The sequence below is a fragment of the Mesorhizobium sp. M0496 genome, assembly GCF_040321205.1.
Classification (GTDB): Bacteria; Pseudomonadota; Alphaproteobacteria; order Rhizobiales; family Rhizobiaceae; genus Mesorhizobium.
The window spans coordinates 115343-160657 of the sequence record NZ_JAMYRC010000011.1 but is presented as its reverse complement, the minus strand read 5'-3'; the positions used below and the strand labels follow the sequence as shown (position 1 = coordinate 160657).

Annotated in this window: 37 protein-coding genes (1 of these 37 running past the window's edge); 24 read left to right on the top strand and 13 right to left on the bottom strand. The window is 63.2% G+C overall.

Annotated elements, in window-relative coordinates; translation table 11 throughout:
• Positions 1–136: 136 nt before the first annotated feature.
• Complete coding sequence (locus tag NKI73_RS13160; RefSeq protein WP_352630191.1) at positions 137–958, bottom strand: tetratricopeptide repeat protein; 822 nt, start codon at positions 956–958, stop codon at positions 137–139.
• A gap of 125 nt (positions 959–1083) precedes the next feature.
• Here NKI73_RS13160 and NKI73_RS13155 point away from each other — a divergent pair, with 125 nt between their 5' ends.
• The 5 genes from NKI73_RS13155 to pdeM all read left to right on the top strand — a co-directional run bounded on the left by NKI73_RS13155 (position 1084) and on the right by pdeM (position 7084).
• Entirely contained in the window at positions 1084–2451 is a 1368-nt protein-coding gene (locus tag NKI73_RS13155; protein ID WP_352630190.1) for a leucyl aminopeptidase family protein, read from the top strand.
• A gap of 69 nt (positions 2452–2520) precedes the next feature.
• Positions 2521–2871: a MarR family winged helix-turn-helix transcriptional regulator gene (locus NKI73_RS13150; RefSeq protein ID WP_056588405.1), complete on the top strand. Its 351-nt coding sequence runs from the start codon at positions 2521–2523 to the stop codon at positions 2869–2871.
• Positions 2872–2887: 16 nt separating this feature from the next.
• Positions 2888–3748: a C40 family peptidase gene (locus NKI73_RS13145; RefSeq protein WP_352630188.1), complete on the top strand. Its 861-nt coding sequence runs from the start codon at positions 2888–2890 to the stop codon at positions 3746–3748.
• Positions 3749–3816: 68 nt separating this feature from the next.
• Positions 3817–6354 carry a ligase-associated DNA damage response DEXH box helicase gene (locus NKI73_RS13140; RefSeq protein WP_352630186.1) on the top strand — a complete coding sequence of 846 codons (2538 nt, stop codon included), beginning with the start codon at positions 3817–3819 and terminating at the stop codon, positions 6352–6354.
• 13 nt (positions 6355–6367) lie between these two features.
• The gene (gene pdeM / locus NKI73_RS13135; protein WP_352630184.1) at positions 6368–7084 is read left to right on the top strand and encodes a ligase-associated DNA damage response endonuclease PdeM; all 717 of its coding nucleotides are present in this window, start codon (positions 6368–6370) and stop codon (positions 7082–7084) included.
• A 7-nt stretch (positions 7085–7091) separates the two neighbouring features.
• On the opposite strand, the gene NKI73_RS13130 is transcribed toward pdeM, so the two are convergent.
• From NKI73_RS13130 to NKI73_RS13120, 3 genes are read right to left on the bottom strand one after another with little or no spacing between them, the layout of a single operon-like run.
• Positions 7092–8027 (bottom strand): dimethyl sulfoxide reductase anchor subunit family protein, encoded by a 936-nt coding sequence (locus tag NKI73_RS13130; protein ID WP_352630182.1) that lies wholly within the window; start codon positions 8025–8027, stop codon positions 7092–7094.
• A 2-nt stretch (positions 8028–8029) separates the two neighbouring features.
• Positions 8030–8764: a 4Fe-4S dicluster domain-containing protein gene (locus NKI73_RS13125; RefSeq protein ID WP_352630180.1), complete on the bottom strand. Its 735-nt coding sequence runs from the start codon at positions 8762–8764 to the stop codon at positions 8030–8032.
• Positions 8761–11691, bottom strand: coding sequence for a molybdopterin oxidoreductase family protein (locus NKI73_RS13120; protein ID WP_352630178.1), 2931 nt, complete (start codon positions 11689–11691; stop codon positions 8761–8763). Before NKI73_RS13120 ends, NKI73_RS13125 begins: the two co-directional genes overlap by 4 nt.
• A 278-nt stretch (positions 11692–11969) precedes the next feature.
• Between NKI73_RS13120 and NKI73_RS13115 the strand changes: the two genes are divergently transcribed.
• Positions 11970–12878 (top strand): LysR substrate-binding domain-containing protein, encoded by a 909-nt coding sequence (locus NKI73_RS13115; RefSeq protein ID WP_352630176.1) that lies wholly within the window; start codon positions 11970–11972, stop codon positions 12876–12878.
• Between the two features lie 10 nt (positions 12879–12888).
• Here the strand turns inward: NKI73_RS13115 and NKI73_RS13110 are convergent, their stop codons facing one another.
• The 4 genes from NKI73_RS13110 to NKI73_RS13095 form a co-directional block, all read right to left on the bottom strand.
• Complete coding sequence (locus tag NKI73_RS13110) at positions 12889–14145, bottom strand: Hsp70 family protein (RefSeq protein WP_352630174.1); 1257 nt, start codon at positions 14143–14145, stop codon at positions 12889–12891.
• Positions 14146–14416: 271 nt separating this feature from the next.
• Positions 14417–15208 (bottom strand): TIGR02186 family protein, encoded by a 792-nt coding sequence (locus NKI73_RS13105; RefSeq protein WP_352630172.1) that lies wholly within the window; start codon positions 15206–15208, stop codon positions 14417–14419.
• Positions 15208–16131: a sulfite exporter TauE/SafE family protein gene (locus NKI73_RS13100; protein WP_352630170.1), complete on the bottom strand. Its 924-nt coding sequence runs from the start codon at positions 16129–16131 to the stop codon at positions 15208–15210. Before NKI73_RS13100 ends, NKI73_RS13105 begins: the two co-directional genes overlap by 1 nt.
• Before the next feature lie 192 nt (positions 16132–16323).
• Positions 16324–20379 (bottom strand): peptidoglycan-binding protein, encoded by a 4056-nt coding sequence (locus NKI73_RS13095; RefSeq protein WP_352630169.1) that lies wholly within the window; start codon positions 20377–20379, stop codon positions 16324–16326.
• Positions 20380–20835: 456 nt separating this feature from the next.
• Here NKI73_RS13095 and NKI73_RS13090 point away from each other — a divergent pair, with 456 nt between their 5' ends.
• The 7 genes from NKI73_RS13090 to NKI73_RS13060 all read left to right on the top strand — a co-directional run bounded on the left by NKI73_RS13090 (position 20836) and on the right by NKI73_RS13060 (position 29911).
• Positions 20836–21294, top strand: a complete 459-nt coding sequence (locus tag NKI73_RS13090; RefSeq protein WP_352630205.1) for a MerR family transcriptional regulator — start codon at positions 20836–20838, stop codon at positions 21292–21294.
• A gap of 415 nt (positions 21295–21709) precedes the next feature.
• Complete coding sequence (locus NKI73_RS13085) at positions 21710–23500, top strand: acyl-CoA dehydrogenase (RefSeq protein WP_352630167.1); 1791 nt, start codon at positions 21710–21712, stop codon at positions 23498–23500.
• 103 nt (positions 23501–23603) lie between these two features.
• Positions 23604–24773 (top strand): acyl-CoA dehydrogenase family protein, encoded by a 1170-nt coding sequence (locus tag NKI73_RS13080; protein WP_352630165.1) that lies wholly within the window; start codon positions 23604–23606, stop codon positions 24771–24773.
• 85 nt (positions 24774–24858) lie between these two features.
• Complete coding sequence (locus NKI73_RS13075; RefSeq protein ID WP_352630163.1) at positions 24859–26067, top strand: acetyl-CoA C-acetyltransferase; 1209 nt, start codon at positions 24859–24861, stop codon at positions 26065–26067.
• 14 nt (positions 26068–26081) lie between these two features.
• Positions 26082–28301, top strand: coding sequence for a 3-hydroxyacyl-CoA dehydrogenase NAD-binding domain-containing protein (locus NKI73_RS13070; RefSeq protein WP_352630161.1), 2220 nt, complete (start codon positions 26082–26084; stop codon positions 28299–28301).
• Positions 28302–28381: 80 nt separating this feature from the next.
• Positions 28382–29050, top strand: coding sequence for a S24 family peptidase (locus NKI73_RS13065; protein WP_352630158.1), 669 nt, complete (start codon positions 28382–28384; stop codon positions 29048–29050).
• 9 nt (positions 29051–29059) lie between these two features.
• Positions 29060–29911, top strand: a complete 852-nt coding sequence (locus tag NKI73_RS13060) for a thermonuclease family protein (protein ID WP_352630149.1) — start codon at positions 29060–29062, stop codon at positions 29909–29911.
• On the opposite strand, the gene NKI73_RS13055 is transcribed toward NKI73_RS13060, so the two are convergent.
• A complete protein-coding gene (locus tag NKI73_RS13055; protein WP_352630147.1) occupies positions 29877–31523 on the bottom strand; it encodes a lysine--tRNA ligase in 1647 nt (548 codons plus the stop codon). The two genes, NKI73_RS13060 and NKI73_RS13055, sit on opposite strands and share 35 nt — an antisense overlap.
• A 176-nt stretch (positions 31524–31699) precedes the next feature.
• On the opposite strand from NKI73_RS13055, the gene NKI73_RS13050 reads away from it, so the two are divergent.
• Complete coding sequence (locus tag NKI73_RS13050; RefSeq protein WP_352630146.1) at positions 31700–32107, top strand: tellurite resistance TerB family protein; 408 nt, start codon at positions 31700–31702, stop codon at positions 32105–32107.
• A gap of 39 nt (positions 32108–32146) precedes the next feature.
• On the opposite strand, the gene NKI73_RS13045 is transcribed toward NKI73_RS13050, so the two are convergent.
• The gene (locus NKI73_RS13045) at positions 32147–32995 is read right to left on the bottom strand and encodes an ABC transporter substrate-binding protein (RefSeq protein WP_352630144.1); all 849 of its coding nucleotides are present in this window, start codon (positions 32993–32995) and stop codon (positions 32147–32149) included.
• Positions 32996–33254: 259 nt separating this feature from the next.
• On the opposite strand from NKI73_RS13045, the gene NKI73_RS13040 reads away from it, so the two are divergent.
• The 3 genes from NKI73_RS13040 to NKI73_RS13030 all read left to right on the top strand — a co-directional run bounded on the left by NKI73_RS13040 (position 33255) and on the right by NKI73_RS13030 (position 35486).
• Positions 33255–33986: a helix-turn-helix transcriptional regulator gene (locus NKI73_RS13040; protein ID WP_352630142.1), complete on the top strand. Its 732-nt coding sequence runs from the start codon at positions 33255–33257 to the stop codon at positions 33984–33986.
• A gap of 97 nt (positions 33987–34083) precedes the next feature.
• On the top strand, positions 34084–34722 hold the full coding sequence (locus tag NKI73_RS13035) for an acyl-homoserine-lactone synthase (protein ID WP_027039520.1): 639 nt from the start codon (positions 34084–34086) through the stop codon (positions 34720–34722).
• A 14-nt stretch (positions 34723–34736) separates the two neighbouring features.
• Entirely contained in the window at positions 34737–35486 is a 750-nt protein-coding gene (locus NKI73_RS13030) for an enoyl-CoA hydratase-related protein (protein WP_352630139.1), read from the top strand.
• 183 nt (positions 35487–35669) lie between these two features.
• Here the strand turns inward: NKI73_RS13030 and ppk2 are convergent, their stop codons facing one another.
• Positions 35670–36572 (bottom strand): polyphosphate kinase 2, encoded by a 903-nt coding sequence (gene ppk2 / locus NKI73_RS13025; protein ID WP_352630137.1) that lies wholly within the window; start codon positions 36570–36572, stop codon positions 35670–35672.
• A gap of 118 nt (positions 36573–36690) precedes the next feature.
• Here ppk2 and NKI73_RS13020 point away from each other — a divergent pair, with 118 nt between their 5' ends.
• The 3 genes from NKI73_RS13020 to NKI73_RS13010 all read left to right on the top strand — a co-directional run bounded on the left by NKI73_RS13020 (position 36691) and on the right by NKI73_RS13010 (position 39891).
• Complete coding sequence (locus NKI73_RS13020) at positions 36691–37950, top strand: ATP-binding protein (protein WP_352630135.1); 1260 nt, start codon at positions 36691–36693, stop codon at positions 37948–37950.
• Between the two features lie 113 nt (positions 37951–38063).
• Positions 38064–38789 carry a phosphate signaling complex protein PhoU gene (gene phoU / locus NKI73_RS13015; RefSeq protein WP_352630133.1) on the top strand — a complete coding sequence of 242 codons (726 nt, stop codon included), beginning with the start codon at positions 38064–38066 and terminating at the stop codon, positions 38787–38789.
• 91 nt (positions 38790–38880) lie between these two features.
• On the top strand, positions 38881–39891 hold the full coding sequence (locus tag NKI73_RS13010; RefSeq protein WP_352630131.1) for a magnesium and cobalt transport protein CorA: 1011 nt from the start codon (positions 38881–38883) through the stop codon (positions 39889–39891).
• Positions 39892–40052: 161 nt separating this feature from the next.
• On the opposite strand, the gene NKI73_RS13005 is transcribed toward NKI73_RS13010, so the two are convergent.
• Positions 40053–40571 (bottom strand): GcrA family cell cycle regulator, encoded by a 519-nt coding sequence (locus NKI73_RS13005; protein ID WP_352630129.1) that lies wholly within the window; start codon positions 40569–40571, stop codon positions 40053–40055.
• Between the two features lie 358 nt (positions 40572–40929).
• Here NKI73_RS13005 and NKI73_RS13000 point away from each other — a divergent pair, with 358 nt between their 5' ends.
• From NKI73_RS13000 to NKI73_RS12990, 3 genes are all read left to right on the top strand, one after another.
• Positions 40930–42129, top strand: a complete 1200-nt coding sequence (locus NKI73_RS13000; RefSeq protein ID WP_352630128.1) for an aspartate aminotransferase family protein — start codon at positions 40930–40932, stop codon at positions 42127–42129.
• Between the two features lie 17 nt (positions 42130–42146).
• Entirely contained in the window at positions 42147–43058 is a 912-nt protein-coding gene (gene argF / locus NKI73_RS12995; RefSeq protein ID WP_352630126.1) for an ornithine carbamoyltransferase, read from the top strand.
• Between the two features lie 93 nt (positions 43059–43151).
• Positions 43152–44183, top strand: a complete 1032-nt coding sequence (locus NKI73_RS12990; protein ID WP_352630124.1) for an Hsp33 family molecular chaperone — start codon at positions 43152–43154, stop codon at positions 44181–44183.
• 44 nt (positions 44184–44227) lie between these two features.
• Here the strand turns inward: NKI73_RS12990 and apaG are convergent, their stop codons facing one another.
• Positions 44228–44620 (bottom strand): Co2+/Mg2+ efflux facilitator ApaG/CorD, encoded by a 393-nt coding sequence (gene apaG, locus NKI73_RS12985; protein WP_352630122.1) that lies wholly within the window; start codon positions 44618–44620, stop codon positions 44228–44230.
• 250 nt (positions 44621–44870) lie between these two features.
• Between apaG and NKI73_RS12980 the strand changes: the two genes are divergently transcribed.
• Positions 44871–45315, top strand: partial view of a ceramide glucosyltransferase gene (locus NKI73_RS12980; protein WP_352630120.1) — the start only. It continues 707 nt past the right edge of the window; 445 of the gene's 1152 nt are visible here — the first part of the coding sequence; its start codon is at positions 44871–44873; the stop codon falls past the right edge of the window.

Here is a 45315-nt window from a genome sequence, read left to right as displayed (position 1 = left end):
TTATATGTACCAGATACTTTTCCAGGCGGAACTCGCTGCCGCCTTTTTCGGCTATCTATATATGGTCTACTTATTAATCGTCGCGGTGTCCCATGCGCCCCCGCTTCTTCATTCAAGGTCTTTGCAGATTGTCGCCTCAGTTGGTCGCGGGCTTTGACTTGTCCTGATCCTTGAGCTGGCTCCAGGCATTCTGCTGGGCCAGCATCTGGCGCAGATAGGCGACATTGGCCTGCGCCTGTTCGGGCGAGAGTTCCTGCGAAGCGATCTTTTCGGCTTCGTCGAAACGGCCCTGCAGCCCGACGACCAGCGCCAGGTTCTGGCGGACCCGGCTGTCCGCGTTGGGCTGCTGCGCGGCCGAGCGCATATAGGTTTCGGCGGTGCGCAGGTCCCCTTCCAGCACATAGGACATGCCAAGATTGGAGAGCACCGAAGGCTCGTTCGGCTTGAGTTCGAGCGCCTTGCGATAGAGCTGGCGCGCATCGGCCTTCTGGCCGATCTGGTCGAGAATGGCCGCTTCGGCCGACACTAGCCTCCAGTCGGGATATTCCGGCGTCTGAGCGCGGCGCACGGCGTCGAGTGCCGGCTCGAATTGGCCATTGGCCGCCAGTGCCTTGCCGTAGGAGGCAAGCACGTCACGATCCTTCGGCAGAGCGATCGCCAGTTTGCGCATCACGGCGAGCGATTGGTCGGCGTCGCCATCCATCTGCAATGCCGCCGCATAATTTGTCGCTATCCGCTTGTCGTTGGGGTTCCTGGCATAGGATTGGCCAAGTGCGCCGGTGGCATTGTGCAGTTCTCCGGCCGACATGGTTTCCAGAGGTTTGCCGCCGCTGCGTCCGATAGAGCCGGTGGAGAGCTTGTCGGTTCCGCAACCGGCAACGCCCGCCGCGAGCGCCAGCACAAGGGCCGTGGTGATGAGCCGTTTTCCCCTGGCGTTGATCCTGCGGTTAGTCGGCATCGGCCCCGGGCCTCCATTCATGCGCGGCCATTGCGTGGCCGTCTTCCCTCCCGCAGAAATATTCTGTTAACCCTAACGGACAGTTAAGAACGGCGACTCGGGGGCCGCCGCATGGAGAACATCGAATGCCTGTCGAACTGGTCGAGAAGAAACTGCCGGGCGCACTGCCGGTTCATCTGGTCGCCAGGGACGGCCTGGACGCAGCCGGTCTTGCGCCAGCCGCTGTCGCCTGGGCCAGAGCCAACGGCTTTTCCGGCGAGGCAGGCAGGACGCTGGTCGTGCCTGGCGAAAACGGAGCACTCGGCGGCGCCTTGTTCGGTATCGGCGATGGCGAAGGCGCGCTCGCCCTCGGCGCGTTGTCGAAAGCCCTGCCTGAAGGCGACTGGCATTTCGCCTCGGCGCCGGCCGAGCCGGAACTCGCGGCAATCGCGCTGATGCTCGGCGGCTATGTCTTCACCCGCTATGGCAGGAAACCCGGCAAGGCGCTGCGCTTCGGCCTGCCTGCCGGCGTCGATGCGGGGCGCGTTCGCCGCATCGCCGATGGCGTTTTCCTGACACGCGATCTGGTCAACACGCCGACCAGCGACATGGGGCCGGAGGACTTGGAGAAGGCGGTCCGGACCTTGGCCGGCAGGCACAAGGCCGAAGTCTCGGTGGTCAAGGGTGACGATCTCCTGGAGCAGAACTTCCCGATGATCCATGCCGTCGGCCGTGCGTCGGCCGGTGCGCCACGCCTGATCGACATGCGATGGGGGCAGCAAGGCGCACCGAAGGTGACGCTGGTCGGCAAGGGTGTCTGTTTCGACACTGGCGGTCTCGACATCAAGCCGTCGTCCGGCATGCTGTTGATGAAGAAGGACATGGGCGGTGCCGCCAATGTTCTTGGTCTGGCCTCGATGATCATGGCCGCCGGGCTGAATTTGCGGCTGCGCGTGCTCATTCCCGCGGTCGAGAATTCGATTGCCGGCAACGCCTTCCGACCCGGCGACGTGCTAGAGAGCCGCAAGGGCATGTCCGTCGAGATCGGCAACACGGACGCCGAAGGACGGCTGGTGCTGGCCGATGCCCTGGCGCTGGCCGATGACGAGGAGCCGCAGCTTCTGGTCGACATGGCGACGCTGACAGGGGCTGCCCGCGTCGCGCTAGGCCCCGATCTTCCGCCATTCTATACCGGCGACGAAGCGCTGGCATCCGACCTCGCGGCGGCTTCCGTTGCGGCCGAGGATCCGCTGTGGCGCATGCCGTTATGGCGGCCTTACGATGCAAAATTGTCGTCGAAGATCGCCGACATCAACAACGTCACCACGGACGGTTTCGCCGGCTCGATCACGGCGGCGCTGTTCCTGAAGCGCTTTGTCGAAAAGACCGTTGGCTGGGCGCATTTCGATATCTTCGCCTGGAATCCCGCCGACCGCCCGCATGGCCCCGCAGGCGGCGAGGCGCAAGGCATCCGCGCTCTGGAGCGGATCATCTCGAAACGTTACGGGGGATAGCTCCAAGCAGAGCCGGCAAATCGCCGCAACTGAAACGGAACCGAAACAATTTGCCGTCATGCTGCTCGGATGTCGATTGCGATGCGCCCGAGCCAGGCCTTGCGACTGTGGCAGCAAGTGATGCTGTCGCAGGTGCGCGACGACGCGCCCGATCTGACGATGCGCCAGACCGCGATCCTATTCACCATCTATCTCGATCCGCCGCCGCACACCGTGCGCGGGCTTGCCGCCCGGCTCAATGTCACAAAGCCGGTGATCACCCGCGCGCTCGACACGATGGGCGCGCTGAAGCTGGTGTCGCGCCATCGCGATGAACTCGACAAGCGCAATGTGCTGATCAGGCGCACGGTCGAGGGTGCGCTCTTTGTCGAGCGCTTCGGCGATGGTATCATCGCCAAGGCTCACGAGTTACCCATCTAATTTCAGAGTTGCCGATTTGACTGCCAGGGATGCCCGCCTTCACGCTTTCCGTTCCGACCTTGCCGATGCACGGCTGAAGGGCGAGGTCGCGGCCGACCGCTTCGTTGCCGGTCGGCCGGCGCGGGTCACCGTGTCCGTGGCCGACATCCGCAAGGCGCCGCGGCCGGATGCCGGCGTCAACACGCAAGCCCTGTTTGGCGACGATGTCCTCGTCTTCGAGGTCTCTGAGGGCTGGGCCTGGGTCCAGGCCGAACGCGACGGCTATGTCGGCTATGTCGCCGACACCATGCTGGGCGGGCGGGACCATGCGCCTACTCACATCATCTCGGCACCACGCACTTTTCTTTATCCTGGACCCGATCTGCGCTTTCCGATCGCAGGACAATTGTCGATGGGGTCGACGGTGGCGGTGACGGGCGCCGCCCAGACCCGCGGCACGCACTATGCCGTCCTGCCCTCCGGCGAGGCGATCATCGCAGGCCATCTGCGGCCTCTCGGTGATGTGGCCGCCGATTATGTTTCGGTGGCTGAGATGTTTCTCGGCACACCCTATCTCTGGGGCGGCGCTTCCGGCTTCGGCATCGACTGTTCGGGCCTGGTGCAACTGGCGATGCGCATGGCCGGCAGGAACGTGCTGCGCGATTCCGACATGCAGGCGGCGGCGCTCGGCAAGTCGCTGGAGCCGGGACCTGATTTCTCGGGACTGCGGCGCGGCGATCTGGTGTTCTGGAAGGGCCATGTCGCCGTCATGACCGACGCCGACACGATGATCCACGCCAACGGCCACACCATGCTGGTGTCGCGCGAAGGGCTGAAGGACGCCGTTGCCCGCATCGGCTACCTCTATGGCGGCCCGACGGGGTTTCGGCGGCCGTAGGGAAAGAACGATCCCCTTTTGTTCCGATTCTTCTTGGCGATTGACTGCGGTCGCGCTACCTCTGGCGGGTGACAGAGCAGCCGCGCCTTGCCGAACAGAATGCCACAGTGGCCCTGCCCGAACCATTCATCCGATGGTTTGGTGAAAAGGGCTGGTCGTCGCGCGCCCATCAGATTGAACTTCTGGCGAAAGCCCAGGCCGGACAGTCGGTCCTGCTGATCGCGCCGACCGGCGCCGGCAAGACACTGGCCGGGTTCCTGCCCTCGCTGACCGAATTGGCCAACCGGCCAAGGCGAAAGCCGGGCCAGGCGCATCGCGGCATCCACACGCTCTACATCTCGCCGCTGAAGGCGCTGGCCGTCGATATCGAACGCAATCTCGGCAAGCCGGTGGAGGAGATCGGCCTGCCTGTCAGCATCGAGACGCGCACCGGCGACACCCCCGCCCACAAGCGCCAGCGGCAGAAGCTGGTGCCGCCCGACATCCTGTTGACCACGCCCGAGCAGTTGGCGCTGCTGATCGCGGCGCCCGACGCCCGACGCTTCTTCGAGGATCTGCGCTATGTCGTGCTCGACGAGTTGCATTCGCTGGTGACGTCGAAGCGCGGGCATCTGCTGGCGTTAGGACTGGCGCGGCTGCGCAGCTACGTGCCTGGCCTGCAGACGATCGGTTTGTCGGCAACGGTCGCCGAGCCCGACGAACTGCGGCGCTGGCTGGTCGGCCAGAATCCGCCAGGCGCCCAGAATCTGCCAGGCCCGATGGCCGGCCTGATCACCGTGGCCGGTGGGGCCAAGCCCGACATCTCCATTCTCGACTCGGAACAGCATGTGCCGTGGTCTGGCCATTCGGCCCGCTACGCCATTCCTGAAATCTATGAGGCGATCAAGCGGCACCGCACAACGATCCTGTTCGTCAACACACGCAGCCAGGCGGAACTCCTGTTCCAGGAACTGTGGCGGGCAAATGAGGACTCGCTGCCGATTGCCTTGCATCACGGCTCGCTCGATGTCGGCCAGCGTCGGCGCGTCGAGAAGGCAATGGGCGAGAATGCGCTGCGCGCCATCGTCGCGACGTCGACGCTGGATCTCGGCATCGACTGGGGCGATGTCGATCTTGTCGTGCATGTCGGTGCGCCGAAGGGTGCGAGCCGGCTGGCGCAGCGCATCGGCCGCGCCAACCACCGCATGGATGAACCGTCCAAGGCGATCCTCATCCCGGCCAACCGTTTCGAGGTGCTGGAATGCCGGGCCGCCCTCGACGCCAATTATCTTGGCGCACAGGACACGCCGCCGCTGATCACCGGCGCGCTCGACGTGCTGTCACAGCATGTGCTGGGCGTCGCCTGCGGTGCGCCCTTCGATGCCGATCTGCTGTTCGAAGAGGTGCGCAGTGCCGCGCCCTATGCCGGGCTGGCGCGTGAGACCTTCGACCGCGTCGTCGATTTCGTCGCCACCGGCGGCTACGCGCTGAAGAATTACGAGCGCTACGCCCGCATTCGAAAGACGGTCGACGGGCTGTGGCGGGTCTCGCATCCGCGCATCGCGCAGCAATACCGGCTCAATGTCGGCACCATCGTCGAAATGCCGGAGCTCAATGTCCGCTATGTCCGGCAGGGCCGCGGCATGGCGGGGCGCGGCGGGCCGGTGCTGGGCAAGGTCGAGGAGTATTTCGCCGAGACGCTGCGGCCCGGTGACAACTTCCTGTTCGCCGGCAAGGTGCTGCGCTTCGAGGGTATCCGCGAGAACGAATGCGTCGTGTCCAACGGCGCCGGCGCCAACATCATCGTGCCGTCCTATGCCGGCGGCAAGTTTCCGCTGTCGACCTATCTGGCTGATCAGGTGCGCGGCATGCTGGCCGACAGCGACCGCTGGCAGGCGCTGCCCGAACAGGTCGCCGACTGGCTGCGGTTGCAGAAGGAAAAGTCGGTGCTGCCGAAGCGCGGCGACCTTCTGGTCGAGACCTTTCCACGCGGCAACCGCCACTACATGGTTGCCTATCCCTTCGAGGGCAGGCTGGCGCACCAGACGCTCGGCATGCTTTTGACGCGGCGGCTGGAGCGGGCCAACGCCCGCCCACTCGGCTTCGTCGCCACCGACTATTCGCTGGCCGTCTGGGCGCTGGACGACATGGCGGCACTGTTCAAGGCGAAGAAGCCGTCATTGGCCGCCTTGTTCGACGAGGATATGCTGGGCGACGATCTCGAGGCCTGGCTGAACGACAGCTGGATGCTGAAACGGACGTTTCGTACCTGCGCTGTCATCGCCGGGTTGATCGAGAAACGCTTTCCTGGCCAGGAGAAGAGCGGCCGCCAGGTGACGGTGTCGGCGGACCTCATCTATGACGTGCTGCGCAGCCACGAACCGGACCATATCCTCCTGCAGGCAACGCGCACCGATGCGGCGGCCGGACTGCTCGATGTCAGCAGACTTGCCGAGATGCTCTCGCGCGTGCGTGGTCGAATCATGCATAAGCATCTCGACCAGATTTCACCGCTGGCGGTGCCGATCATGCTGGAGATTGGCAAGGAATCGGTGAATGGAGGCGCCAATGAGTCCTTGCTCATGGAAGCCGCCGATCTGGTCGAGGAGGCCATGGGCCAAAGATGAGTCTGATTTCGAGATGAACTTTTCGCTGGCGCACGCATCGCTGATCGCCGAGGCCGATCTTGTCGGCATCGCCGGCGAGCGCGCCGTTTGCGACCCGCGCGGCGTGCTCTATTTTCCGGATCTGCGGCTTCTGGCGGTGTCCGACCTGCATCTGGAAAAGGGGTCGTCGCTGGCAAGGCGCGGCGCATTGATCCCGCCCTATGACACCGGCGCGACCTTGCTGAGACTGCAGGCGGTGATATCAGACTACCAGCCGTCGATCGTCATCAGCCTGGGCGACAGTTTTCATGATGGCGGCGGTGCCGAACGCATGCATCCGAGCTTCCGTGAACGGCTGGAGGCGCTGATGGCAGGCCGCGACTGGTTCTGGGTTGCCGGCAATCACGATCCGGAAGCGCCGGCCGACTTGCCTGGCGAGACGGTGCGGGAACTCGCCATCGGCTCGCTGCTGTTCCGGCACGAGCCGTCGAAGGTACGCGTCGAAGGCGAAATAGCGGGCCATCTGCATCCGTGCGCCCGCATCGTGCAGCGCGGCCGTTCGGTGCGGCGACGCTGCTTTGCCGGCGATGGCGGCCGCATGATCATGCCGGCTTTCGGCGCCTATACCGGCTCGCTCAACGTGCTCGACAGCGCCTATGCCGGGCTGTTCCGCCTGGAAACGCTGATGGCCTATATGCTTGGCGCGGACCGCATTTTTGCCATCTCCCGCTCGATGCTCAGGCCCGGCTGAAACAGTCCTACCTGCCGTAATAGAGCATGACGGTGTGCTTCGCCTCGGCGAAGAACAGCCATCTTTCGACCAGCATGCCGGCGAACTGTGCGATGGCCGCGAGCACCGACAGCAACGCTGCGAGCGGCCAGGACAGGGCGAACACAATGGCGAGCAGCAGGAGGGGCAAGGCGAAGGCCAGACCCTGTGCGATCTGGCGCAGCCGCGCGCTGTGTTTGCGTGCGATGCGAAAGCCCATTTCCTTGAGCAGGTAGTTTTCCTCGGTGTGCGGCCATTCTACCGACCGCACCGTGCCGCCGGCCAGCCCCGTCGCGGTGTTGGCATTGGTTGCGATCTCCAGCCGGTCATTGTAGCGCCAGGTCGCCAGCTTCCAGCCCCAGCCGAGCACGGTCAGAAGCACGGAAGCCACCAGGATCGTTTTCGAGCCGAGAGAAAATCCCTGTAGCAGCGCGTTCAGCAGCACACTGCCGGTCATCGCCGAGAAGATGAGATAGGCCGGTAGAGTGTGGCGGCTGTGCCACTGGGCGATCGGCTTCAGCGACGCATAGATCATGCCCGTGGTGCAGACGGTGATGATCGCGCCGCAGGCGGCCAGCAGTCCAGCAATGGCCACCCAGCCACTGGTGCGGCCAAAAAATACCCAACCGATGCCGAACAGCCCCGCCGGGATGAAGGTGATGACCGAGGCGACGCCTTCGCGCGACAGCCATGAACTGCGCCACTGCGAGAATGCCCGCCAGGCGCGTTCGGGTCTGCCGAGGTGGCCGGTCGACGATAACAGGCCGGCCGCGATCAGGCCGAGTGCCAGCCCAAGGCCGATGAAGCCCAGCCAGAAATCGGGAGGGATGATCTGGAATCCTCCGAGCACGCCCAGTAGTGCGAGCAGCCCATAGCCGGCGCCCGTGGCGGTGGTGAAGAAGACGACGGAGAAGGCTGGATGCATGGCTAGTTCGAAAGCATGCGGTCGACCCAGCCGAGGAAACCGCCTTCGGCCCGCACCGATTCAAGGGCCGGCGCGGCCACCGAAGCGGCACGCGTGGTATGAGCGCGCGGCGGCAGGTATTTGTTGGTCGGGCGATAGCCGAGCTCCGGCATCAGGTCGACGCCGCCGCGCTCCGCCACCAGTTGCGAGACAGCCGACAGCGGATCGCCGAGATCGCCGAAATGCCTGGCGCTGGTCGGGCAAGCGGCGACGCAGGCCGGTACGCGGTCTTCCTCTGCCAGATTGTCATTGTAGATGCGGTCGACGCACAGCGTGCACTTCTTCATGACGCCGACATCGGTGTCGAATTCGCGTGCGCCGTAAGGACAGGCCCAGCTGCACAATTTGCAGCCGATGCACTTGTCCTCGTCGATCAGCACGATGCCGTCCGAAGCCCGTTTGTAGGAGGCGCCGGTCGGGCAGACGGTGACACAAGCCGGCGTCTCGCAATGCAGGCAGGAGCGGGGAAAATTGACGGTGCGCCCGCCCATCTCGGTGGTGTGTTCGTAGCTGTGCACGCGGTTGAACCAGACGCCGTCGACATGGCCGCCATAAGGGTCGATGTCGGTCAGCGGCGCCATGTGGCCGCCGGTGTTCCATTCCTTGCAGGCGGTGACGCAGGCCTGGCAGCCGACGCAGGTGTCGAGATCGATGACCAGACCGAGCTTCTTGCCGCTTTGACTTGGCAGACAGGTCATTCGGCCGCCTCTCTTGCCCTGCGGAATTCAGCGCCGAAAGTCAGCTTGTGGGGCGAGGGTTCGAAATGCGGCGGCTGCTGGAAACGCTCGAACTGCGGCTCGGTAAAGCCGGCTTCCTCGGCCGCGCATTTGACGATGCGCACGCGCAGATCGAACCATGCCGCCTGGCCGGTGACCGGATCGGAGTTTGAATAGCGTTTGCCCTGAGCGTCGGCCGAGGCCTGGTCGCCGATGATATGGTTGAGAAGGAAGCCACGGTTGGATTCAGCCGCGTCGTCCTTCAGCCCCCAGCTGCCGCGCCGCTTGCCGATGGCGTTCCAGGTCCAGATCGTGCTTTCGTTCACCCCGTCGATCAGTTTGATCTGCCCCTTAACCCTGCCATTGATGCTTTCGATCCACACCCAGTCGTCATCGACAAGACCGAGGCCAGCCGCCGTCCGGTGATGCACGAACAGCCGGTTCTGGCTGGTGATCTGCCGCAGCCAAGCATTCTGCGATCCCCACGAATGGTACATGTGCATCGGCCGCTGCGTCAGCGCGTGCAGCGGATATTTTTCAAGGTCGACGACCGCTTCCTCGAAGGGCATGTACCAGAAGGGCAGCGGGTCCATGTAGGTCTCGATGCGCTGGCGATCACCCTTTGGCGGCAATACGGAGCCATGGCCACGCGCGGCAAGACGGAAGCGTTGCATCGGCTCGCAATAGAGCTGGAAGACGATTGGCTCCGCCTTGGGAATGAAGCCCATCTGCTCCGCGAAGTGGAGGTAGGAGCGGTTGGCCATCTTGTAGTAGCGCTGGTCGTCAGCGAAGTCCTGGTGCCAGAAGCCGCCATTGTCGATGTAGCGTTGCAACTGGTCCGGGTTGGCTTCGCCCCTGCCGGTCGATGTCCCGCCCTTGCCACGCCAGCCGGCGAGCGGCCCGATACCGGGCGTGCGCTCATGATTGACGATGTAGTCGGCATAGTCGCGGTACTTGGCCGTGCCGTCGTTCTCGACGAAGCCGGGTAGGCCGAGCCGCGCGCCGAGTTCGATCAGCACCGACTGGAACGGCCGGACATCGCGATCCGGCTCGACGACGGGATGGCGGATGGCGTCGCCCGGTCCGTCGGCATGGCTGATCGGCCGGTCGAGCAGACTGATGCAGTCATGCCGCTCGAGATAGGTCGTATCCGGCAGCACGAGGTCGGCGAACGGCACGGTCTCGGAATAATAGGCGTCGGAATAGATGATGAAGGGGATCTTGTAGTTGCCAGCGTCATCATGGTCGGTCAGCATGGCAATGGTCTCGACGGTGTTCATCGAGGAATTCCACGCCATGTTCGACATATACATCATCAGCGTGTCGATCCTGTAGGGATCGCCGGCCCAGGCGTTGCGGATGACGGTATGCATCAGGCCATGCGCCGCCAGCGGCGCGTCCCAGGAATAGGCCTTGTCGATACGAACGGGCGTACCGGCCCCATCGACCAGCAGGTCGTCCGGCCCGCAGACGAAACCGAGCGGCATGCCATCAAGCGGCGTCATCGGCTTGACGATCTTGCCCGCCGGTTTCGGCCCCGGCGGCGCGGATCGGGGGTAGGGCGGCTTGAAGCGGAAGCCGCCGGGGACATCCACTGTGCCCAGCAGCACTTGAAGCAAATGGATGGCGCGGCATGTATGAAAACCGTTCGAGTGAGCGGAGATACCGCGCATGGCGTGCATCGAGACAGGCCGCCCCTTGATCGTCTCGTGCCGGCGCCCGGCCCAGTCGGTCCAGGCGATCGGCAGTTCGATCGTCTGTTCGAAGGCGACATGCGCGAGTTCGGCGGCGATCCTGCGGATCGTATCGGCTGCAATGCCGCAGCGCTCGGCGACCGCATCCGGTGCATAGTTCTCATCGAGGTAGCGGTCGGCGATCAACTGGAACACCGGAACGCAGGGGCGCCCGTCGATCGTGAAGCTGCCGGTCAGTGCCGGTTTCGCACCGGCATCGGTGGCGCTGACCGGTCTTTTGGCCACTCTGTCCCAGGCCAGTGGATTGCCGTCGGCATCGCGCAGGAACAACCCGTCATCGGCGGCACCTAGCTCCTGCACGACGAGGACATGGGCATTGGTGTAGCGCAGCAAATACTCGAGATCGACGCGGCCGGCTTTCAGCAATTCGTGGATGAGGGCGAACACGAACAGGCCGTCGGTGCCGGGCCGGATACCGATCCAGTCGTCGGCAATCGCATTGTAACCAGTGCGGCACGGATTGATCGACACCACCTTGGCGCCACGTGCCTTGAGCTTGCCGAGGCCGATCTTGATCGGGTTGGAATCATGATCCTCGGCGACCCCGAACAACATGAAGTACTTGGTGTTGTCCCAATCGGGCTCGCCGAACTCCCAGAACGAGCCGCCGATCGTGTAGAGGCCGCCCGCCGCCATGTTGACCGAACAGAAGCCGCCATGGGCGGCGAAATTCGGCGTGCCGAACTGGCTCGCCCACCAGCCGGTCAAGGATTGGGATTGATCGCGGCCGGTGAAGAAGGCCAGTTTCTTGGGGTCGGTCCGGCGGATGTTGGAAAGTCGCCCCGTCGCGATCGAGAACGCCTCTTCCCACTCGATCTCGCGGAACTCGCCCGAGCCGCGCGGGCCGGTGCGCAGCAATGGCTTCTTCAGCCTTGCCGGGCTGTAGTGCTGCATGATGCCGGCGCTGCCCTTGCCGCAGATCACGCCGCGATTGACCGGATGGTCCTTGTTGCCGTTGATGTAGCGGACCTTGCCATCCTTGATGTGCACGTCGATGCCGCAGCGGCAGGCACACATGTAGCAGGTCGTCTTGGCAATGCTGTCGGAAACGTCAGGCGAGGTGTCGACGCCATCGCCTTCATCCGGTGCGCGCGTGTCGGCAAGCGGGCGTTGCGATGGTGCCGAATTCACGCCGCGCGGCGGTCCCTGCTTCATGATCCCAGGGTATCCGCGCGGCTTGCGGATTTGGCTCGTGTTTTTGGTCCGGGGCCGCGCATGTAGTGCTCTTCCGGGTGATAGCGATCGCCGGCCAGCCGCCGCCTTATGCCGCGGGTCCAATGCGCAAGCAGGGATCTGAACCGCCCGATCATCCTGCTCTCTGCGATCTCTCGGCGAATTTTTTCTAACTTCTCCCGAAAACTTAGAATAAAGATATCGATCCGTCTAATCAGTTGTTCTTGTAGATTCGATCGATATTGGTTCTTAATGCGCCCATGACCCTGGACCAGTTGCGGATTTTTGTCGCCGTCGCCGAGCGCGGCCATATGACCAAGGCGGCGGAACTGCTGGGCATTTCGCAGTCGGCCGCATCGGCGGCCATCCGGGCGCTTGAAGAACAGCACGGCGTCCATCTGTTCAACCGCGTCGGCCGCAACATAGAGCTTGCTCAGACCGGACACCGGTTCCTGCCCGAAGCCAAGGCAGTGCTCGAACGGGCGGCTGCCGCGCGCAATGTGCTGGAGCATGTCTCGCAGACGGTCACCGGCAGCCTCTCGATCGCCGCCAGCCAGACCATCGCCAGCTACTGGCTGCCGCGCCGGCTGGCTTCCTTCCACGAAGCCTATCCCGCCGTCAGGCTGAGCGTCACAATCGGCAACACCAGGCAGGTCGAGGCCAATGTCCTTGATGGCGCGGCCGACCTCGGCCTGGTCGAGGGGCGCACCGAGTCCGACATATTGCGCCGCGCCAAGGTCGACGTCGACAGGCTCATGCTGGTCGTTGCCAGCTCGCATCCGGAGATCGCCGAAGCTACGCCCGGCCACCCCGACATCAAGGGCCTGCGCTGGATCATCCGCGAGGGCGGTTCGGGCACGCGCGAAGTGCTGGAGGATCTGGCGCGTCGCGAAGGAATTTCGCTTGCCGATTTACAGATATTCCTGGTGCTGCCGAGCAACGAAGCTATCCGCCAGGCGGTCGAGGCGGGAGCCGGCGCTACCATTATCTCGGAGCTTGTCGTGGCCCGCGCCGTGGCCGAAGGCAGTCTCAGGTCAGTGCCGCTCGACTTGCCGAAACGCGACTTCGCCATGATCACCCATCGCGATCGCCAGGCAAGTCTGGCCCAGATGGCGCTCAAGGCGCATCTCCGCGCCGGCGTCGACGAAACGGTGCCTGCCCGCTCGTGAGTGGGCAGCGTCAGGCGAACTTCCGTTGGGCATCCAGCGCCAGGCCAAGTCCGACCGAGCCGAACATGTCGCCCTCGATGACGGATGCCTGCGGCACCAGCGACAGGATCTCTCGCCTTGCCAGCGGGATCGCGGTCGATCCGCCGGTCAGGAACACCGCGGTGATGTCGGACGGCCTGACCTGGGCGTCCCGGATGGTCTGCCCCACCGTTGCGGTGACCCGCTCGATATCCCCAGCGATCGTGGCGTCCAGCCCGTTACGCATCATCTCAGCGGCGAACTCCGCGCCCGGCAGCTTCACCGCCACCTCTGCGGACGATCTGTCGGTCAGCTCTATCTTGGCCTTCTCGACAAGGGCTGCCAGCGCGTGTCCGTAGCGGTGTTCGACGATGTGGATGAAACGGTCGACCAGGTCGGCGCGCTCGGCCTCGTAGCGGATCTGGCGCAGATGGGTCATCGCCTTGGCGGTGTAGACCAGGTTGATGCGCTGCCATGTCGCGAGGTCGATGAAGTAGCTGGCCGGTAGATTGCGCTTGCCGTCCTTGGTTGGAGAGAGATAACCGAGCTGCGGCATCACATGGGCGATGCTCAGCAGCCGGTCGAAATCCGTGCCGCCAATATGGATGCCCCGGCTGGCCAGGATGTCGTCCTTGCGGTCGAGCGAACGGGAGCGCTGCGGTGAAACGCGCACGATCGAGAAGTCCGACGTGCCGCCGCCCATGTCGATGATCAGCGCCAGTTCCTCGCGCGTCACCTTCTGCTCGTAGTCGAGCGCCGCGGCGATCGGCTCGAACTGGAAAGCGATATGCTTGAAGCCCTGGGCGCGCGCGGCGTTTTCGAGTTCGCTTTGCGCCTTTGCGTCGGCCTCAGTATCGTCGTCGACGAACTGCACCGGCCGGCCGAGCACCACGGTTTCGACCGTGTCGCCGGCATCCACCTCCAGCTTCTTCTTGAGATGGCCGAGGAACATGGCGACGATCTCCATGAAGCCGATCGAGCGGGCCTTGATGCGGGTCTTCTCGTGGGCAAGTGAACTGCCGAGCACGCTCTTCAGGGAACGCATCAACCGGCCTTCGACGCTGTCGGTGTAGTTGGCGATGGCATGGCGGCCAAAACAGGTGCGGTTGTCCTCGAAATTGAAGAACACGGCACTGGGTAGCGTGACCTGGCCGTCTTCAAGCGCGACGAGGCGCGGCTGCCCGTTCCTGACCACACCGACGGTGGAGTTTGAAGTGCCGAAGTCGATGCCGCCGAAGGCTGGTCGCATGACAAGTTCCTGTATTTGTCTTTGGCGAGCCGATAGACGCCACGAGAAATCGCGCACTGCCCGGGGACGGACTGCTCTGCCGAACCGAATTGTTTGTGTCTGCCAGTTGGCTGGGGAGCGCGGTCTACCGCATGCTCCTGCAAAGGGAAACCACTTTTCGGGAAAAGTTCTAAAGCGCGTCGCGTTGAAACGGATTCACGCGACGCGCTTTAGGTCTTGATTCGATGCATGTCGTTCTCCCAAAACCGGCACCACTTTTGGGCGACTTGCATTAATCTCGCCGGAAGATCAGCCTTCCGAGCCAGCCGGTCAGCATGGCCAGTGAGATCGCGAAGACGCCATAGAGGAAGGAATAATTGTGCGCGACACGGAAGATCGACTGTTCGAAACCGGATTTGCGGATTTCGAGCTGGGCCGAGCTTTCCTTGATGAACAGGCCGCTCTTGAACAGGAAGGCACGTGCCTTGTGGGTGCCGACCGGAACATTCGGCGCCAGCCTGACGGTGGCGCGGAACAGATTCTGCGACAGGAATTGCACGCCGCCGACATTCTCGCTGTAAAGGCCGGTCGCCGACTTGCGTTCCCGCAACGCCGCCGTGAATTCCTCGATCGTCGCCGGGCTGTCGCCGGCATCGGCGGGCTGCATGTAGAGGTTGGAGGCGCCGAGCGACAGCTGCTTGTAACTGTTGGGTTCGGTGATGTCCTGCAGCGGCCGCGTCGTCGCCACCGAATAGGACATCGGCACGTTCTCGAAGGTCTCGGAGTCCAGATTGACCCAGACGCCGAGCACACGGTCCTTGCGGCGCACCACCACCGGTTTGGGCGGACCCTCGAGCACGACGATGACATCGTAACGGCCCTGGCGCGCGACGAGCGGATCGGGATTTTCCAGCGAACCGAAGATGGTCAGGTCGGCGCCGGAAAAGCCGGCGGTGATCGAGACATTGTCGGTGGAGAGCCCGATCTGGATGCCTTCTGTCAGCGGGACCTGTGCCTTCGCCGGTACGGCAGCTGCAAGCAGCGACAGGAAAATGGCGGTTGCGAACGTGCTCGGAGCCCTCATCAGTTGAGGCCCGCGGCGGACAGCGAATAAAGATTAGGCGGGGTGACGAAAAGACCGATGGCCAATCGTATCGCCACCGCCAGCACCAGCAGCGCCAGCAAGGCCCTGAGCTGTTCGCCACGCAGCCTCTGGCCGGCCTTGGCGCCATATTGCGCGCCGGCCACCCCGCCCGCCATCAGCAGGAAGGCCAGCACGACGTCGACCGTCTGGTTGGTGGTGGCGTGGACCAGCGTCGTATAGGCGGAGGTAAAGATGATCTGGAACAGCGAGGTACCGATGACGACATTGGTAGGCACTTTCAGGAGATAGATCAGCGCCGGCACCATGATGAAGCCGCCGCCGACGCCCATGATCGACGACAGGAAGCCGATGCCGGCGCCAAGGCCAAGCACCGGGATGACGCTGACGAACAGTTTCGAGGCCCTGAAGCGCATCTTCAGCGGCAAGCGGTGGATCCAGTTGTGCTGCCCGGATTTCTTCAGCACCGGTGCCGCACCGCTGCGCGTGGCGCGCAGCGCATTGACGCTTTCGACCAGCATCAGCCCGCCGACGGTGCCGAGCAGCACGACGTAAAGCAGCGAAATGAACAGATCGAGCTGGCCGAGCCTGCGCAGGAAGGCGAAGACATAGATGCCGCCAGTGGACCCGATGATGCCGCCGGCCAGCAACACCCCACCGAGCTTGAAGTCGAGAGTCCCTCGCTTCATGTGCGAAAGGACGCCGGAGACGGAAGAGGCGATGACCTGGTTGGCGCCCGTGGCGACCGCGATCGCGGGGGGTATGTTGTAGAAGATCAGCAGCGGCGTGATGAGGAAGCCGCCTCCGACGCCGAACATGCCCGACAGGAAACCCACCGCCGCACCCATGGCCAGCAGGACGAAGACGTTGACGGAAATTTCCGCGATCGGGAGATAGATGCCCACCCGTCAGTCTCGATCAGTTCTGCCTGTCGGCGAATGCAACCGTTGCGGGCATCTTGGACCGACAAGCCAATTCGTTCTTGCGCCGGAGGTGCTGCGAAGTCAAACCGCGCTACGCCGCCGAAACAAAAAACATCTCAATCAGTTAACAGGCAAATGTGTGGCAAGGGCGTCGTGGAAACGACGCCTCTGCCGTTATTTGCGCGCCAGCAGCGCCTTGACCAGTTCTTCATCGACCGTGCCGGTCGCCGGCATCTTGTTGTCGGCCTGGAAAGCCATGATAGCGGTCTTCGTCTTCTGCCCCATCTTGCCGTCGGCGCCGCCGGCATCGTAGCCGTTCTTGTTGAGAATGCGCTGGATGTTCTGGACGGCCTTCTTCATGTCGATGCTGGCCGTCGTCTGCGGTGCGCCGTCCTGCCACGATTCGGGAACATCGGCCGAATTGGCTGCCGCGTCCAGCGGCTTGGGCTTCCACAGTTCGGTCGCGGCGCGGGCGCGTTCGAGCTGCTCGGGCCGCAGCGCATTGGCGATCTCGTCACGCTTGGCCGCCGCATCCTTGTCGCCGGTCTTGGCGACGAGCGCGAACCATTTGTAGGACTCCTCAAGGTTCTGCTTCATGCCGACGCCCTTGGCTGCGAGGATGCCGAGGTTGAACTGGCTGTCCTTGACGCCGACGTCGGCCGCCGCCTGGAACCAGTGCGCGGCCGATTCATTGTCGGTCACGCCGTCCGCGGCCATGGCGAACAGCACGGCCAGATTGTGCATGCCGCTGGCGTTGCCCTGCTCCGCGGAAAGCTGGTACCAGGTCTTCGCCTTCTTGATGTCGCGCGCGACGCCGATGCCCTTTTCGTAGAAATTGCCGATGCGGTATTCGGCCGGCGCGAAGCCGAGTTCCGCCGACTTCTCGTACCATTTGGCCGCTGCCGCCATGTCTTCCTTGACGCCGCGCGACTCGGCATAGCGCGAACCGATCTCGAACAGCGCCTTGGCATCGCCACTGGAGGCGGCATCGCGCAAGGCGACCGGGCCGGCGTCGGCGGGAATGTCGATCTTGGCTGTGGTCGCCGCCGGCGAAGCGTCCGTTGGCGGAACCGCGCCCGTGGTGTCCTTGGCGGTGGCCGGCTGGGCCGCCATCGGCTGGGTGCCGGTGTCGGCATCCGTATCCGTAGCGGTTGAAACAGTCGGGGCCGGAGCAGTTGGGGCCGGCACAGCCGAAGCTGCCGTGTCGGATGTCGCCGCGCTGGTATCGGCGGGCGTAGCCGAGACGACGGGCGCAGGAGACGGCTCGGCTGCCGGCACGGCATCCATCGACGGCTCGACGCCTAGCGGCGTGGCCATCGTGCTTTGCGCGGCCATGTCGTCCTTGGTTACCGGTTCGGACGGCTCGGCCTGTCTGACGGGTCGGTCCGGCGCGCTTTCCACTGCCGCGGGCTGAACGTCCGTCTTCGGCTGGCCGGCGGCGTCGAACGAGGCGGTTTTCACCGGTTGCGAGGCGACGATCGGCGCGGCGTCGTTGCTTGCCACTTGCGTCGGATCGGCAAAAAAGGCCTTGCCCAGTTGCAGGCCGCTCAGGGCCAGCAGGATCGCGGTTGTCCCCATCAGGATCGGCTTGCGCCGTGCCTTGAGCAGGTCGCCGATCCGCAGCGCCTTCACCGGTCCGGTCATTGTCGACTGGCGTTTCATCGCGTCGGCCTCGGCGGCGGCTGCCTGCGCCGCGCGCCGGGCTGCGGCGATGAAATCCGATTTCGCGGCATCGGTATCGCTGGGCTTGGCCGGCTGGCCGCGCTCGTCACGCACGCGCTTCATGATGGCATTGAGGTCAGGTGCGCCGGAGCCGGGCTCCAGCGGCCGGTTGGCCATTTTCGGATCGAGCGGCTCGTCGAGATCGACACTCGGTACCGGGGCACTTGGCGCCGAGCCGGCCAGCGGCGGAATGTCCGCCTCCTTCTTGCCCTTGAATGCGCGGGCCAGGCCGCCGAACAACGATTTGCGGCCGCCTGCCTGTCCGCTTTTCTCGGCGATCGTGTCGGAACCCAGCGCAGCCATGGCCGCGGCAGCGGCAGCCTCGGCGGGCGTGCGCGTGCCCATACCCAGGCCGCCATGCGTGCCCAGGCCGCCATGCGTGCCCAGGTCGCTGCGAGCACCTGGCTCATTGCGCAGGAGGGCGGCGGCGCGGCCATCGAGATCGGCCATGTCCCCAGTCAATGGCAGGGGCTGATCGATATCCATCGACGGCGCCTCGACGGCCATCTTGGGCCGCCGTGCGCTGCGCCAGTTGCTCGGCTCGACCGCTGCCGCATCCAGCAATTCGCTCATCGCCTCGACCGGTTCGCCGGGTTCCAGCGAGCCCAGCCGGTCGACGATCTTGAGCAGCGTGTCGTGGATGGCCTCGAACGTTCTTGAGTTGCGCTCGACGGAGCGCCGTGTCAGCGTTTCAAGCGTCTTCAAATCCTGGGCAAGGCCGGAAACAGCGGTCGTGTTGGCGCTCGAACCGGCGAGCGATTGCACCGCGTTCTCGGCCGCTTCGCGCGCTGCGCCAAGGATGGAATCGCGGGTTCCGGCCAGCGACTTCTCGATTTCGTTGAGGCGTGGGCTGATGTCCTCGAATTCCGGCAGCGGCGTGCTGGGCTTGGAAAGATGGGCGGACAGGCCGGCGACCTGCGCCTCCAGGCTGCGGATCAGCGCCGGATCGATACCGGCCACCTGGGCGGCCGACGCATCCAGCCGGCTTGAAATGTCTTCGAGCCGGCTTTCCAGGCCGCGGATCGCCGCTTCGCCCGCGGGATCGGGAATGCGCGTTTCCATGCGCTTGGCCAGCGCGGTGAAGCGGGCATCGATGGCATCCATAATGCCGGCGCTGTCGACTTGCGGCATCCGCTGGTCAAGCCTGTCGGCAACCTCGTCAAGCCGGCGTTCGAGATCGCGAAACAGCATGTTGCCCTGTTCGATGGCGTCGCCCTGGCGGCGTTCCATCATGCCGGACAGCACGTCGAAGCGTTGCTCCAGGCCGTGGAAGATGTAGTCGGCGTCAGGCATTGCAGGCGCCTGGTCGATCTTGTCGGCGATGAGTGCGATCTGCATGGCCAGGCGCTCCATTGCCTGCTCGGGCAGATTGGCGCGACCGGCGAGTTCGTCGACCCGGCTCGACAGCGTGCTCAGCCGGTCCATGACCGCGTTGCCGGGCCGATCCTGCGCCACTTCCTCGATCTGGTGGGCAAGCGAGTCGATCCGCTTCTCGATGCGCTCGAAAGCCTCGTGGTCGAATGAATTGGCTTGCGCCGCGACCGTCGATGCAACGATGGCGCGGGAAATCTCGTCCAGCCGCTCGTCGATCATGCCAAGCGTGTCGCTGCCGCGATTGTCCTGCTGGCTGGCGAAGTGATCGACGGCGCCGGCAAGCGTGCGCACCTTCTCTTCCAGCGAGCGCAGCGACAGCGATTCGGGCAGGTTGTTGACGGCATTGCTGATCTGCTCCAGCCGGTCGGTCAGCATCGAAAGGCCTGGGTCGTCCGAGCGCTTGCGCTGATCGGCGTCGACGCGATCTTCGAAAGCCGTCCAGCGGCGATCGAAATCGTCCCAGCGGCGGTCGACCTTCTGCACGCTCTCTTCGCGCGCCAGTGTATCGAGCGCGGCTTTGACCTGTTCGAGCTCGAGCCGCAGCATGTTGACGCTTCTGTCGTCGCTCTTCTCGGCCAGCGTCTGGATAGCGCCGGAAAGCCGTTCGAATTCAAGGCCGAGTTCGGCGCTGCCCTTGGCCGAGGCACCGGGCTTGGCGCCTGACTGGAAGGCCCGCTCTATGTCTTTGCGCAGCGCTTCGAATTCACGCTGCAGCCCCGCGGTCATCTGGTGGCGCAATTCCTCGCGCATGCCGCGCAGTTCGCCGGCTATCTTGCCGACCATGGCAACGCCGTCTTCCTGGCCGCGCACACGATCGATGTCGCGGGCAATGGCCTGGTAATTCTGCCCGAAAGCGGTGGCACCCTGCATCGGGGTCTTCGGGCGCGGCGCGGGCTGCGGATCCTCATACCAGCGTTGCTGTCCGGCGGGTCGGACGGCGGGATAACGCGCATCGGCGCCATATTGACGGGGATCGGGTTGGCGGGGATCGGGACGTGCCATCGGGTCCTCGCGCGTCCGCTCCAGCCGCTGCTCCAGCGTCTCCAGCGACCGGTTCAACTGCTCGAGCGTGGTCTGCGGCCTGCGCTGCCTGCCGGCGTTGAGTGTATCGAGATAGGACCGCTTGCTGTTCATAGGTGCGTCCGTCTTTCAGAATGGCTGGCTCGCGGCCAACTCCCCAAGCCCCTGTCGGAACGAAGGTGACCAGCGGCTATGCCGCGGTGGAAGACGAGCTTCCCAGGTTCTCACCCGCACTCCGAAAAACCGTGAAAAATTCGATACAGGATAAACACGGGTAGCCGACGCGCCCACATTTCGCCCAACGTAGTAAACAACGCGTTAACCAAACTTAAGAAGTTGCAAGGATGTTCGATGTCGGCCTGACGGTGCGGCATAAAGTTCGGCGCGCAGAACGCCCTTGCGTCATGAGGCGGCAATCGGTATAGAATTGACGTAAACGTAAAAGGCGCGTCGAGCGTGCTGTTTTGCGATTTGTTTGTTGAAACCACGACTGGAAGCAGGCCCCCGCTTCCAGTCAGGCGACGCACGGTCCAGGACCGCGACGCCACCAGACGGGGAAAGCCAGTGACCATGAAGCTTATCTCGGCCGGCGAGACCGCGGCCAATACCAATATGTCTGTCGAAGCCGGCGAGGATCTTGTCCGCATCGGTGAGATGGCGAAAAAATACGGAGTGACGCTGCGCACGCTGCGTTTCTACGAAGACAAGGGCCTGCTCAACCCGCAGCGTGACGGTTCGACCCGTCTCTACACGCGCCGCGACAAGGCCCGGCTGAAGCTGATCCTGCTTGGCCGCAAGGTCGGGTTCTCGCTGCGCGACGTCAAACAGATGATGGACCTCTACGATCCGACCGGTTCAAACACCAAGCAGCTGCGGCTGGCGTTGGACAAGTCGGAAAAGCAGCTTGCCCGCCTGCAGAAGCAGCGGGCGCTGATCGATGACGCCATCAACGAGCTTAGCGGCTCGATGTCGGCGGTGCGCCAGATGCTGGCCGAGCGTTCGGCGCCGCAAGCGAGCGCCGCGAACTAAGCAATTCCAGGAAAAGTGTGAAACGGTTTTCTGTTCGGAATTGCGTCAAACTCTCCAAAGCAATTCCAGGAAAAGTGTGAAACGGTTTTCCCGGGAAAAAGGCGCATAGCGCTTTCTCTTGGGAATTGCGTCGAGCTCCAAGTCATCTGCTGATTGTCTGACTATCAAAGCCGTGTGGTCCAGCCGCACGGCTTTTCGTTGTCTTGGCCTCGCCCCTACAGCTTTCGACGCTGGCTTGCGCGACGCCTCGCCGCTACGCTCATCGCCGCAATAGGCGGGAAATCTTGTCGCATCGAAAAAATTGACGTTTACGCAAACGTCAATTTTTGCTATCCCGCTTCCAACATGGGTCCGCATGCCGCCCCTGGCTTGTCTTCGGGGCGTTCGGACCGGGTTCGCAGGGTGGAGAAAAAGCATGCCGACATACAGGGCTCCCGTCCAGGATACGCTGTTCGTGCTCAACGAGGTGCTGGGTTACCAGCGCTATTCGAACCTTCCCGGATTTTCCGACGCTACGCCCGATGTTCTCGAGGCGATCCTCGCCGAAGGCGCCAAGCTCGCCGAAAACGTCATGCATCCGCTGAACCGTGTCGGCGACATGGAAGGCTGCGTACGTCATGACGATGGCTCGGTGACGACGCCCAAGGGCTTCAAGGAGGCCTTCGACCAGTATCGCGAGGGCGGCTGGATGGGATTGGCCGCACCGGTCGAGTTCGGCGGCCAGGGCCTGCCCTATGCCGTGCACACCGCCGTCGCCGAATACATGGTCTCGGCCAACATGTCGCTAATGATGTATCCGGGCCTGACGCAAGGCGCGATCGCGGCGATCATCACCCACGGCACCGACGAGCAGAAGGCCCGGTGGCTGCCCAGGATGATCGAAGGCGTCTGGACCGGCACCATGAACCTGACCGAGCCGCATTGCGGCACCGATCTCGGCCTGCTGCGCACCAAGGCGGTGCCGAATGGCGATGGCACCTACAAGATATCGGGCCAGAAGATCTTCATCTCGGCCGGCGAGCACGACATGTCGGACAACATCGTTCATCTGGTGCTGGCCCGCATCGAGGGCGCGCCGGAAGGCGTCAAGGGCATTTCGCTGTTCATCGTGCCGAAGCTCATGCTCGACGCATCGGGCAATCCGGACGAGAGGAACACTGTCTCCTGCGGCTCGATCGAGGAGAAGATGGGCATCCACGGCAATTCGACCTGCGTCATGAATTATGACGAGGCGCAAGGCACGCTGCTCGGCGAGGCCAATGGTGGCCTGAAGGCGATGTTCACGATGATGAACGAGGCGCGCCTCGGCGTCGGCCTGCAAGGGCTGTCGCTGTCGGAGATCGCCTACCAGAACGCCGTTGCCTACGCCAAGGACCGCCTGCAGGGCCGCTCATTGTCGGGGCCGAAGGCGCCGGACAAGAAGGCCGACCCGATCATCGTCCATCCCGATATCCGCCGCAGCCTGATGACCATGAAAGCCTTCAACGAGGCCGGCCGCGCGCTGGCGCTGTGGACGGCGATCAAGTCCGATGTTGCTCACCGCTCGGGTGACGACAAGGACCGTCAGGCGGCCGACGACTACACCGGCCTGATGACGCCGGTCGTCAAGGGCGTGCTCACCGACAAGGGCTTCGACCATGCGGTCATGGCGCAGCAGGTGTTCGGCGGTCACGGCTATATCGAAGAGCATGGCATGAGCCAGTTCGTGCGCGATGCCCGCATCGCCATGATCTATGAAGGCGCCAACGGCATCCAGGCGCTCGACCTCGTCGGCCGCAAGCTCGGTTTGAATGGCGGCCGCGCCGTGCAAGCCTTCTTCAAGGAGGTCGGCGAATTCTGCGAGGAGAACCGCTCCGGCGAGAAGATGGCGCCGTTCACCAAGGCCTTGAAGAAGGGTCTCAACGATCTGCAGGCCGCCACCATGTGGCTGGTGCAGAACGGCATGGCCAAGCCCGACAATGCGGGCGCCGCCTCGACCGACTACATGCATCTCTTCGGCCTGGTGGCGCTGGGATACATGTGGGCGCAAATGGCCAAGGCCGCGCTTGGCAAGGCGGGCGCCAACGGTTCCCAGTCTTTCTACGACAATAAGGTTGTGACGGCGCGTTTCTTCATGGAGCGGATCATGCCGGAAACCGGCGCTCACCTCGCCCGCATTTCGAGTGGCGCCGACACATTGATGGCACTGCCGGCGGAAGCGTTCTAAAGATAGTTCCCCTCCCCCTTGAGGGGGGGTGGCCCGAAGGGCCGGGTGGGGTCCTGCGTGAAGCGCGCCGACTTCAACTCTCTGGGAGGAGTATCATACCAGCATGACCAACCCAGCCGAAATCCTTGGCCTGCCGAAGCCCGCCTGGGCGGCGGACGAGGTCGGCATGCTCTACGACATGGCGCACCGCTTCATGTCGGAGGAGATCGCGCCGCGCTATGACGAGTTCGAGAAGAACGAGATGGTCGATCGCGAAAGCTGGCTGAAGGCCGGTGCGGCCGGTCTGCTCTGCGCTTCGATGCCCGAGGAATATGGCGGCTCGGGCGGCACCTTCGCGCATGAGAGCGCCATCATCGAGGCCATCGGCCATGTCGGTGTCGATGGTTTCGGCATCGGCCTGCATAACTCGATCGTCGCCCCCTACATCCTTCATTACGGCTCCGAAGAGCAGAAGAAGAAATGGCTGCCGAAGCTGGCGGCAGGCGAGCTGATCGGCGCCATCGCCATGACCGAACCCGGCGCCGGCTCCGACCTGCAAGGCGTCAAGACGCGGGCGCAGAAGGATGGCAATCAGTACAAGATCAACGGTTCCAAGACCTTCATCACCAATGGCCAGCTTGCAAACTTCATCATCGTCGTCACCAAGACCGATCCGGAGAAGGGCGCCAAGGGCACCTCGCTGATCGTCGTCGAGACTGATGAGGTCGAAGGGTTCGAGCGTGGCCGCAACCTCGACAAGATCGGCTTGAAAGCCAACGACACGTCGGAACTGTTCTTCAACGATATGCGCGTTCCGACCTCCAATCTGCTCGGCCATGAGGAAGGGCAGGGCTTCGTCCAACTGATGCAGCAATTGCCGCAGGAGCGGTTGCAGATCGGCACCGGGGCGATCGCCATGATCGAGCGGGCGCTGGCGCTCACTATCGACTACGTCAAGGAGCGCAAGGCGTTTGGCAAAGCGATCATCGATTTCCAGAACACCCAGTTCAAGCTGGCCGAACTCAAGACCGAGGCCACCATCGGTCGCGTCTTCTACAATGATTGCGTCACCCGCCACATCGCCGGCGGCCTTGATCCTGTGACCGCGTCGATGGCCAAATACTGGCTCAGCGACCTGCAGGGAAAAGTCGTCGACGAATGCCTTCAATTGCATGGGGGCTATGGCTACATGAATGAATATCCGATCGCCCGCATGTTCCGCGACGCCCGCGTCCAGCGCATCTATGGCGGCACTAACGAGATTATGAAATTGCTGATCGGACGCTCGCTCTGATGCATGTCGCCCAAAAGTGGATCCGGTTTTGGGAGATCGACATGCATCAGTCTAAAGCCGTTCGATAAACCCAAGGAGCAAGAAAATGGCCGAAGCTTATGTCTATGACGCCGTGCGCACGCCGCGTGGCAAGGGCAAGAAGGACGGATCGCTGCACGAGGTGCCGGCGGTGCGGCTTGCCGCCAAGACGCTCGAGGCGTTGCGCGATCGCAATGGGCTGGACACCGGCAATGTCGACGACATCATCTTCGGCTGCGTCGATCCGGTCGGCGAGGCGGGCTCGGTCATTCCACGTGCCGCCGCCTTCGAGGCCGGCTACGACACCAAGGCGCCTGGCATGCAGATCTCGCGCTTCTGCGCTTCGGGGCTGGACGCCATCAATTTCGGCGCTGCCAAGATCGCGCAGGGCGCAGACGAGATCGTCATCGCCGGTGGCGTCGAATCGATGTCGCGCGTCGGCATGGGCGCCTCCGGCGGCGCCTGGTTCATGGATCCCTCGGTCGGCCTGCCTGGCTGGTTCGTGCCGCAAGGCATCTCGGCCGACCTGATCGCCACCAAATACGGCTTCAGCAGAGACGACGTCGACGCCTATGCGGTCGAGAGCCAGAAGCGTGCCGCTAAATCCTGGGCCGACGGCCGTTTCAAGAAATCCGTCATTCCGATCAAGGACCAGAATGGCCTGACCATCCTCGACCATGACGAGCACATGCGACCGTCGACCGACATGCAGTCGCTGGCCTCGCTCAATCCGTCCTTCGTCATGCCTGGCGAAATGGGCGGCTTCGACGCGGTCGCCGTGCAGAAGCATCCCGAGGTGGAAGAGGTCAACCACGTCCACCATGCCGGCAATTCGTCCGGCATCGTCGACGGCGCCGCAGCCGTGCTGCTCGGTTCGAAGAAGGCCGGCAAGGCGATGGGACTAAAGCCGCGCGCGCGTATCCGCACCTTCGCCAATATCGGTTCGGAACCGGTGCTGATGCTGACCGGTCCGGTCGACGTCACCGAGAAGCTGTTGAAGCGCGCCAAGATGAAGCTCTCCGACATCGACCTGTTCGAGCTCAACGAGGCATTCGCCTCCGTGGTGCTGCGCTACATGCAGGCTTTCGACATTCCGCATGACAAGATCAACGTCAATGGCGGCGCCATCGCCATGGGCCATCCGCTCGGTGCCACCGGCGCGATGATCTTGGGCACGGTGCTGGACGAACTCGAGCGTCGTGATTTGAACACCGCCTTGGTGACGCTGTGCATCGGTGCCGGCATGGGCACCGCAACGATCATCGAACGCGTCTGACGGGGAGAGAAACGATGAGCTACACCAATTTCACCCTCGACATCGACGCCGACGGCATTGCGCTGGTCACCTGGGACATGCCGGGCCGTTCGATGAACGTGTTCACCGAGGAAGCGATGCGGGAACTGAACGCCATTGTCGATCATGTGGCGGGTGACGCCGCCATCAAGGGCGCCGTGATCACCTCCGGCAAGGACACCTTCTCCGGCGGTGCCGACATCACCCTGCTGCAGAAGATGCTGGTCACCTTCGCCGCTGAAAAGGGCAAGGACGCCGAAAAAGCCACCAAGGCGCTGTTCGACAATGCCGGCATGATGACCGGCCTGTTCCGCAAGCTGGAGACATCAGGCAAGCCATGGGTTTCGGCAATCAACGGCACCTGCATGGGCGGCGCCTTCGAGATGTCGCTCGCCTGCCACGGCCGTGTCGCCGCCGACAGCGACAAGGTGAAGATGGCGCTTCCCGAGGTGAAGATCGGCATCTTCCCCGGCGCCGGCGGCACCCAGCGCGTGCCACGGCTGACCGATCAGCAGCAGGCGCTGCAGATGCTGACCTCGGGCCAGACCCTGTCGTCGCAGAAGGCAAAGTCGATGGGCCTGATCCACGAGATCGCCGAGCCGGCCAGGCTGGTCGAGGCCGCCAAGACGATGATCAGGAATGGCCTGAAGGCGGTTCAGCCATGGGACGAGAAGGGCTTTAAGCTGCCCGGTGGTCAGATCTATTCGCCCGCCGGCTTCAATCTGTGGCCGCCGGCCATCGCCATCCTGCGTCGCGAGACCTATGGCAACTATCCGGCCGCCGCCGCGATCCTCAAATGCGTCTATGAAGGCCTGCTGGTGCCGTTCGACACCGCCTTGCGCATCGAGCAGCGCTATTTCACCGAGATCATGCAGACCAGGGAAGCGGCGGCGATGATCCGCTCGCTGTTCGTGTCGCTGCAGGAACTGAACAAGGGCGCCCGCCGCCCGGCCGGAGTGTCGGAAACCAAATTCAAGAAGATCGGCATTCTCGGCGCCGGCTTCATGGGCGCCGGCATCGCCTATGTCACCGCCAAGGCCGGCATCCCGGTGGTGCTGCTCGACCGCGACATGGAGTCGGCCGCCAAGGGCAAGGCGCATTCCGATAGCCTGATCTCGGATCAGGTGAAGAAGGGCCGCGCCAAGCCGGAGGACAAGGACAAATTGCTGTCGCTGATCACGCCGACGGCCGACTATGCCGACCTTGCCGGCTGCGATCTGGTGGTCGAGGCGGTGTTCGAGGATTCGGCCGTCAAGAAGAGCGCCACCGAGCAGGCGGAAGCCGTGTTGAAGCCATCGGCGATCTTCGCCTCGAACACCTCCACCATCCCGATCTCGGCGCTGGCCAAGAATTCGGCGCGGCCGAAGAACTTCATCGGCATCCACTTCTTCTCGCCTGTCGACAAGATGATGCTGGTCGAGATCATTTTGGGCAAGAAGACCGGCGACAAGGCGCTGGCCACTGCGATCGATTTCGTCCGTGCCATCAAGAAGACGCCGATCGTCGTCAACGACACGCGCGGCTTCTATGTCAATCGCTGCGTGCTGCGCTACATGTCGGAAGCCTACAAGATGCTGATCGAAGGTGTCCCGGCGCCGATGATCGAGAATGCCGCGAAGGCCGCAGGCATGCCGGTCGGACCCTTGGCGCTGACCGACGAAACAGCCATCGACCTTGCCCAGAAGATCATGAAGCAGACCATTAGGGACCTCGGCGACAAGGCGGTCGATCCGAAGCAGATGGCGCTGATCAACACCATGGTCGACGATCACGGCCGCTTCGGCCGCAAGAACGGCAAGGGTTTTTATGACTATCCGGCAAAGCCCGCCAAGAAGAAGCTATGGCCGGGGCTCAAGGAGCTCTATCCGCAGCTTGCGCCCGAGAAGGTCGACTATGAGGAGTTGCAGCAGCGGCTGCTCGTCACCATCGCACTGGAAGCGGCCCGGGTGATGGAAGAGGGTATCGTCACCGACCCGCGCGAGGCCGATGTAGGCTCGATCCTGGCCTTCGGTTTCGCGCCCTACACCGGCGGTGCGCTGTCCTATATCGACGGCATCGGCGCCAAGGCGTTCGTCAAGATCGCAAAGAGCCTGCAGAAGAAGTACGGCGCCGAGTTCAAGACGCCCAAGCTGCTGCTCGACATGGCCGAGAAGGGCGAGAGCTTCTACCAGCGTTTCGATCCCTATGCGAAAGGCGAGACGAGAAAGGCGGCGTGAGCCAACCTTGGACTGTAGACAAGATGGTGGCTCGGGGTTAGAACGGAAAAGGTATTTTTTCCTGTTGAAGGAGAGCAAGAATGCTCTCGCATGACCGTGTCTGGGCCGCCATCGATGCTCTTGCCGAGCGCTATTCGCTTTCGGCCTCGGGTCTGGCCAAGCGTGCGGGGCTCGATTCCACCGCCTTCAACAAGTCGAAGCGTCTGTCGTCGGATGGTCGACCGCGCTGGCCTTCGACCGAATCACTGGCCAAGATCATCGAGGCGACGGGCGCTTCGCTCGATGAATTCACCGATCTGATCGAAGGCCGGCCCGAGATCAGCAATGGTGCTTCGATCGGCCATGGCGCCTCGGTCGCCCGCAAACGCTCGGTGCCGTTGCTCGGCTTTGCCCAGGCCGGCGCCGGCGGCTTCTTCGACGATGCCGGCTTTCCGGTCGGGCAGGGCTGGGATCTGATCGAACTGCCGACGCAATCGACAGAAAGCTCCTATGCGCTGCAGGTGCAGGGCGATTCCATGCTGCCGCTCTACCGCAATGGCGATGTCCTCATCGTCGAACCTGGCGCCATCACCCGCAAGGGCGATCGCGTCGTCGTCAAGACCACTGCCGGCGAGGTTATGGCCAAGGTGCTCGAGCGCCAGACCGTCAAGTCGATTGCGCTGGTCTCGCTCAATCCCGATCATCCCGACCGCGATATTCCCATGCGCGATGTCGAATGGGTGGCGCGGATTGTATGGGCAAGCCAGTAGGTCCGACCGGTGCGGCTCCTTCATCTTGCCCTGTCGGTTCTGATGGTCCCGGTAATGGCGGCCATGGTCGTCGGCGGCGGTCGCACGCTGAAAGGAAGTGACAGCGTCGTCACGGTGGACCAGGTCGATCCGGGCGCCGATACGATCGCGCAGCAGGGCACCGACACGGTGCCCGACGAGCCGGCCACATCGGCCATAGCAGCTCCACAGCCGCCAAAGCCGGCGCCGCATTCGAGGGCGATCGATCCAGAAATTGTCGCGCCACCGGAATTGCCCGCCGACGGGCTTGAACGGGTCGAGCCGCGCGAACCGTTGAGCAAGCTCGCACTGGCCGTGCCGCCCAAGCCGAAAATGCCCGATGACTGGAACGGCACAAAGCTGTTCCAGCCGGTCGCGCCGGCCGCCGGCCTGATCGAGGCGAAGGGTTACTCGGTCGCGGTTTCCGGCATCGACATCGTCAGGCAGGACGAGACCTGTAGCGATGACGGCAAATCCTGGCCGTGCGGCGTCCGGGCGCGGACGGCGTTCCGCGCCTTCCTCCGCGGCCGCGCGGTGGTCTGCACCGTGCCGCCAGAGGGCGGCCGCGACCTGGTCGCCGCCGAATGCCGGATCGGCAAGCAGGATGTCGGCCAATGGCTGGTCGAAAACGGCTGGGCGCGCGCCGCCAAGGGTGGGCCCTATGTCGATGCCGGCGACAAGGCGCGCATGGCGAAGAAGGGCATTTTCGGATCGGCGCCTGATCTGTCCGGCATGCCGGCAATGCCGGCCGCACCAAGCCCGGCGCCTCAGGCGCCGAGTTCGATCCTGGAAGAAGTCGACGGCGTGCTCAAGCCAGCTGACCAGCCAGCGCCCGCTCAATAAGTGCCCGCGTCTCGGCAACGCCATACAGCGCGGCGAACGAACCGAAGCGTGGACCGCGCTCCTGGCCAATCAGCACCTGATAGATCATCTGGAAGAAGGCGCCCGATACGCCGGGGCCGCCTTCCGGGCTCTGCTTGGAATGGTCCTGATAACGTTCGATCTTGCGTGCGACGTTGAGCGATGCGTTCTGGATCGCTTCGCCGTCGGCGTCCGCCGGCAGTTCGCCAAGCGCCGTGTCGAGGGCTTGCAGTGCCTCGCGCTCGACTTCGTCGGCCGGACGGAAGGTTTTCGTCGGCTTCACGAAATCGTCGAAATAGCGGATCGCGTGGCCGACCAGCCGGTCGAGTTCGGGATGCGTCTTCGGTGTTACCCCCACCGTATGGCGCGAGATGAAGCCCCACAGCACATCCTTGTTCTGCGCGTTGGAAGCGCTGACCAGATTGAGCAGCAGCGAGAACGGCACCGGCATGTCGATGGCGGGCGGGTTACCGTCATGCATATGCCAGACCGGGTTGCCCAGCCGTTCCTTCCAGTCTTGCCGGGGATACGTGGCGAGGAAGGTATAGTATTCGTCCACGGCCCGCGGGATGACGTCGAAATACAGCTTCTTGGCCTGCCGCGGCCGCTGGTACATGTAGAGCCCCAGGCTCTCGGTCGGCGCATAGGTAAGCCACTCGTCGATGGTCAGCCCGTTGCCCTTCGACTTCGAGATCTTCTGGCCGTTCTCGTCCAGGAACAGTTCGTAGACGAAATGCTCCGGCGCGCGCCCACCCAGAATGTTGCAGATGCGGTCATAGACCACCGCGTTGGTCTGGTGGTCCTTGCCGAACATCTCGAAGTCGACGCCAAGCGCTGCCCAGCGCATGCCGAAATCCGGCTTCCACTGCAGCTTGACGCGGCCGCCGGTGATTGAAAGCGTGGTCTCGGTGCCTTCGTCGTCGAAGGTGATGGTGCCGGCCTTGGCGTCGACATGCTTCATCGGGACGTAAAGCACGCGACCGCTCTTCGGCGAAATCGGCAGGAACGGGCTGTAGGTCGCCTGCCGCTCGGAGCCGAGTGTCGGCAGCATCACCGCCATGATCTGATCATAGCGTTCGGCGGCGCGCAGCAGCATCGCGTCGAATCGGCCCGACTTGTAGTATTGCGTCGCGCTGGCGAACTCGTAGTCGAATCCGAATGTATCCAGGAAACGGCAAAGCATCGCGTTGTTGTGGTCGGCGAAGCTCGCATAGTCGCCGCCGAATGGATTGGGGACCGACGACAGCGGCTTGTGCAGGTGCTGCTCGAGTGCGGCGCGATCCGGCACGCTGTCGGGGATCTTGCGCATGCCGTCCATGTCGTCGGAAAAGCACAGCAGCTTGGTTGCAACCTTGTCCTGCGTCAGGACGCGGAAGGCATGGCGCACCATCGATGTCCGCGCCACCTCGCCGAACGTGCCGATATGCGGCAGGCCGGACGGTCCGTACCCGGTCTCGAACAGGATCGTTTGGGGAAAGTCGGCGCCTTTGTAGCGTTCGATTATCTTTTTGGCTTCCTCGAACGGCCACGCCTTGCTCTCAGCCGCGGCCGCCAGCACCTCGGGATTGAGATCGATGATGTTTGATCCCGCCATGTCACTGTTTCCAAATCATTCGCCGGGCCCAAATCCTTCGAAGACGGGCCGGCGCCAAGGGGTTTTTCAACCGGTCTCTAGGCGTGCGTGGCCGGAGCGTCAACGCGTGGGGCGCTTTTTCCTTGCGGTGCGGATAGTGCATTCCTACCTTCGAAGTCCGGTTCAAGGAGAAAAAATTGCCGACGCCGCATGAAGCCCTGATCTACCTGATGGTCATCACCTCGGCCTCCGATCGCGATATGACCGATGTCGAACTGGCCAGGATCGGCGACGTCGTCCGCTCGTGGCCGGTGTTCGAGGATTTCAACCACGACCGGCTGGTTGGCGTCGCCCAGGCCTGCCAGAAGCGCCTGCACGAAAAGGATGGGCTGGAAGGCGTTCTGGCTGAAGTCGCCGAGGCCCTGCCAGAGCGCTTGCGCGACACCGCCTACGCCGCCGCCTTCGAGGTGGCCGCCGTCGATCTCGAAATGCGCATGGAAGAAGTGCGGGTGCTGCAGCTGATCCGGCGTCAGCTCGATCTCGACACGCTGACCGTCGCCGCCATCGGCCGCGCGGCCAAGGCGCGGCTGCGTACGCTCACCTGAATATCAGCAGCGCGCTGGAAAAGGCTGACGGGAACCGAATCAGAAAAAACTGACCGGGAAATAGCGCAAATAAAATTCGGCAAACGTGCCTTTCATCGAAATCTCCTGCAGTGCGTAGTCGAGCGCGGCGGCCAGCGCCGGATTGTCCGCTTGAGTGGCGATGGCCATGCCCGAGCCCAGATATTCAGGCGCCAGATAGGGGCCGCCGGCAAAGCGGCAGCAGCCCGCTGCATCCGAGCCGCCCAGCCAGAAAGCCAGCCGCATGCCGTCGCCGAAGGCCGCGTCGAGCTTGCCGGCCTTGAGATCGGTATAAAGGTCTTCCGGTTTGTCGAAGGGGATGATCTGAACCGTATTGAAATAGTCGCGCAACATGCGCTCGTGCGCCGAGCCGGCGTCCACGCCGACACGCTTGCCGCGCAATTTGGCAAAGATCGGTTCGGTCAGCGCTTTGCTCTTCGGCATGATGAAGCGCGCCGGGAACTGCAGGTAGGAGCGCGAGAAGGCATAGGTCGCGCGCGATTCCGGCGTTGCGGCGATGCCAGCGATGATCGCCTCGCCTTCGCCTTTCCGCAGCGCGCCTTCCAGTTCGGCCCAGGGCAGTGCCTGGATCTGGCATTTTTCGACGATGCCGAGTTCGGCGCAAATGGCGCGAGCCAGATCGATGTGGAAACCGGACAGCTTCCCCGAGCCGTCGAGGAAATTGAAGGGCGGGAAATCCGTGGTCGTCAGGAAGCGGAGCCGCGGCAGCGCCGAAAGGTCCGGCTTGGGCAGCCGCTCCTTGGCATCCCACAGAACCGGAACCTGAGGCGCCGCGGCGCCCGCGCCATAGGTGGACGACAGCAATGCGATCAGCATCGCAAAAGCGAAGGACCTCCACTGGAACGCCAAGATAAAACTCCGCAACAGTCGTGTTTGCACCGGTTTTGGTACGAAAGTGACACAGGCACAATGGTTTTTGATTTCAACACGCCGATTTCAGGATATGATTTAGCCGGTTTGCAAATCAGCTTTGGCCGCCTTGGTGAGAGAATCGAGGTCGGAGCCACAGAATAAGCATGCGATTTGCAATCCATGGTCGGTGGCGAAGTGTAAATCAGGCACGCATCATTGGCCGCAACGCATGAGGCAACATGGGGTTGATGTTGCGATGAGTCAGTTCGATCGTACGCTGGAATTCATCGACCAGCTGCAGCACGCCGCAACGGCGGCCGCGGTCTGCGAAAGGCTGCTGGGCATAACGTCGGATTTCGGTCTCACCGCACTGATGGCGGGAACCGTACCGCAGCCTGGCACGCCGGCCGGCCAGCAAAAGCAGCATGTGCTTCTCTGCGATTGGCCTGGCGAGTGGCTGGAGCGCTATGTCGCGCGCAACTATGTCGATCACGACCCGGTCGTCAGCCATATGAAACAGTTGCAGGCGCCCTTCCAGTGGCGCGAGGCGTCGCAGAGCATCCGCATAGACAAGAGCAGCGGCGAAGTGATGGGCGATGCCGGTGTCTTCAAACTGCGTGATGGACTGGCCTTCCCGCTGATCACGCTCGACGGCCAGATCGTCATGGTGTCGCTTGGCGGCGAGGCGGTGGAATTGTCCGCTGCCGAGTTCGGCCAGGTGTCGCTGGTGTCGACCTACGCCGTCGGTCGCGCCATGCAGCTCCACACGATGGCGAGCAAGACCATCGACCAGATCGTGCTGACGCCGCGCGAACGCGAATGCCTGCAATGGGCCGCCGTCGGCAAGTCGGAATGGGAGATTTCGCAAATCCTCGGCATCTCCGAACACACCTCGGAGAAACATCTTCTTAACGCCAAAAGCAAACTCGGTGCCGTCAACCGGGTGCAGGCCGTCGCGGAAGCGATCCGGCGGGGCTACATTAGTTAGGTCGGCCGTGCCGACCTAGAAATTCTTGCCTACGCGATCACGCAATTTTCTCATCCAAGCACGGCCGTATCTTCCTCTGAACACAGGAGACGGCGGAATGCTTTTTTCCCTTACAACCCAGGAATTGATGGAACGTCCCGACCTTTGGGAGGCCGTCCATCGGCTGCGCTACAAGATATTTGTCGAGGAGATGGGGTGGGATGATCTCCGGCGTCCCGACGGGCTTGAACTCGACCAGTTCGATCATGACGAGGCGGTGCATCAGATTGTCATCAGAGGTGACGAAGTCGCAGGCTATCAAAGGATGTTGCCGACCACGCGGCCACATCTGCTGACCGAGGTCTTGACCGACCTTTCGGAAGGAACGCCGCCATCGGGCCCAAACATCTGGGAATTGACCCGCTATGCGGTGGCTCCCGGTTTTCGCGATGGCCGCCGCGGCGTTTCAACCGTCGGCACCGAATTGATCGCGGGCTTCGTCGAGTGGGGGCTGAAGCGCGGCGTCGACAAGGTGATCATCGAGTTCGAGCCGATGTGGGTGCTGCGCGCCTTGCAGCTGCATTTCCTGGCGACCCCGCTTGGCTATCAGCGCACCTATGGCAACCAGCAGGTCGTAGCAACCCTGCTCACCTTCAACGAGCACACCCTCGATGTGGTGCGTTCGCGCCGCAATCATTTTGCTCCAGTGCTGGCCAGGGGATACCCCGACATGCTCGGGCAAAGGCGTGCGTCATGAGATCGGAGACAGTCATGAGCACACACCCGCAACCTGAACTTCGCAACCACACGCTGGTGGTCACCGTGTCGTCGAGTGACGGCCGGCCGGTGCTGGACAGGAGAGCCTATGAAAGCCTGGCAAAGACCTTCCATGAAGCCGCCGACAATGAGGAGGTTCGCGTCGTCGTGCTGCGCGGCCTGGCGGGTTGTTTCTGTCTCGGCGGCGACTTCTCCGAATTCCTCGACGCCACCAAGCACCGGAAACTGATCGCCGCCGTCACCGACCTGTTCCGCACGCTGGCGACATTTCCCAAGCCCATCCTTGCCTGCGTCGACGGCGATGCCGTCGGCGTCGGCTGCACCATCCTGTTCCATTGCGACATGGTGATCGCGTCCGACAAAAGCACGTTCCGGGTGCCGTTCGTCGATTTCGGCCTGGTTCCGGATGCGGCGACCAGCATCCTGGCGCCGCAGAAGCTCGGATACGCCGGTGCTTTCCGCTTCTTCTGCCTCGGCGACACGCTTCGCGCCGAAGACGCCAGGGCGCTCGGCCTCGTCGCCGAGATCGTGCCGGGCGGCGGCGTCGAGGAAGCGGCTCTTGGCCGGGCGAGACAGCTTGCCAAGAAGCCGGTCGCCGCCCTGCTGCACACGCGCGGCCTGCTGAAGGGGAACACCCAGGCGCTCTGCGACCGCATCGACCAGGAAATTTCACTTTTCCAGCAGGCGCTGCAGGACGACACGACCCTGCGGCGATTGCAGCGCATCGCCCGGCTGGCGGCTTAATGCATGTCGCTCAAAAGTGGTCCCGGTTTTGAGACAACGACATGCATGGAAGCAAAGATCTAAAGCGCGGCGCATGAGTCCGCTTCGACGCGACGCGCTTTAGGAGCCGCGAGGAGAAAAGCATCGCCGCGCGGCCTTGGCTGCGCGGCGCAAAATGCGTCAGTCCTGTCTGCCCAGGCCAGCCTATTCTTTCAAAAACGACGGCCCTTCGCCGATGATCTTCTTGTCCTCCTTGCCGATCACGGCGAGATCGCGCCCATCATAGGGCAGCGACGACAGGATGCGCCGCATGACCGCCAGCCGCGCGCGCCGCTTGTCATTGGCCCGCACGATGATCCACGGCGCGAACTCCTTGTGGGTGTGCTCGAACATGGTGTCGCGCACCTCCGTGTAATCATCCCACTTGGTGATGCCGGCAACGTCGATCGGCGAAAACTTCCAGCTCTTCAGCGGGCTGTAGCGGCGATCGTGAAAGCGTTCGAGCTGGGTTTCCCGGCCTATGTTCAGCCAGAATTTGAAGAAGTGGATGCCCTCGTTGGAGATCATCCGCTCGAAATGCGGCGTCTCGTCGAGAAACTGCTCGTGCTGCTGCGGCGTGCAGAAACCCATCACCGGCTCGACGCCGGCGCGGTTGTACCAGGATCGGTCGAAGGTGACGAACTCGCCCGATGTCGGAAAATGATCGACATAGCGCTGGTAGTACCATTGCCCCAGCTCGGTCGGGGTAGGCTTGGTCAGCGCTACGTTGCGTGCCGTGCGCGGGTTGAGGTACTGGCGCACCACGAAGATCGTGCCGCCTTTGCCGGCGGCGTCGCGGCCTTCGAACAGCGCCATCACCCGTTTGCCGGTCGACTGCAGCCAGGCCTGCGCCTTGACCAGCTCGATCTGCAACTTCTCGAGCGTCTCGTCATATTCGTCGCTTTTCATCTTCTTGTCGTAGGGATAGCCGCCGGCGGTCAGCTTGTTGTCCTCGACCCAGTCGGGAAGCACGGGGTTCTCGATGTCGAACTCCCGCTCCTTGCCGTCGATCCTGATCTTCAGCGGTCCCGAAGTCGGCGGCGCAGAACTTTCCTTGGCTTTTTTCATCGAGACGAACCCTTTCCAGCTTCCGGACTCATGCTATTGGGAGCCTCCGGAGCGGTCCAGCGGAAGTTTCCGCCGCCGCTCGACCGGCGAATGCATAGGGCGCGGGGCGCGCGAGCGAATGGCTGACCTGGAGCAGAAAGGTGTGGCGCAAACCCTGGCCATACGGCTGTGGAACAGCCGTTGGCTGCTTGCGGCTGGCGTGGTTGCTGTTTTGATCGCCTTTGCCTTTGCGGGTATTTCTGCCTACGCCCTGTTGCCGGCGCTGCTTCTACTGCTTGCTGCAGCAATGCTGCCGGCCGCCGGCGCGCGCCAATCCACCGAGAGCGGCGCTGCCATTGAGGCCATCGGCTTGCAGCGGCTCTCCGGTGAATATCTGGCGGCTGCCGTCGCCGATCCGCTGATCATCTTCGACCGGACCGCCACCATCGTGCATGCCAATGCCGCTGCTTTCGCCGCCTTTGGCGGGATCGCGCCGGGCATGTCGCTGTCGTTGAAGTTCCGGGCGCCGGAAATGCAGGCTCTGCTGGACGGCGTGCTGTCGGGCGATGTCGCCTCCGATGTGGTCGACTATACGGAGAAGCTGCCGGTCGAACGGGCTTACCGGGTGAGCGCATCCTCGGTCGGTCACGCCACCGATCTCTATGTGCTGGTGTTCAAGGACCAGAGCGAAACGCGCAGGATCGACCGCATGCGCGCCGACTTCATCGCCAATGCCAGCCACGAGCTGCGCACGCCGCTCGCCTCCATCGCCGGCTTCATCGAAACGCTACGCGGCCCGGCCCGCAACGACCCGGCGGCGCGCGATCAGTTCCTGCAGATCATGCAGAGCCAGACCGGTCGCATGGCGCGTCTGATCGACGATTTGTTGTCGCTGTCGCGGCTGGAGATGAAGCCTTATCTGAAGCCGGGAACCGAGGTCGATCTGCGCGAGACAGTCGACAGCGTCATCGATTCGCTCGGACCGCTGGCCAGGGAAAACAGCGTTGCCATCGAGCGGGATTATGCCGACGAGCCGCTCGATGTGCCGGGAGATCGCGACGAGCTTTTCCAGGTTTTCGAGAACCTCCTGGAAAACGCCTGCAAGTACGGGCAGTCGGGCGGGCGCGTCGTGGTGTCGATCGCGCATAGCGATGCCGGCTCGGAGCCCGGCATCGACGTAACCATCAGGGATTTTGGCCCCGGCATTCCCGAGGAGCACATTCCGCGCATCACCGAGCGCTTCTACCGCGTCGATGTCGAGACCAGCCGGACCCAGAAGGGCACCGGCCTTGGCCTGTCGATCGTCAAGCATATCCTGACGCGCCACAATGCCAGGCTTTCGATCAAGTCGGAGGTTGGCAAGGGCGCCGCCTTCTCGGTTCATTTGCCGACGCACTAATATCGCCCTAGTTTAGGGGGGCTGTTTCTTTTTTCTGTCATCCGGCTAGCGTATCAGCGGGGATTCGAGGAAACGACTCAAAATCAAAACACCCCATGGGAAGGCATATTGCCATGCAGTCCGTGCACATCGTCAGCGCCTATGACGACGAGCTGAAATATCTGTCGAAGCGCATCGCTGCGATGGGCGGCCATGCCGAGCGCATGGTCGAGCAGGCTATCACCGCTTTGGTCAATGCCGATCCCAGCCTCGCTGAGAAGGTCATCCACGACGATGCCGTGCTGGATGAAGGGCAACGCGAAATCGACGATAAGGCGATCATCATCATTGCCAGGCGTCAGCCGATGGCGACGGATTTGCGCGAGATCGTCGGGACCATTCGCATCTCCGCCGACCTCGAACGGGTTGGCGACCTCGCCAAGAACGTTGCCAAGCGGGTGGTCGCCGTCACCGACGGACGCCAGCCGACCAGCCTGTTCCGCGGCCTCGAGGCCCTGGCCAATCTGGCGCTGACCCAGCTCAAGGAAGTGCTCGACGTCTACGCATCCCGCTCGGTGGAGAAAATCGGCTTCGTGCGCGACCGCGACGACCAGATCGACGCCATGTACACGTCGCTGTTTCGCGAATTGCTGACCTACATGATGGAAGATCCGCGCAACATCACGCCCTGCACGCATCTGCTGTTCTGCGCCAAGAACATCGAGCGTATCGGCGATCACGCCACCAACATCGCCGAGACCATCTACTACATCGTCACCGGCGAGCAGTTGCCGGCTGAGCGGCCCAAGGGCGACAAGACCGACAAGATCGGCCTTTCCGAGACGCTGCCAGTGAAGTGAACGGTCGCCTCTCGAACCGTCACCCGAAATAAGCTAAGCTTTCTAGGCTTTGCCTCTATCCTCGTCCGTGGATTTTCTTCGGGAGGTCGTGATGGAAAATGTTCGGAACCTGACCCCGGCGTCTGCGCCTGCATCCGGCATTATCGCTTGCGGCGTCTACACAGCCGGGCGTCGCATCGCCGACATCCCCATCGAGGAAGCCGGCGAATGGGCGAAAAAATCCGGTCATGTCGTCTGGATTGGCTTGCTCGAGCCCGACCGCAATCTCTTGCTGCGCGTCCAGGCGCAGTTTCACCTGCATGAGCTGGCAATCGAGGATGCCGAGCACCCGCACCAGCGGCCGAAGATCGAGCAATATGGCGATGCGCTGTTCATCGTCGCCCGCACCGCGCAGCTGATCGACGGCCGGGTGACCTTCGGCGAGACCCATTTGTTCGTCGGCAGCGGCTACATTGTCAGCGTCAGGCACGGCCCTTCCACCTCCTACGCCGCCGTTCGTCAGCATTGGGAAAGCTGCCCGCATTCGTTGGCCAAGGGCGAGGATTTCGTCCTCTACGCCATTCTCGATTTCATCGTCGACAATTACATGCCGGTGCTCGAGCAGATCGAGGACGAGGTCGAGGCGATCGAGGACAAGATTCTGTTGAAGCCGATGACCGGGCCCGACATCGAGCGGCTCTATATGCTGCGCCGCGATCTTTTGCGCCTGCGCAATGCGGCGCTGCCGCTGGTGGAAGTCTGCCGCCGGCTGACCAGTGCCGAACTGCCGCAGATCCATACGGCCATGCATCCGTTGTTTCGCGACGTCACCGATCACATCCGCACCGTCCAGGAAAAGATCGACAGCCTGCGCGAGGTGCTGGCATTCGCTTTCGAAGCCAGTCTGCTGGTCGGCCAGAGTCAGGAAACGGCGAACACCAAGAAGCTCGCCTCCTGGGCCGCCATCCTGGCGGTGCCGACGGCGCTCGCCGGCATCTACGGCATGAATTTCAGCGATATGCCGGAACTGAAGATGGAATACGGCTACCCAATGGTGCTGGCCACGATCGCGCTGATCTGCGCGTTTCTCTACTGGCGGTTTCGCAAGAATGGATGGCTGTGAGAGTAGGCAGCAGGCAGCAGGCAGTAGGCAGTAGGCAGTAGGCAGTAGGCAGTAGGCAGTAGGCAGTAGGCAGTAGGCAGTAGGCAGTAGGCAGTAGGCAGTAGGGTAAGAAGTTCAGAGCATATTGCCCTACTGCCTATTCCCTACTGCCTAATCCCTAACTACCGGCTCCGCCGCCGCTCCGATGCCGGCTGGAACGCCACGCGGGCGTGGTACTTGCAGTAGGGGCCGGTTTCGGCGGCCTCGTTGCCGCAGAAATGGAAGTCCTCCGAAAGCGGATCGCCGTTCGGCCATTTGCAGGTCCGCTCGGTCAGCTCGACGAGCTGCAGGTGTCGCGAGATCGGCAACACGACATTCTCGACCGGGCGGATGTAGTGGCGTGCCACCGGTTCGGCGTCGAACTGCGTCTGCAACGCAGTCGCGCCGATCGACGTCGTGACGTGGCGTGTCGCGGTTGCGGCGCGCGATACCGATTTCTGAACGGTCGATCCTTGCGCCGCCTTCTTCTGGCGTGCCGGCGCGGCGGTCGAGCGTCCGCGGCCCGACAGTTTCAGCCGATGCACCTTGCCGATGACCGCATTGCGGCTGACCCCCCCAAGCTGCGCAGCAATCTGGCTTGCGCTCAGACCCTCCGACCACAGTTTCCTCAAGAGTTCTACCCGCTCGTCAGTCCAGTTCATGAGACCGCGCTCCTGCTAAGCGTGCGGCAATCGGAATCCACTCCCGACCCGGCACTATTTGCCGGGGCAGACACCACATATATCTGGTGATTAGGTCCGCCGCACGAAATCTAGTTATTTCTCGTCTACAACTACTCTATGCGCTGACTCGGTGACAAGAGTCCCAAGTGCAACACGAATCGGTTTTTTCGGTTTTCCCCAACTTGCCCGGTCGCTTATGAGCCGGCGTCTCGTCAGAGGGCTTGCCGCGCGGCACTACGCGACGTTTTCGTTGACTTCATGGCCGAAAAACACGATAAGCCGCACAGGCCGCCGCTTTGGCGGCTTTTTTGATTTTCCGGTACCGGAGACGCATATAATGAGCGGTTCGGCGCTTTACGAGACCTTTGCTCGCGCACCCCTGGCCTTCGACCACGGGGAAGGCACCTGGCTGATTACCGACAAGGGCGAGCGATATCTCGATTTCGCCGGCGGCATCGCCGTCAATTCGCTGGGCCACAGCCATCCGCACCTGGTGGCAGCACTCACCGAACAGGCCGCCAAGCTCTGGCATGTCTCCAATCTCTATGAGATTCCGGGGCAGAGCCGGCTCGGCGAACGGCTGGTCGACGCCACTTTCGCCGACAAGGTGTTCTTCACCAATTCCGGCGCCGAGGCGCTGGAATGCGCAATCAAGACGGCGCGGCGCTATCAGTTCGTCAACGGCCACGCCGAGCGCTTCCGCGTCATCACCTTCGAAGGCGCCTTCCATGGCCGCACGCTGGCGACCATCGCGGCCGGCGGCCAGTACAAATATCTCGAAGGCTTCGGCCCCAAGGTCGAAGGTTTCGATCAGGTCGGTTTCGACGACATCGACGCCGCCGAAAAGGCGATCACGCCGGAGACGGCCGCCATCCTGATCGAGCCGGTGCAGGGCGAGGGCGGTATCCGTCCGGTGCCGACGCAATCGCTGAAGCGGCTCAGGCAATTGTGCGAACAGCACGGCCTGCTGCTGATCTTCGACGAGGTCCAGTGCGGCATCGGCCGCACCGGCAAGCTGTTCGCGCATGAATGGTCAGGGGTTACGCCAGACATCATGGCGATCGCCAAGGGCATTGGCGGCGGTTTCCCGATGGGCGCCTGCCTTGCCACGGACGAAGCGGCCGTCGGCATGACCGCAGGCGTGCATGGCACCACGTTCGGCGGCAACCCGCTGGCCATGGCGGTCGGCAACGCCGTGCTCGATGTGGTGCTGGAAGACGGCTTCCTCGAAGACGTCCAGCGCAAGGCGCTGCTGATGAAGCAGGGGCTTGCGTCGGTCGCCGACGAGTTTCCCGAGGTCATCGAGGACATCAGGGGCACCGGGCTGATGCTCGGCCTCAAATGCGCCATGCCCAACACCAAGGTGAACATGGCATTGCGCGACCAGCACCTGCTTACGGTTCCGGCCGGCGACAACGTCATTCGCCTGTTGCCGCCGCTCACCGTCACCGACGCCGAGATCCACGACGCGCTCAACCGCATCCGCGCCGGCGCCAAGGGCCTGGCGGGGGCCCTCGCCGCCGCCGCCGCGAAGTAATCCCGGAACCATTGCTGATGTCAGTTCGCCATTTCACCGATCTTTCCGCCGTCTCCGAAGGCGATCTGCGCTTCATGCTGGACGATGCAGTGGTGCGAAAGGCACGCCTCAAGGCCGGCGAGCGGACCAAGCCGCTCGAAGGCAAGGTGCTGGCGATGATCTTCGACAAGCCGTCGACGCGCACGCGCGTCTCCTTCGACGTCGGCATGCGTCAGCTTGGCGGCGAGACCATCATGCTGACCGGCACCGAGATGCAGCTCGGCCGTTCCGAGACCATCGCCGACACCGCCAAGGTGCTGTCGCGCTATGTCGATGCGATCATGATCCGTACCACCTCGCATGAGCGGCTGCTGGAGCTGACCGAGAACGCTACCGTTCCGGTGATCAACGGACTGACCGACGACACCCATCCCTGCCAGCTGATGGCTGATATCATGACCTTCGAAGAGCATCGCGGTCCGGTCGCCGGCAAGACCATCGCGTGGACCGGCGACGGCAACAATGTGCTGCATTCCTTGCTCGAAGCCTCGGCCCAGTTCCGCTTCAACCTCAACGTCGCCGTGCCCGAGGGCAGCGAGCCGGCGCAGAAGCATATCGACTGGTCGCAGGCGCATGGCGGCAAGCTGCACTTCACCCGCTCGCCCGAGGAAGCCGTCGATCAGGCCGACTGCATCGTCACCGATTGCTGGGTGTCGATGGGCCAGGAGCATCGCGCCCGCGGCCACAACGTATTCTCGCCCTACCAGGTCAATGCCAAGCTGATGGCCAAGGCCAAGCCGGACGCGCTGTTCATGCACTGCCTGCCGGCGCATCGCGGCGAGGAAGTGACCGACGAGGTCATCGACGGGCCGCATTCGGTGGTCTTCGACGAGGCCGAGAACCGGCTCCACGCCCAGAAGGCCGTGCTCGCCTGGTGTCTCGGCGCTTGAGCCCTGGGAGCTTGATCTGCCGGGGTGTGATGCCTATTTGCGCCACATCACGCAAATCAAGCGCGTTTCGACGCATGCTCCCGACAGGGCGGCATGGCCGCGCCCTGGAGCTTTGTTATGTTGGAAACCTATCAAGTGACTGAACATCACCCCAAACTCGGCGAATTCGGCTACGCCGGCGACGATCACGTCGTGCCCTTCGAGGTCGGCCCGCTCGACGTGCGCGGCCGCACCGTCCAGCTCGGGCCAATGCTCGACGCTATCCTTAGCCGCCACGACTATCCCGAGCCGGTCGCCCGCCTGCTGGCGGAAGCCTGTGTGCTGACGGTGCTGCTTGGCACCTCGCTCAAGTTCGAGGGCAAGTTCATCCTGCAGACCCGCACCGATGGGCCTGTCGACATGCTGGTCGCGGATTTTTCCACGCCCTCGGCGCTGCGCGCCTATGCGCGTTTCGATGCCGACCGGCTGGAAGCGCTGGTCGCGGCGGGCGAAACGTCCCAGCAGACCCTGCTCGGCACCGGCGTGCTGGCGCTGACCATCGATCAGGGCGCTCACACGCAGCGCTATCAGGGTATCGTCCAGCTCGATGGCGAGACGCTGGAAGATGCAGCACGCACCTATTTCCGTCAGTCGGAGCAGATTCCGACCGATCTCAGGCTTTCGGTGGCCAAGCTGCTGACGCCCGGCCCTGGCGGCGCCCGCGAGCAGTGGCGCGCCGGTGGCATCCTGGCGCAGTTCCTGCCGCAATCGCCAGAGCGCATGCGCGTGCCGGACCTGCCGGGCGGCGATGGCGATCCGCGCGAGGAGATCCACGATCCGGCCGACAATTCCTGGCAGGAGTTGCTGGCGCTGCTCGGCACCATCGAGCCGACCGAACTGATCGACCCGACGATCGGCGCCGAGCGGCTGCTCTACAGGCTGTTCCACGAGCATGGCGTGCGCGTCTTTGGCGGCGTTCCGGTCGCCGACCGGTGCTCGTGCTCCCGGGACAAGATCCGCGGCATCCTCGAGGGTTTCTCCGCGCAGGAGATCAAGGACAGCACCGAAGATGGCGGCATCCACGTCGCCTGCGAATTCTGCTCGAAGCAATACGACTTCGACCCGGCGGAATTTGCGGCTCAGTAGAGAAAAACACGCCTCGCCAGCTGCCTCGCGGCCGGCGAGGCAAATTAGTTCACCGTCCGCCGCGTCCCCGGCAGGTCGAGTGAAAAGGCGGGGATGGCGATGTCGAACGTCTCGCCCCGCTCGTTGCGCATCGTGTAGTGCCCGACCATGATGCCGGACGGTGTCGAGAGCGGGCAACCGGACGTGTATTGGTAGCTGTCGCCGGGATTGAGTTCGGGCTGGTCGCCGACGACGCCTGGGCCGCGTACCTCTTCGACCCGGCCGGTGCCGTCGGTGATGTGCCAATAGCGCGACAACAGCTGCACGAAGTCGTCCGACTGATTGTCGATCGTTATCTGATAGCCCCAGACATAGCGGTTCTCGGACGGATCCGAGCGGTCCTCCAGATAGAACGGCCTGACCTGCACTTCGATGTTGCGCGTGACGGCGCTGTACATAAGCGGCTCCAAAACAATCCTGTAACTTTCGGCGCTTCGTGGTGGCCGGTCAACGGTACGCATCCTATCATCGCGGTCTGACGTGCAGGTGCCGGCCAAGAATGTCATTTAAGTGACACGTGACAATGGTCAATGATGGTGTGTGCCGATCAATGCCGCGCGACTCGGGCGCTCTGTCGAACTGTTGAGATCTGTCGTCATGCCCCTAGATTGTTCTGGTGGGCGGCTTTCCTGGAGCTACCGGATCTCGATGGAACTCACTCTCATAGCCGCCGCGCTTTCAACTGCTCTCATCCTCTCAAATCTCGCCAGCATCGTGCTTGCCGCGTCGCGTCTGAAACGGCGCCGCATCATAGCGCCGCCCGTCGGCAAGCCGCGGCCGGTGTCGATCGTCGTGCCGTCGCGTGGCGTGGAACCCTTCACGCACGAGACGCTGGAGCGCGCCTTTTCGCTCGACTGGCCGCGCTACGAGCTGGTCTTCTGCGTCGCCCATGCCGACGATCCGGTGGTCAAACTGATAAACAGGGCGATTGTCCTGTTTCCCAAGGTGCCGGCCCGGCTGTTGATCGGCAACGACCGCGTCAGCGCCAATCCGAAACTCAACAATTGCGTCAAGGGCTGGGAAGCGGTGCGGCACGATTGGGTGATCCTGGCCGATTCCAACGTGTTGATGCCGAGAGACTACGTCCAGCACC

Bases quoted from the DNA above. Each gene is read 5' to 3' on its own strand.
- NKI73_RS13160 (WP_352630191.1), bottom strand. From the start codon at position 958: ATGCCGACTAACCGCAGGATCAACGCCAGGGGAAAACGGCTCATCACC.
- NKI73_RS13155 (WP_352630190.1), top strand. From the start codon at position 1,084: ATGCCTGTCGAACTGGTCGAGAAGAAACTGCCGGGCGCACTGCCGGTT.
- NKI73_RS13150 (WP_056588405.1), top strand. From the start codon at position 2,521: ATGTCGATTGCGATGCGCCCGAGCCAGGCCTTGCGACTGTGGCAGCAA.
- pdeM (WP_352630184.1), top strand. From the start codon at position 6,368: ATGAACTTTTCGCTGGCGCACGCATCGCTGATCGCCGAGGCCGATCTT.
- NKI73_RS13130 (WP_352630182.1), bottom strand. From the start codon at position 8,027: ATGCATCCAGCCTTCTCCGTCGTCTTCTTCACCACCGCCACGGGCGCC.
- NKI73_RS13125 (WP_352630180.1), bottom strand. From the start codon at position 8,764: ATGACCTGTCTGCCAAGTCAAAGCGGCAAGAAGCTCGGTCTGGTCATC.
- NKI73_RS13120 (WP_352630178.1), bottom strand. From the start codon at position 11,691: ATGAAGCAGGGACCGCCGCGCGGCGTGAATTCGGCACCATCGCAACGC.
- NKI73_RS13115 (WP_352630176.1), top strand. From the start codon at position 11,970: ATGACCCTGGACCAGTTGCGGATTTTTGTCGCCGTCGCCGAGCGCGGC.
- NKI73_RS13110 (WP_352630174.1), bottom strand. From the start codon at position 14,145: ATGCGACCAGCCTTCGGCGGCATCGACTTCGGCACTTCAAACTCCACC.
- NKI73_RS13105 (WP_352630172.1), bottom strand. From the start codon at position 15,208: ATGAGGGCTCCGAGCACGTTCGCAACCGCCATTTTCCTGTCGCTGCTT.
- NKI73_RS13095 (WP_352630169.1), bottom strand. From the start codon at position 20,379: ATGAACAGCAAGCGGTCCTATCTCGATACACTCAACGCCGGCAGGCAG.
- NKI73_RS13090 (WP_352630205.1), top strand. From the start codon at position 20,836: ATGAAGCTTATCTCGGCCGGCGAGACCGCGGCCAATACCAATATGTCT.
- NKI73_RS13085 (WP_352630167.1), top strand. From the start codon at position 21,710: ATGCCGACATACAGGGCTCCCGTCCAGGATACGCTGTTCGTGCTCAAC.
- NKI73_RS13080 (WP_352630165.1), top strand. From the start codon at position 23,604: ATGACCAACCCAGCCGAAATCCTTGGCCTGCCGAAGCCCGCCTGGGCG.
- NKI73_RS13075 (WP_352630163.1), top strand. From the start codon at position 24,859: ATGGCCGAAGCTTATGTCTATGACGCCGTGCGCACGCCGCGTGGCAAG.
- NKI73_RS13070 (WP_352630161.1), top strand. From the start codon at position 26,082: ATGAGCTACACCAATTTCACCCTCGACATCGACGCCGACGGCATTGCG.
- NKI73_RS13065 (WP_352630158.1), top strand. From the start codon at position 28,382: ATGCTCTCGCATGACCGTGTCTGGGCCGCCATCGATGCTCTTGCCGAG.
- NKI73_RS13055 (WP_352630147.1), bottom strand. From the start codon at position 31,523: ATGGCGGGATCAAACATCATCGATCTCAATCCCGAGGTGCTGGCGGCC.
- NKI73_RS13040 (WP_352630142.1), top strand. From the start codon at position 33,255: ATGAGTCAGTTCGATCGTACGCTGGAATTCATCGACCAGCTGCAGCAC.
- NKI73_RS13035 (WP_027039520.1), top strand. From the start codon at position 34,084: ATGCTTTTTTCCCTTACAACCCAGGAATTGATGGAACGTCCCGACCTT.
- NKI73_RS13030 (WP_352630139.1), top strand. From the start codon at position 34,737: ATGAGCACACACCCGCAACCTGAACTTCGCAACCACACGCTGGTGGTC.
- ppk2 (WP_352630137.1), bottom strand. From the start codon at position 36,572: ATGAAAAAAGCCAAGGAAAGTTCTGCGCCGCCGACTTCGGGACCGCTG.
- NKI73_RS13020 (WP_352630135.1), top strand. From the start codon at position 36,691: ATGGCTGACCTGGAGCAGAAAGGTGTGGCGCAAACCCTGGCCATACGG.
- phoU (WP_352630133.1), top strand. From the start codon at position 38,064: ATGCAGTCCGTGCACATCGTCAGCGCCTATGACGACGAGCTGAAATAT.
- NKI73_RS13010 (WP_352630131.1), top strand. From the start codon at position 38,881: ATGGAAAATGTTCGGAACCTGACCCCGGCGTCTGCGCCTGCATCCGGC.
- NKI73_RS13005 (WP_352630129.1), bottom strand. From the start codon at position 40,571: ATGAACTGGACTGACGAGCGGGTAGAACTCTTGAGGAAACTGTGGTCG.
- NKI73_RS13000 (WP_352630128.1), top strand. From the start codon at position 40,930: ATGAGCGGTTCGGCGCTTTACGAGACCTTTGCTCGCGCACCCCTGGCC.
- argF (WP_352630126.1), top strand. From the start codon at position 42,147: ATGTCAGTTCGCCATTTCACCGATCTTTCCGCCGTCTCCGAAGGCGAT.
- NKI73_RS12990 (WP_352630124.1), top strand. From the start codon at position 43,152: ATGGCCGCGCCCTGGAGCTTTGTTATGTTGGAAACCTATCAAGTGACT.
- apaG (WP_352630122.1), bottom strand. From the start codon at position 44,620: ATGTACAGCGCCGTCACGCGCAACATCGAAGTGCAGGTCAGGCCGTTC.